General features: G+C 55.5%; 61 protein-coding genes, 3 tRNA genes and 1 pseudogene (2 of these 65 running past the window's edge). 53 read left to right on the top strand and 12 right to left on the bottom strand.

The genetic code is table 11. The features are described from left to right. The 5 genes in view from dnaB to CFI10_RS11320 are tightly spaced (at most 4 nt apart) and all read left to right on the top strand, a layout consistent with a single transcriptional unit that may run on beyond the window. Positions 1-1274, top strand: partial view of a replicative DNA helicase gene (dnaB, locus tag CFI10_RS11340; protein WP_206834534.1) — the 3' portion only. The gene continues 145 nt to the left of window position 1, outside the view; 1274 of the gene's 1419 nt are visible here — the last part of the coding sequence; its start codon lies off the left edge, out of view; its stop codon occupies positions 1272-1274. Continuing rightward, positions 1271-1492, top strand: coding sequence for a hypothetical protein (locus CFI10_RS11335; RefSeq protein ID WP_206834533.1), 222 nt, complete (start codon positions 1271-1273; stop codon positions 1490-1492). The genes dnaB and CFI10_RS11335 overlap by 4 nt, the downstream gene beginning before the upstream one ends. Next, the gene (locus tag CFI10_RS11330) at positions 1485-1973 is read left to right on the top strand and encodes a recombination protein NinB (RefSeq protein WP_206834532.1); all 489 of its coding nucleotides are present in this window, start codon (positions 1485-1487) and stop codon (positions 1971-1973) included. Before CFI10_RS11335 ends, CFI10_RS11330 begins: the two co-directional genes overlap by 8 nt. Continuing rightward, positions 1970-2416, top strand: coding sequence for a RusA family crossover junction endodeoxyribonuclease (locus CFI10_RS11325; protein WP_206834531.1), 447 nt, complete (start codon positions 1970-1972; stop codon positions 2414-2416). The genes CFI10_RS11330 and CFI10_RS11325 overlap by 4 nt, the downstream gene beginning before the upstream one ends. A gap of 4 nt (positions 2417-2420) precedes the next feature. Next, positions 2421-2918: a hypothetical protein gene (locus CFI10_RS11320; protein WP_206834530.1), complete on the top strand. Its 498-nt coding sequence runs from the start codon at positions 2421-2423 to the stop codon at positions 2916-2918. Here the strand turns inward: CFI10_RS11320 and CFI10_RS11315 are convergent. Continuing rightward, complete coding sequence (locus CFI10_RS11315) at positions 2833-3690, bottom strand: DUF2971 domain-containing protein (RefSeq protein WP_206834529.1); 858 nt, start codon at positions 3688-3690, stop codon at positions 2833-2835. The two genes, CFI10_RS11320 and CFI10_RS11315, sit on opposite strands and share 86 nt — an antisense overlap. Before the next feature lie 156 nt (positions 3691-3846). On the opposite strand from CFI10_RS11315, the gene CFI10_RS11310 reads away from it, so the two are divergent. The 14 genes from CFI10_RS11310 to CFI10_RS11245 all read left to right on the top strand — a co-directional run bounded on the left by CFI10_RS11310 (position 3847) and on the right by CFI10_RS11245 (position 12346). Continuing rightward, the gene (locus CFI10_RS11310) at positions 3847-4308 is read left to right on the top strand and encodes a lysozyme (protein WP_206834527.1); all 462 of its coding nucleotides are present in this window, start codon (positions 3847-3849) and stop codon (positions 4306-4308) included. Continuing rightward, a complete protein-coding gene (locus CFI10_RS11305; RefSeq protein WP_206834525.1) occupies positions 4289-4513 on the top strand; it encodes a phage holin family protein in 225 nt (74 codons plus the stop codon). The genes CFI10_RS11310 and CFI10_RS11305 overlap by 20 nt, the downstream gene beginning before the upstream one ends. Then, positions 4513-4881: a hypothetical protein gene (locus tag CFI10_RS11300; RefSeq protein ID WP_206834523.1), complete on the top strand. Its 369-nt coding sequence runs from the start codon at positions 4513-4515 to the stop codon at positions 4879-4881. The genes CFI10_RS11305 and CFI10_RS11300 overlap by 1 nt, the downstream gene beginning before the upstream one ends. After that, entirely contained in the window at positions 4769-5020 is a 252-nt protein-coding gene (gene lysC, locus CFI10_RS19455) for an Rz1-like lysis system protein LysC (protein WP_425270450.1), read from the top strand. The genes CFI10_RS11300 and lysC overlap by 113 nt, the downstream gene beginning before the upstream one ends. Before the next feature lie 75 nt (positions 5021-5095). Then, entirely contained in the window at positions 5096-5449 is a 354-nt protein-coding gene (locus tag CFI10_RS11290) for an HNH endonuclease (RefSeq protein WP_206834521.1), read from the top strand. 105 nt (positions 5450-5554) lie between these two features. Further along, positions 5555-6037 carry a phage terminase small subunit P27 family gene (locus tag CFI10_RS11285; protein WP_206834519.1) on the top strand — a complete coding sequence of 161 codons (483 nt, stop codon included), beginning with the start codon at positions 5555-5557 and terminating at the stop codon, positions 6035-6037. Positions 6038-6046: 9 nt separating this feature from the next. Continuing rightward, a complete protein-coding gene (locus CFI10_RS11280; protein WP_206834516.1) occupies positions 6047-7759 on the top strand; it encodes a terminase large subunit in 1713 nt (570 codons plus the stop codon). Continuing rightward, complete coding sequence (locus CFI10_RS11275) at positions 7759-8976, top strand: phage portal protein (protein ID WP_206834514.1); 1218 nt, start codon at positions 7759-7761, stop codon at positions 8974-8976. The genes CFI10_RS11280 and CFI10_RS11275 overlap by 1 nt, the downstream gene beginning before the upstream one ends. Then, positions 8954-9607, top strand: coding sequence for an HK97 family phage prohead protease (locus CFI10_RS11270; RefSeq protein WP_206834512.1), 654 nt, complete (start codon positions 8954-8956; stop codon positions 9605-9607). Before CFI10_RS11275 ends, CFI10_RS11270 begins: the two co-directional genes overlap by 23 nt. 18 nt (positions 9608-9625) lie before the next feature. Continuing rightward, entirely contained in the window at positions 9626-10828 is a 1203-nt protein-coding gene (locus CFI10_RS11265; protein ID WP_206834510.1) for a phage major capsid protein, read from the top strand. A 45-nt stretch (positions 10829-10873) separates the two neighbouring features. Beyond that, positions 10874-11104: a hypothetical protein gene (locus CFI10_RS11260; protein WP_206834508.1), complete on the top strand. Its 231-nt coding sequence runs from the start codon at positions 10874-10876 to the stop codon at positions 11102-11104. Continuing rightward, a complete protein-coding gene (locus CFI10_RS11255; RefSeq protein WP_206834506.1) occupies positions 11097-11474 on the top strand; it encodes a hypothetical protein in 378 nt (125 codons plus the stop codon). Before CFI10_RS11260 ends, CFI10_RS11255 begins: the two co-directional genes overlap by 8 nt. Positions 11475-11477: 3 nt before the next feature. Next, positions 11478-12014, top strand: a complete 537-nt coding sequence (locus CFI10_RS11250; RefSeq protein WP_206834504.1) for a head-tail connector protein — start codon at positions 11478-11480, stop codon at positions 12012-12014. After that, the gene (locus tag CFI10_RS11245) at positions 12014-12346 is read left to right on the top strand and encodes a phage head closure protein (RefSeq protein ID WP_206834502.1); all 333 of its coding nucleotides are present in this window, start codon (positions 12014-12016) and stop codon (positions 12344-12346) included. Before CFI10_RS11250 ends, CFI10_RS11245 begins: the two co-directional genes overlap by 1 nt. Before the next feature lie 6 nt (positions 12347-12352). Here the strand turns inward: CFI10_RS11245 and CFI10_RS11240 are convergent, their stop codons facing one another. Beyond that, positions 12353-12883, bottom strand: coding sequence for a hypothetical protein (locus CFI10_RS11240; protein ID WP_206834501.1), 531 nt, complete (start codon positions 12881-12883; stop codon positions 12353-12355). A gap of 304 nt (positions 12884-13187) precedes the next feature. Here CFI10_RS11240 and CFI10_RS11235 point away from each other — a divergent pair, with 304 nt between their 5' ends. The 13 genes from CFI10_RS11235 (at position 13188) to CFI10_RS11175 (ending at position 22695) form a co-directional block, all read left to right on the top strand. Beyond that, complete coding sequence (locus tag CFI10_RS11235; RefSeq protein WP_206834500.1) at positions 13188-13748, top strand: HK97-gp10 family putative phage morphogenesis protein; 561 nt, start codon at positions 13188-13190, stop codon at positions 13746-13748. Continuing rightward, positions 13745-14095 carry a tail completion protein gp17 gene (gp17, locus tag CFI10_RS11230; protein WP_206834499.1) on the top strand — a complete coding sequence of 117 codons (351 nt, stop codon included), beginning with the start codon at positions 13745-13747 and terminating at the stop codon, positions 14093-14095. The genes CFI10_RS11235 and gp17 overlap by 4 nt, the downstream gene beginning before the upstream one ends. Positions 14096-14118: 23 nt before the next feature. Beyond that, the gene (locus tag CFI10_RS11225) at positions 14119-14547 is read left to right on the top strand and encodes a phage tail tube protein (protein WP_206834498.1); all 429 of its coding nucleotides are present in this window, start codon (positions 14119-14121) and stop codon (positions 14545-14547) included. Positions 14548-14571: 24 nt separating this feature from the next. Beyond that, positions 14572-14928 carry a hypothetical protein gene (locus CFI10_RS11220; protein ID WP_206834497.1) on the top strand — a complete coding sequence of 119 codons (357 nt, stop codon included), beginning with the start codon at positions 14572-14574 and terminating at the stop codon, positions 14926-14928. A 14-nt stretch (positions 14929-14942) separates the two neighbouring features. Continuing rightward, positions 14943-15143, top strand: coding sequence for a hypothetical protein (locus tag CFI10_RS11215; RefSeq protein ID WP_206834496.1), 201 nt, complete (start codon positions 14943-14945; stop codon positions 15141-15143). After that, positions 15143-17017 carry a hypothetical protein gene (locus CFI10_RS11210; protein WP_206834495.1) on the top strand — a complete coding sequence of 625 codons (1875 nt, stop codon included), beginning with the start codon at positions 15143-15145 and terminating at the stop codon, positions 17015-17017. The genes CFI10_RS11215 and CFI10_RS11210 overlap by 1 nt, the downstream gene beginning before the upstream one ends. Positions 17018-17020: 3 nt before the next feature. Further along, positions 17021-17467: a hypothetical protein gene (locus CFI10_RS11205; protein ID WP_206834494.1), complete on the top strand. Its 447-nt coding sequence runs from the start codon at positions 17021-17023 to the stop codon at positions 17465-17467. A 9-nt stretch (positions 17468-17476) separates the two neighbouring features. Beyond that, the gene (locus CFI10_RS11200; RefSeq protein ID WP_206834493.1) at positions 17477-19516 is read left to right on the top strand and encodes a hypothetical protein; all 2040 of its coding nucleotides are present in this window, start codon (positions 17477-17479) and stop codon (positions 19514-19516) included. Positions 19517-19519: 3 nt separating this feature from the next. Then, positions 19520-20497 carry a hypothetical protein gene (locus CFI10_RS11195; RefSeq protein WP_206834491.1) on the top strand — a complete coding sequence of 326 codons (978 nt, stop codon included), beginning with the start codon at positions 19520-19522 and terminating at the stop codon, positions 20495-20497. Next, positions 20497-21096, top strand: coding sequence for a hypothetical protein (locus CFI10_RS11190; RefSeq protein ID WP_206834490.1), 600 nt, complete (start codon positions 20497-20499; stop codon positions 21094-21096). The genes CFI10_RS11195 and CFI10_RS11190 overlap by 1 nt, the downstream gene beginning before the upstream one ends. A 92-nt stretch (positions 21097-21188) precedes the next feature. Continuing rightward, positions 21189-21752, top strand: coding sequence for a LamG-like jellyroll fold domain-containing protein (locus CFI10_RS11185; protein WP_206834489.1), 564 nt, complete (start codon positions 21189-21191; stop codon positions 21750-21752). Continuing rightward, the gene (locus tag CFI10_RS11180; RefSeq protein WP_206834488.1) at positions 21749-22264 is read left to right on the top strand and encodes a hypothetical protein; all 516 of its coding nucleotides are present in this window, start codon (positions 21749-21751) and stop codon (positions 22262-22264) included. Before CFI10_RS11185 ends, CFI10_RS11180 begins: the two co-directional genes overlap by 4 nt. A 113-nt stretch (positions 22265-22377) precedes the next feature. Continuing rightward, positions 22378-22695 (top strand): hypothetical protein, encoded by a 318-nt coding sequence (locus CFI10_RS11175; protein ID WP_206834487.1) that lies wholly within the window; start codon positions 22378-22380, stop codon positions 22693-22695. A gap of 385 nt (positions 22696-23080) precedes the next feature. Here CFI10_RS11175 and CFI10_RS11170 read toward each other — a convergent pair. Next, positions 23081-24007, bottom strand: a pseudogene (locus tag CFI10_RS11170) (OprD family outer membrane porin); the annotation flags it as partial. A gap of 83 nt (positions 24008-24090) precedes the next feature. On the opposite strand from CFI10_RS11170, the gene CFI10_RS11165 reads away from it, so the two are divergent. Next, positions 24091-25176, top strand: a complete 1086-nt coding sequence (locus CFI10_RS11165) for an IS5 family transposase (protein WP_206834486.1) — start codon at positions 24091-24093, stop codon at positions 25174-25176. Positions 25177-25292: 116 nt separating this feature from the next. Here the strand turns inward: CFI10_RS11165 and CFI10_RS11160 are convergent, their stop codons facing one another. Continuing rightward, positions 25293-25598 carry an OprD family outer membrane porin gene (locus CFI10_RS11160; protein WP_206834484.1) on the bottom strand — a complete coding sequence of 102 codons (306 nt, stop codon included), beginning with the start codon at positions 25596-25598 and terminating at the stop codon, positions 25293-25295. Between the two features lie 128 nt (positions 25599-25726). Between CFI10_RS11160 and CFI10_RS11155 the strand changes: the two genes are divergently transcribed. The 6 genes from CFI10_RS11155 (at position 25727) to CFI10_RS11130 (ending at position 29775) form a co-directional block, all read left to right on the top strand. Further along, a complete protein-coding gene (locus CFI10_RS11155; RefSeq protein ID WP_206834482.1) occupies positions 25727-27484 on the top strand; it encodes a phosphoethanolamine transferase in 1758 nt (585 codons plus the stop codon). Further along, positions 27481-27852 carry a diacylglycerol kinase gene (locus CFI10_RS11150; RefSeq protein ID WP_206834480.1) on the top strand — a complete coding sequence of 124 codons (372 nt, stop codon included), beginning with the start codon at positions 27481-27483 and terminating at the stop codon, positions 27850-27852. The genes CFI10_RS11155 and CFI10_RS11150 overlap by 4 nt, the downstream gene beginning before the upstream one ends. Before the next feature lie 81 nt (positions 27853-27933). Continuing rightward, positions 27934-29418, top strand: coding sequence for a glutamate--tRNA ligase (gltX, locus tag CFI10_RS11145; protein WP_206834478.1), 1485 nt, complete (start codon positions 27934-27936; stop codon positions 29416-29418). 88 nt (positions 29419-29506) lie between these two features. Next, a tRNA-Ala gene (locus CFI10_RS11140) sits at positions 29507-29582 on the top strand. A 16-nt stretch (positions 29583-29598) separates the two neighbouring features. Next, positions 29599-29674: transfer RNA gene (locus tag CFI10_RS11135), tRNA-Glu, on the top strand. Between the two features lie 25 nt (positions 29675-29699). Then, positions 29700-29775: transfer RNA gene (locus CFI10_RS11130), tRNA-Ala, on the top strand. 5 nt (positions 29776-29780) lie between these two features. Here CFI10_RS11130 and CFI10_RS11125 read toward each other — a convergent pair. Together CFI10_RS11125 and CFI10_RS11120 are read right to left on the bottom strand one after the other, a co-directional pair. After that, positions 29781-30377, bottom strand: a complete 597-nt coding sequence (locus CFI10_RS11125; RefSeq protein WP_206834477.1) for an indolepyruvate oxidoreductase subunit beta — start codon at positions 30375-30377, stop codon at positions 29781-29783. Continuing rightward, positions 30374-32239: a thiamine pyrophosphate-dependent enzyme gene (locus CFI10_RS11120; protein ID WP_206834476.1), complete on the bottom strand. Its 1866-nt coding sequence runs from the start codon at positions 32237-32239 to the stop codon at positions 30374-30376. Before CFI10_RS11120 ends, CFI10_RS11125 begins: the two co-directional genes overlap by 4 nt. Before the next feature lie 186 nt (positions 32240-32425). Here CFI10_RS11120 and CFI10_RS11115 point away from each other — a divergent pair, with 186 nt between their 5' ends. The 6 genes from CFI10_RS11115 to paaE all read left to right on the top strand — a co-directional run bounded on the left by CFI10_RS11115 (position 32426) and on the right by paaE (position 37264). Next, positions 32426-33172 (top strand): metallophosphoesterase, encoded by a 747-nt coding sequence (locus CFI10_RS11115; protein WP_206834475.1) that lies wholly within the window; start codon positions 32426-32428, stop codon positions 33170-33172. A 407-nt stretch (positions 33173-33579) separates the two neighbouring features. Then, positions 33580-34521: a 1,2-phenylacetyl-CoA epoxidase subunit PaaA gene (gene paaA / locus CFI10_RS11110; RefSeq protein ID WP_091823626.1), complete on the top strand. Its 942-nt coding sequence runs from the start codon at positions 33580-33582 to the stop codon at positions 34519-34521. A 13-nt stretch (positions 34522-34534) separates the two neighbouring features. Next, the gene (paaB, locus tag CFI10_RS11105; RefSeq protein ID WP_091823623.1) at positions 34535-34828 is read left to right on the top strand and encodes a 1,2-phenylacetyl-CoA epoxidase subunit PaaB; all 294 of its coding nucleotides are present in this window, start codon (positions 34535-34537) and stop codon (positions 34826-34828) included. Positions 34829-34847: 19 nt separating this feature from the next. Then, positions 34848-35612: a 1,2-phenylacetyl-CoA epoxidase subunit PaaC gene (paaC, locus tag CFI10_RS11100; RefSeq protein ID WP_206834474.1), complete on the top strand. Its 765-nt coding sequence runs from the start codon at positions 34848-34850 to the stop codon at positions 35610-35612. A 6-nt stretch (positions 35613-35618) separates the two neighbouring features. Continuing rightward, on the top strand, positions 35619-36158 hold the full coding sequence (paaD, locus tag CFI10_RS11095) for a 1,2-phenylacetyl-CoA epoxidase subunit PaaD (RefSeq protein WP_091823617.1): 540 nt from the start codon (positions 35619-35621) through the stop codon (positions 36156-36158). An 8-nt stretch (positions 36159-36166) separates the two neighbouring features. Then, positions 36167-37264, top strand: a complete 1098-nt coding sequence (gene paaE / locus CFI10_RS11090) for a 1,2-phenylacetyl-CoA epoxidase subunit PaaE (RefSeq protein ID WP_091823614.1) — start codon at positions 36167-36169, stop codon at positions 37262-37264. A gap of 53 nt (positions 37265-37317) precedes the next feature. Here paaE and CFI10_RS11085 read toward each other — a convergent pair whose 3' ends face one another. Next, on the bottom strand, positions 37318-37926 hold the full coding sequence (locus CFI10_RS11085) for a peptidylprolyl isomerase (protein WP_206834473.1): 609 nt from the start codon (positions 37924-37926) through the stop codon (positions 37318-37320). Positions 37927-38083: 157 nt separating this feature from the next. On the opposite strand from CFI10_RS11085, the gene CFI10_RS11080 reads away from it, so the two are divergent. Next, positions 38084-38839: an EAL domain-containing protein gene (locus CFI10_RS11080; protein ID WP_206834472.1), complete on the top strand. Its 756-nt coding sequence runs from the start codon at positions 38084-38086 to the stop codon at positions 38837-38839. Positions 38840-38855: 16 nt separating this feature from the next. Here the strand turns inward: CFI10_RS11080 and CFI10_RS11075 are convergent, their stop codons facing one another. Next, positions 38856-40451, bottom strand: coding sequence for a BCCT family transporter (locus CFI10_RS11075; RefSeq protein ID WP_242529969.1), 1596 nt, complete (start codon positions 40449-40451; stop codon positions 38856-38858). 162 nt (positions 40452-40613) lie between these two features. Between CFI10_RS11075 and CFI10_RS11070 the strand changes: the two genes are divergently transcribed. The 6 genes from CFI10_RS11070 (at position 40614) to ltrA (ending at position 49360) form a co-directional block, all read left to right on the top strand. Beyond that, positions 40614-44093, top strand: coding sequence for an acyl-[ACP]--phospholipid O-acyltransferase (locus tag CFI10_RS11070; protein ID WP_206834470.1), 3480 nt, complete (start codon positions 40614-40616; stop codon positions 44091-44093). Positions 44094-44146: 53 nt separating this feature from the next. Continuing rightward, positions 44147-45244, top strand: coding sequence for an iron-sulfur cluster carrier protein ApbC (apbC, locus tag CFI10_RS11065; RefSeq protein ID WP_206834468.1), 1098 nt, complete (start codon positions 44147-44149; stop codon positions 45242-45244). A gap of 113 nt (positions 45245-45357) precedes the next feature. After that, complete coding sequence (dcd, locus tag CFI10_RS11060) at positions 45358-45924, top strand: dCTP deaminase (RefSeq protein ID WP_091823599.1); 567 nt, start codon at positions 45358-45360, stop codon at positions 45922-45924. A 24-nt stretch (positions 45925-45948) separates the two neighbouring features. Then, on the top strand, positions 45949-46596 hold the full coding sequence (locus CFI10_RS11055) for a hypothetical protein (protein ID WP_091823596.1): 648 nt from the start codon (positions 45949-45951) through the stop codon (positions 46594-46596). Positions 46597-46631: 35 nt separating this feature from the next. Beyond that, positions 46632-47423 (top strand): hypothetical protein, encoded by a 792-nt coding sequence (locus CFI10_RS11050; RefSeq protein ID WP_206834466.1) that lies wholly within the window; start codon positions 46632-46634, stop codon positions 47421-47423. A 530-nt stretch (positions 47424-47953) separates the two neighbouring features. Next, the gene (ltrA, locus tag CFI10_RS11045) at positions 47954-49360 is read left to right on the top strand and encodes a group II intron reverse transcriptase/maturase (protein ID WP_242529968.1); all 1407 of its coding nucleotides are present in this window, start codon (positions 47954-47956) and stop codon (positions 49358-49360) included. 85 nt (positions 49361-49445) lie between these two features. On the opposite strand, the gene CFI10_RS11040 is transcribed toward ltrA, so the two are convergent. From CFI10_RS11040 to CFI10_RS11025, 4 genes are all read right to left on the bottom strand, one after another. Then, positions 49446-50759, bottom strand: a complete 1314-nt coding sequence (locus tag CFI10_RS11040; protein ID WP_242529967.1) for a TolC family outer membrane protein — start codon at positions 50757-50759, stop codon at positions 49446-49448. Then, on the bottom strand, positions 50746-51402 hold the full coding sequence (locus CFI10_RS11035) for a TetR/AcrR family transcriptional regulator (RefSeq protein WP_206834462.1): 657 nt from the start codon (positions 51400-51402) through the stop codon (positions 50746-50748). The genes CFI10_RS11040 and CFI10_RS11035 overlap by 14 nt, the downstream gene beginning before the upstream one ends. Positions 51403-51473: 71 nt before the next feature. Then, on the bottom strand, positions 51474-52667 hold the full coding sequence (locus CFI10_RS11030; protein ID WP_206834460.1) for a GGDEF domain-containing protein: 1194 nt from the start codon (positions 52665-52667) through the stop codon (positions 51474-51476). Positions 52668-52726: 59 nt separating this feature from the next. Beyond that, positions 52727-53914: a pyridoxal phosphate-dependent aminotransferase gene (locus CFI10_RS11025; RefSeq protein ID WP_206834459.1), complete on the bottom strand. Its 1188-nt coding sequence runs from the start codon at positions 53912-53914 to the stop codon at positions 52727-52729. A gap of 187 nt (positions 53915-54101) precedes the next feature. Between CFI10_RS11025 and uvrB the strand changes: the two genes are divergently transcribed. Next, on the top strand, positions 54102-55496 hold the 5' portion of the coding sequence (gene uvrB, locus CFI10_RS11020) for an excinuclease ABC subunit UvrB (RefSeq protein ID WP_091823836.1). Its footprint extends 618 nt past the window's final position; 1395 of the gene's 2013 nt are visible here — the first part of the coding sequence; it begins with the start codon at positions 54102-54104; its stop codon lies off the right edge, out of view.

Below are 55496 nucleotides of genomic sequence, written 5' to 3'. Positions count from 1 at the left end.
CCGACATGCTGCAACCAGAGGATTTCTACTCCGGCCTGCACCAGGATGTGTACGCGCTGATTCTGAAGCGCATGGGTGCCCGCGAGCCATTCGATGCGGTGATCCTTTCCGAGCTGCTGGATACCAAGCACCTCAGCCCTTCTGATCGCCTGACCTACCTCGTCAATCTGGCCCGGAACACGCCGAGTGCTCGCAACCTCAAGGCGTACGCCAAGGTGATCCGCGAGAGGTCGATGGAGCGGATAGCGTGCCAGCGCCTGCGCACGGCACTTGAGTTGATGCAGTCAGGTGAGGGTGAGGCGCTGGAGCGTATTGAGCGGGCCAATTCGCTGCTGGCCGATATCACCGCTGAGTCGGCTTCTGATGCCAATCACTTGGTTGGCATGACCGAGGCTGTGAAGGATTACGTTGATTTTCTGGAGTGGCGTTTCGAGAACCCAGGCATTCACGGCCTGACCACCGGCCTTGAGCGTTTGGATGCTCGGTATCAGGGCTGGAAGCCTGGCGATCTGGTGATACTGGCGGCAAGGCCATCGATGGGCAAAACCACTATGGCGCTCGGAATCGGCGCTCATGTAGCCATGCAGAACAAGCAAACGCTTGTGTTCTCGCTGGAGATGCCGCGCCGTCAGCTGGTGCAGCGCCTGATGGCATCAGTTGGGCATATGCCTCTGAGCCGCCTGAAGGACGCCAGTGTGTTGAGTGATATGGATCACAGCCAGAGCCTGACGGTTACTGCTCGCCGCCTGATCCAGTCGAGCATGCTGATCGATGACACCGGCTCTCTGGATATTGCTGATCTTCGCAGCAGGGCCCGAGTGGCTCACAAGCGTAAACCGGTGGATCTAATCATCGTGGATTATCTGCAGCTGATGACTGACCGCACTGAGCGCGACCGATTCCAAGTGGTGTCCGCTGTTTCCCGAAAGCTGAAAGCGCTGGCCAAGGAGCTGGGCTGTGTCGTTTTGTGCCTGAGTCAGCTGTCCCGTAAGTGCGAGGAGCGCAGCGATAAGCGGCCCATGAACTCCGATCTGCGTGAGTCCGGTCAGATCGAGCAGGATGCCGACATCATCACCATGTTGTACCGCGATGAGGTCTACAACGAGGCGAGCGAGCGCAACAAGGGGCTGGCTGAAGCGATTACCACGAAGTTCAGGGACGGAGAGGTGGGTACCGACTATCTGGCGTTCCTCGGCGCACAAAACCGATTTGATAATTTGTCTCGCATGCCGGAACCACCTCATCAGGTGCCAGCACAAAGGGGGTTTGAATGAGCACTGAAGCGCGTATCCATGAGCTGGAACAGAAGCTCAAGCTGGTCGAGGAAATCATCCAGCAGGCTGTCACCAACAAAATCAGCGTCGGCGATCTGACAGACGGTGGTATCGGTGAGGTGCTGAATGACCGGACAGTCTGCGGCGTGACCCGCTACAACAATCTGGAGGCGGTGATTATCCCGATCCACCTGCTGCGGAGGTATCGGGATGGCTAACTCAATCACGATCCGAACAGGCGAGCAGCAGCGACCGTTGATGATGCGTGTCTGGCAGATGGTAACCGAAATGATCAAAGGCGGACCGGTGGTGATAACCCTGACACGGGAGAGCAAGACCCGTGAAATGGAGAAAAAATATCACTGCATGATCAACGATATCGCCAAGCAGGTGACGTTCTTCGGTACCAAGACCTATGCGCCGGAGATCTGGAAAGCCCTGCTCGTTGACCGGTTTGAGCAGGAAAAGCTGGCCATGGGCGAACCACTGGCGCACCCCGGGCAGTTGATCACCAGCATGGATGGACGGCGCACCATCACTGTTCGGCCAAGCACGACACAGTTCCGAAAGCATGAGGCGGCCGAGTTCATTGAGTTTCTGTATGCCCAAGGCTGCGAGATGAAGGTGAACTGGAGTGAGCCGGCACTGGCCGTGTACCAGGAATACCGGGAAGCGATGCAGGGGAGGTCGGCGGCATGATCGAGTTCTTCGTTCCCGGCAACCCGCAGGGCAAAGGGCGTCCGCGTGTGGGGCGTGTTGGTGGCCATGCCCGAATGTTCACCCCGCAGAAGACCGTTGCCTATGAAAGCCTGATTTCGCTGGCGGCACAACAGGCGATGGAGCAGGGCAGTATCCAGCCACTGCAAGGTCCGGTGTTGTTGCAGATGACCATGCTGCATGCGGTACCGAAGTCGTGGTCGAAGAAGAAGCGTGAGAAGGCACTGACCGGTTACATCATGCCGACGGTGAAGTGTGACGCGGATAACTGCCTCAAGGCAGTGTGCGATGCGCTCAACGGTGTGGCCTGGCGGGATGATACACAAGTGGTGGATGTGTTTCTGACCAAGCGGTATGCCGAGGATCCGCAGGTGCGGGTGAAGATTTCGCCGGTGGATGCAGAGCCGGCGCAGGGGAGGAGCTAAGAGGATGGCGGTTGATAAGGAAATGAGAGCAAGGATCAATAAGCTGATCGACATCTACTTGAACTGGCTGGAAAGCACTACGCACAACGCGGGTTGGCATCAACCGTCTACGTTGCAGATGATGATCGAGTATCGTGGACAGCTTCCAGAGCGGACTGGCTGTGACAGATCGAACGAAAAGATGATTGCCGAGATCCGATGGATTCGAGAGCCGCACGCCAACCTGCCGATTTCCCAGTATCTGTTCGGCGTTCAAGCTGGTGAAGGAGTTGTAGATCACAAGTACGTAATACCGCTGTTGGCGAGCAGGTTCTACCGCAACCACCCAGAGCGGGTGATCGCGGAGCGGATAGGAATGACATTTGATCAGTATCGAGGGAGAGTTTCGAAAGGGCTTGAAAAATCTACCGAGGAGCTCAGTCGTGTTGATCGTCTGAGTTATCTCTGTTCTGCTCATCAGCTCTTGGATGGTTCGGGACACGCAGCTCAAAATGCCCATTAACTGGCTCCGCCCGGAACAGAGAAATATGGTCTGAAGGATGTATCTTGCCGTTGTGAATTGATATCGCGTTTTCGAGTGAGCTTAAATCATCATCGCTCATGCGCATACCAGCGATAACTGAGCAAAGCCGTCTCGGCGTATAAGGATGGATTCCAGGCCCTCTGTTGATATCAACTACGCGGTGTTCTTGTTCATATGACCAATGAAGACTTTTTGTGAGACAGGCCCGAATCGATGGCTCGACAGGGTCAGGAAGGGGTGGCTTGAGCGCGGGTCTATCGTTGGTGTACTCAACTTTGAAAGCCACAAGGTGTCGACCTGCATCCTGGGCAATGTGTTCTGCATAGAGTTCAGCCCAAGCTTGCTTAGCAGCTGTGATTGGGATTTTAAACTCGACAACGAATCCTGTGTGGTGGTTTGCATAGTGAGCCCACATGAGAAGGTTTGTTGGTTTCGTAGTTAGTGAGACTATTCCGATTGAATCAATCTGCTCCTTCCACAAGGTACCGTCCTCAATTTTTTTCTGTAATGCGCGAGCATATTTCCGCTTATTCATTAGTCGTTTTGCAGGAGTAAAATCACCGCCACGGCCTCTGGTTGATTGAAGTGAGTATTTGACAATGTCTGACGCTATAGCTGGATCAATGTCAGGCGCGCAGTCGAAGGGGTCATTAAACTCGCTCGGATGAGTATATTTAAGAGTGTTTTCTGTGATGATGCGTAACGATCCTTCATTGTAAGGCACGTACTTATAGAGATAGAGATGCTCCATACCGACTCCCTGTATAAAATCACAGTTTTTGGTTGATTTTCTGCCCAAGAAATCCTACCTTAATTACTAACGTGGCCGTAGTGGCTGCAAACGAATCCAAGGCCTCGCAATCGCGGGGCTTTTTCATTTCTACCCCGTCTCAAGATCATCCACACCATGCAGAAGAAAACATGGCTTGCCATCGCATTGACAGCAGTGGCGGGCTTTGAAGGTCTGCGCACGACTGCTTACATCGATCCGGTTGGAATCCCGACTATATGCTTCGGTCACACGGCTGGCGTCCAGATAGGCGATCAGAAGACCGTTACCGAATGCGAAGCGTTGCTGACTGATGAGGTTGTGGACTTTGGCCTGCAGGTGAGCAATCGCGCCAAGGTGCCCCTGTCTCACCCAGAGCAAGCCGCTTACACCAGCTTTGCCTACAACGTGGGTATCGGTGCTTTCGAGCAGAGCACACTGCTGCGCAAGCTGAATGCAGGTGATCGGGTCGGTGCATGCAATGAGCTGCCGCGGTGGGTATACGCCAAGGGCATCAAACTACCAGGGCTGGTGAAGCGCCGCGCAGCAGAGCGCGAGTTGTGTTTGTCAGGTCTGAGCAATGCGCACACATCAAGATAAGGAGCGACGCGTGAACCTCGACCAGCACACCGACATTGCACAACGGGTGGCTGCAGGCCTGACGTACACGGTATCTGGCGGACTTGTTTTGGGTGATGCCCTGCAGTGGCTGAACAATAACGCAGGCGCTGTGGGCGCAATCATGGCCATGCTCACGTTCGGTATGAACTGGTACTACCAGCACAAGCGCAACAGGGAAAAGTGATGCAGACCCGTCTGTTGATCCTTTTGGCTGCTGCAGGTGTGGTATGTGGTCTGATCTGGGCGCTGATGACCATTGGCGAGCTGAAAGCCGAGGCCCGTCAATCTGAGCAGGCGATTATTCACCTGAACAACACCATTCGACAGGAGCGTGAACGCTATGAGCAAACCGATCGAATGTTGGCTGACACTGCCCGTCAGCGTGAAGACGCCAACCGCCGCGCCAATGAACTGGCTGGTCAACTACGTGCGCTGGCTGATGCAGATCCGTGTATTGATACTCGCATTGGCCCTGATACTGCTGAGCGGGTGCGCCAATACCGAGCCCACCCCCAGTTATCTGAGGGAGCCGGTGCCGCAGGTGTGGACTGATACGTTTACACCACCCGAACTGAACGGCACGTACGGTGACTATATGGCGCAGTGTGAGCTGATCATCCAGCAGTGCAATGCCGACCGAACCAGCGTCAGGCGGTGGTCTGATGAAGCGACCGAGGAGGTTGAAAAGTGATCTGGCATATCTATCGAATGTATGAAGCGAGTGCCCGTGCCAATGCTCGCATCGCTCTCGCCTGGCTGAACCTGTATGCCAAGTAAACCGCCGCGTCCATGCCGGGCACCAGCCTGTGGCCGTAAGACAACGGCTGCACATGGATACTGTGAGGATCACGCTCATCTGCACAAGCCGTGGGGAACCCGCAAGGGATCGGGCCGTGGTGGCCGACCCTGGCGGCGCAAGCGCGATCATGTGCTGCAGCGTGACAAGGGTCTCTGTCAGCCGTGTCTGAAACAGAACAGGATCAGCCCGGCTACTCAGGTAGACCACATTACTCCAGTGGCTGAGGGCGGTACGGACGCGGACAGCAACCTGCAGGCGATCTGCAAGGCCTGCCATGACGTGAAGACGCAGGCTGAGGCGAAGCGAGCGCAGCAGGGGTAGGGGGGTGTGAATCTCTGCAGGAAAAGTGCTCGGACACCGCCGCCCAAGTCATTTTTTTACAGCCGCGAAATTGAAAATTAAATCCGGCGCGAACGGTTCTCATCTATGACACGCGGACGCAAGGCCAAGCCAACCAATCTCAAGGTCCTTCAGGGCAACGCCGGCAAGCGAAAGCTGAACGATGCCGAGCCTACCGCGGATGCCCTTCAAGAAGTACCGGCTGCTCCGGGCTGGTTGTCCGATCGCGGCATGGAAGCATGGGATCATCTCGCCGCCTGGCTGGTCGGCTCCAAGATTCTGACCGCCACAGACCTGCATAACCTTGAGGCCTTCTGTTCAGCATACGGCCGCTGGCGTGATGCCGAAGAGCTCTATGCCAAAGAGGGCGCCGTGGTTACAGGCGCAACGGGCGGCCCAGTTAAGAACCCAGCTGCCACTGTAATCAATGAGTCCCTGAAGCAGATGGCTATGTTCGGATCCGCGCTCGGGCTCGACCCAGCCAGCAGGGTACGTCTCGCTGTACCCGGCGGGGGCGATGACAGCAACCCATTCGCCGAATTGCTCGGCAAGAAGCGGGGCGGGAAGTGATGAGACTCCATGGCCAGTTATCCGAACGTCAATGCCGCGAACAAGTATGCGCGGGACATCGTTGCTGGCCGCATTGCTGCATGCAAGGAGGTGCGGCAGGCGTGTAAGCGCCACCTCGATGACCTGAAGGCATCAAAGAAACGCAGTTACCGGTTCACATTCGACAAGGATGAAGCCGAGAAAGCCTGCGTATTCGTTCAGCTGCTGCCCCACACAAAGGGTCAGTGGGCACGCGAACGAAAGCTGATCGAACTGGAGCCTTGGCAGAAGTTCATATTCTGCTGTGTGTTTGGATGGGTGAAGAAGAAAGACGGCCTGCGCCGTTTCTCTGAAGCTTACTGTGAGATCCCGCGAAAGAACGGCAAGTCCGTCATTGCCGCTGGCCTTGGCATCTACATGCTGTGCGCCGATGGCGAATACGGTGCCGAGGTCTACTGTGGCGCGACCACAGAGAAGCAGGCATGGGAGGTGTTCCGCCCGGCCAAGCTCATGCTCGAAAAAACACCGGCGCTGAAAAATGCCGCCGGCATCGAGATCATGGCCAAGAACATCAGCATGCCCGCTGATGGCAGCCGGTTTGAACCACTGATTGGCAACCCGGGTGACGGTAGCTCTCCCAGCTGCGCGTTGGTTGATGAGTACCACGAACACGACAGCCCTGATCTCTACGAGACGATGATGACGGGGATGGGCTCGCGTGAGCAGGGCCTGATGTTCATCATCACGACAGCAGGCTTCAACCTCGCCGGTCCCTGTTACGACAAGCGCCGCCAGGCCCAGCAAATGCTGGACGATGTCATGCCGAACGATGAGTTGTTCGCCATCATTTACACCATCGATGCTGATGATAACTGGCAAGATCCGGCCACCCTGCGCAAGGCTAACCCGAACTTCGGCGTATCGGTCAGCGAAGAGTTCCTGCTCAAGCAGCAGCGCGACGCCATCCGGTACCCAAGCCGGACCAACGCATTCCTGACCAAACACCTGAACGTCTGGGTGTCGGCCAGAACTGCCTGGCTCAACATGGCCGACTGGCATGCCTGCGGCAATCCGGATATCACCCTGGATCAGATGACCGGCCGCGACTGCTGGCTGGGTGTCGACTTGGCCAGCAAGACCGACATCGCTTCAATCGGCCTGCTGTTTCGCGACAAGCTGGAATCAGGCCGCGATCGGTGGATTGTGTTCACCCGCAACTACCTGCCGGAAGGCGCAATCGAACGCGCTGGCAACAACCGGGCCGCTTACGAAGCTTGGCAAAACGCCGGCCACTTGGTCGTCACCGACGGGGAAGAGATCGACTTCGACCAGATCCGCGAAGAGATCCGCGACTTGGCCGCACTATTCCAGATTAACGAAATCGCCTACGACCCCTGGCGCGCCACTCAGCTGGCCCACCAGTTGATGAAGGACGGCGCCGAGATCGTGGAATACCGCAACACCGTCCAGAACATGAGTCCGCCTATGCGGGAGATGGAAGCGGCGATCACCGGGAAGCGCTTCGTCCATAGCGAAGACCCGGTGCTCACCTGGATGGCCAGCAACGTCACGGCCAAGTCGGACGCCAAGGACAACATCTACCCGCGCAAAGAGCGCAACGAGAACAAGATCGACGGCATCATCGCCATCCTCATGGCGTTGGGCAGGGCCATGAACTCAGACGCACCCGGAGACGAAACCCTCTCCGACCACCTTGAACAGTACGGAATCAGGACGCTTTGATGGGCATCATCTCCAAGATTTTCGGACGTAAGGCATCACCTGATGTGATCGACACACCCGAAAAGCTGGCTGCCTACCTGGGCGTCAGTGCCGAAACCTTTACCGGCCGGCAAGTCACAGCGAAGACTGCCATGCAGCTGGTGACCGTGTTTGCCTGCATTCGCGTGTTGTCCGAATCGGTCGGCATGCTGCCGTGCAAACTGATGACCGAGCAGGGCAACACCCGCAGGGCAGCCACCAGCCATCCGCTGTATGAGCTGCTGTCACTGGCACCGAACAACTACATGACGGCACAGGAATTTTGGGAACTGGTCATTGCCTGCCTTGGACTGCGTGGCAACTTCTACGCCTACAAGGTCGTGGTGATGGGCAAGGTCAAAGAGCTGTTGCCGATCGATCCGGGCGCGGTCAAACCCAAGATTCTCGATGACTGGTCAATCGTATACGAAGTGACCTTTCGCAACGGCACCAAAGACGTACTAACACAGGATGAGATATGGCACGTTCGCACCCTGACACTCGACGGCTTGACCGGTCTGAATCCAGTGGCCTACGCACGGCAGGCAATCGCCCTGGGCCTGGCTACCGAAGAGCACGGCGCACGCCTGTTCAAGAACGGTGCAGTCACCAGTGGCGTACTGCACACCGAACAGCGCCTGAGTGATGACGCATTCAAGCGCCTGCAGAAGCAGTTCCAGGAAGATCATGCAGGCCTGACCAACGCCCACAAGCCCATGATTCTTGAGATGGGGCTGGACTGGAAACCGGTTGCGCTCGATCAGCAAGACAGCCAATTCCTTGAAACGCGCAAGTTCCAGCGTGACGAAATCTGCGCGATCTACCGAGTGCCACCGCACATGGTGGCCAACCTCGAACGGGCCACCTTCAGCAACATCGAGCACCAGGCCATGAGCTTCGTGAACTACTCGCTGGTGCCATACCTGACCCGCATCGAGAACCGCATCCGGGTCGGGTTGCTCAGCAAGCAGGATCGAGCAACCCACTACGCCAAATTCAATGCAGGTGCACTGCTGCGCGGTGACCAGAAGAGCCGCTTCGAATCCTACGGCCAGGGCATCAACTGGGGAATCCTCAGCCCGAACGAATGCCGCGATCTGGAAGACCTCAACCCACGTGACGGAGGCGATATCTACCTGACGCCCGTCAACATGACAACACGACCGGAGGCCAGCGATGCTGACAACCAAACGCCTTGATGTGCCGCTGACCATCAAGTCCGTCAACGAAAAGGGCGAGTTTGAAGGCTACGGCTCCATCTTCGGCAACAAAGACTCATACGATGACATTGTCGTGGCTGGCGCTTTCAAGGCCAGTCTTGATCGATGGCAGGAAAAGGGCCGTCTGCCCGCACTGCTCTGGCAGCACAACATGCAGGAACCGATCGGCGTCTATACCGAAATGCGTGAAGACGACGTGGGCCTATACGTGAAAGGCCAGCTGCTGATCGATGACGACCCCCTGGCCAAGCGTGCCCATGCCCACATGAAGGCTGGCAGCCTCAGCGGCATGTCGATCGGCTACGTGCTGAACGACTGGGAATACGACCGCGAGAAAGAAGCCTGGCTGCTGAAAGAGATCGACCTCTGGGAAGTCTCCCTGGTGACCTTTCCGGCCAACGACGAAGCCCGAATTTCCAACGTCAAAAGTGCATTGGACCGTGGCGAGATGCCGCGTCCATCGGACGTTGAACGCGCCCTGCGAGAGGTAGGGTTCAGCAAGGCGCAAGCCCAGGCCTTCATGGCCAAAGGCTACGGCGCCATCGCACCGCGAGATGCGGAGCAAGCAACAGCACTGCAATCCCTTAAATCACTGTTAACCCGCATCTAAGCGAACGAGGTATTTACCATGGCTATTGAATTGAAAGACGTACAGCAGGTTGCTGAAGAACTCGGCGGCCGCTTCGAAGAGTTCAAGTCCAAAAACGACAAGCGCCTGGAGGCGATTGAATCCGAAAAGGCGGCACTGGCCGGCACCGTTGATAGCCTCAACGAAAAGCTGACCGATCTGGACGCCTACAAGAAACAGCTTGAAGACGAGCTGGCTGCACTGAAACGACCGGGCGCCCCGGGTGCCAACAAGCATCAGAGCGAACACAAAACCGCCTTCAGTCAGTTCCTGCGCAAGGGCCACGAAGACGGTCTGCGCGAACTGGAGCAGAAAGCCCTGCAGGTGGGCGTGGATGCCGATGGTGGCTATGCCGTGCCGGAAGAACTGGACCGCACCATCCTGGACGTGGAACGCGATGAATCGCCCATGCGTCAGGTGTGTAACCAGATCACCGTCTCCACAAGCGATTACAAGAAGCTGGTTAACCTGGGCGGTGCAGGCTCTGGCTGGGTCGGTGAAACCGATGCCCGCCCGGCCACCAACACTCCGACACTGGCCCAGATCGCGGCCTTCATGGGTGAAATCTACGCTAACCCGCAGGCTACACAGACCAGCCTTGATGACATGTTCTTCGATGCTGAAGCCTGGTTGACTCAGGAGGTCGGCCGTGAGTTCGCTGAGAAAGAGGGCAGCGCTTTCCTGCTGGGTGACGGCACCAACAAGCCGAAGGGCATTTTGGCCTACACCCTGGCCACTGCCAACGACGCAACACGCGCCTTCGGCCAGCTCCAGAAAATCCACTCTGGTACTGCCGGTGACTTCGACTCTGACGACATCATCAAGCTGATCTACAGCCTGAAAGCTGGCTACCGCCGCAACGGCCGTTTCATGATGCCACAAATGACTGTCTTCAAGGCGCGTACCCTGAAGGACGGAAACGGAAACTACATGTGGCAGCCGGGCCTGCAGCTGGGTCAGCCGTCAACTCTGGCCGGTCACGCTCTGGTTGAGAACGAGGATGTTCCAGCGGTGGCAGCGGATGCCAACGCCATGCTGTTTGGTGACTTCAGCCGCGGTTACACCATCGTGGATCGCACCGGCGTGCGCGTCCTGCGTGACCCTTACACCAACAAGCCGAACGTGGGTTTCTACACCACCAAGCGCGTTGGCGGCATGGTCACCGATTCCAACGCCATCAAGGTGCTCACCCTGAGCGTGTAAACCTAAGCCGGGGTGAAAGCCCCGGCATCACCTGAGGACTGAACAATGCCGATTATCACTGTAAAAGAACCGTTCAAGTTTGCCGAAGGCGGCAACACTGTCATTGAGTACGGCAAGGGCGTGCACGAAGTCAGCGAGCGCTGTGCCGAAGTTGCCATCGAACAACTCAAGGTGGCCACCGAGGGCGGCAAGCTGCCGGAGCAGAATGCAACCAATGATGGCGGTGACGACAACGATGACACCAAAGCCACCAAACCGGCCGGTAAAAATGGCTGACACAAACCCAGCGCCCCTCACCCAAGAGCAGGCGCTGGACCTCATTGAAACCCACCAGATCGGCCAGGCCGAAGTCATCGCGCTGCGCCGTGCCATCTGTGGGTTTGTGGTTGATGCCAACGGCACCGAACACCGGCTGGAAGAAACCTGCGAGCACCTGCGCACTGCAGACCAGCGCCCGGGTGCAGGCGGCAACTTCATCGATCAGGCCAAACGCCGCATCGGCTCAGCCATGGCGCGCAAGAGAGGCGGCCACTGGTGCGGTGACTGCGGTTGCCCGCTGGCCAAGAAAACCACCATAGGGTTTGACTCGATCTCGTCACAACCTGCAATTTACGAACGGGCCCGCTGCCCCCTGAAAAAGTGGTGAATCATGATCACCCTGGATGAAGCCAAAGCGCACCTGCGTGTTCAGCACTCAGCAGAAGATGCGCTGATCACCGCACTGATCGACTCGGCCTACCGTCACGCAGAAACCCGCACCGGCCGAGTCTTCGACACGCAGACCCGGACGCTGGTGCTGGATGGTTTCGGCTCAACGGCTGGCGCCATCGAACTGCCCTGGACACCCGTGCAATCCATCGACAGCGTTGAATACGTTGACCCCGATGGCGTCACCCAGACCCTGCAGACACCACCGCTGCGGCTGGAAACGCGTGCGCTGTACCCGTTGCTCATGCCCCAGTGGGACACAGACTGGCCAGCCACCATTGACGAGCCAGAAAGCGTCACCATAACCGCCACCGTAGGCATGAATGAAACACCCGCAGACGTACGCGCCGGCCTGCTCCTGCTGATAGGCCACCTGTACGAAAACCGTGAATCCGTCGTAATCGGCACCAGTAGCAGTGAGCTGCCCATGGGTGTCTCCATGCTACTGGATCCGTACCGAATCATGAGGGTTGGCTGATGCGCTCAGGACGCCTCAATACACCGGTAACCTTCGAGCTCAAGGCCGGCGGCAAGGACCAATACGGCCACCCAACTGACGACTGGCAGCCGGTACCCGGGCTGGTCGATATCTGGGCCAACGTCAAACCGATCACCGGCCGTGAACGCTGGGCCAACCAGCACATGACCAACACCGCCACACTGGCCGTCACCATCCGCTACCGCGATGACATAACCCCCGACATGCGCATCGCCTTCGGCAATATGCGCCTCGAAATCGTTGGTCCACCGATCAACCTGGACAACCGCAACCGCGAGCTGGTGATTACCTGTGAAGAGGACAGCAACTGATTTGGTTCACTTAGGTGCGGAGTAGTAATAACCATCGACAATCCCGGTGTATCCGGCAGAGCCAAGCATCATTACCCTGTCGCCACCAAGGTCTTTTCTGAAAAAATAGGTGATGTTGGTGCCATTTTTCTTTGGGTCGAAACCGGCGCGGGTAAGTCGTTTAACGCTATCTTGCACCATTGCCTTACCCATCATTTCGACCGCTTCAAGCGTAACGCTCTGATTGGCTGGCCAATAAACCCAAACATCAATTTTTCGATCTGTGAAGTCACCATACTCGAATCGCCATCCATCGCTACGGAAGCTGTCGCCCGGATCTATCGCGGCCTTCATGGCTGCAGTGGGCTTAAACTCTTTCGGCGGCTGTTGAGCCGCTGGTTTTGACGTGGGTTCAAGCGCTGCCGTCGTCGGCTGTTGGGTGGTTGGGTTTGATTGCGAGGATGTCTTTGTCTCACCAGAGAAAAATAAGATGTTTGAAATGAAAGCAGCTGCACCTATGAACATCAAGGCTTTGCAAATCCGTATAACACTGTCCATATCGACTCCATTCTGAGTAAAAACAAATAAGCAACATAGCACAGACTTAGACATGGCTCGACGGGATTTATGCCTTCCAGTGCTGAAGGCGAGCGAAGCAACTGTACAAAAATACACGTAAATCTATACATATCGCGCCTGCTGGCGCTGTGGCATATGGCGCTTCGTCGCTACATTGAGCCTGTTGTACCAATGTAGTAAGTAATCTGCTGCACCAAACCACCCGAGCCCGCCATTGCGGCCTCGGGCGAAATGCTTTCAAAACCCGCCATCGTGCGGGTTTTTTATTGCCCAAGGATACGTCATGGCGAAAGCGACAAATTACGAAGTTCAAGGTCTGCGCGAATTAGAGCAGGCGCTGAAAGACCTGGGTGATCAGGTTGGCGTTAAAGTGTTGCGATCGGCACTGCGTGATGCAGGCAAGCCGACACTCGAGCGGGCGAAAGCACTTGTGCCAGTCTCAGACTCTGCCCACAAAGGATACAAGGGCAAAGTACAGCAGCCGGGCGAGCTGAAGAAAGCCTTGAAAATCCGCACGCGGCTGAGTCGCCGAAACCACTCAGTGTTTGCATTTATCGGTGTGCGGTCGAAAGAAGCATATTACGCCCAGTTTGTTGAATTCGGCACAGCGCCTCACTACGTGACGCGGGGTGCCAAAAGATCGCGCGGCACCAAATCAGGTGCCAAGCACAGAAGCAAGCCAAGGCGCATGCATCCCGGTGCAAAACCGCACCCGTTTCTTCGCCCAGCCTGGGACCAAACAAAGCACAGCGCATTAAATATTTTCAAATCCAGAATTCAACACCGGCTACAGCTGGCACAAAAACGTGCAGCCCAAAGGGCGGCAAAGGCTAAGTTATCGTGAACGAGCAACAGCTTTATACGGCTCTGAGCACCAGTGCAGATATAACACAGATTGTGAATTCAGATGATATTTACAGCGGATATCTTCCAGAAAGCGCAAAACTTCCGGCAGTGACTTTTTATTATGTAAGCTCTGATCCCGATAACACATTGCATGACGGTTATACAGGGCATGCCTTAAGCCGTTATTCGATCAATGTATGGTCAAAAAGCTACCCACAAATTCAAGAATTACGCGCTGCGGTTAAAGCCGCAATGGCGGGTCATGTATTGCAAAGCGATATACCCCTGCATGAACCAGACAATCAGCTTTATCGCTTTGTTCTTGATTACACCCTGTACGACTGATAGCAAATAAGCGAGGTATCAAAATGCCAATCCCAACACTTAATACCCGTATTTATATCCGTGATGCTGCAGGCACAACGGATATTGAAATCAAGGGCCACACCTCAATCTCGGGGCTTGATGGCGAGCGCGCAGAAATTGATGAAACAACCCTTCTGGACGAGGCAGAGGTTGTAGCGCTTGGCATCAAACGCTATGGCTCTGTGTCATTGGCCATGTTCCATGAGCCAGATGATCCTGGCCAGCAAGAGCTTGAGTCTGTGTATCAGTCAGGTGAGAAGCGGAAGGTGAGCTGGCTTCTACCTAATGGAACAGCTCGAGTATTTGATGCTTACGTGAAAAACTTCCCGTTTGAAAACGGTGAAATCGATAACCGCTATAAATCGACTATCAATGTTCGCGTAAGTGGCGATGTCGTCAAGGTTAAAAACTTCACACCGGCAACACCTTAATAATCCTGATAATAAGAGGTTGGTATGGCAAATCTGACGCGTGATGAAATACTGGGGTCAAATGACCGCAAGACAAAAACCGTGCAAGTATCAGAATGGAAAAAGGGCGGTGTTGTAACTGTCATTACATGGAGTGCAAAACAACGGGATCAGTTTGATACCTATGTTTTCAAAAACCGTGAAAAGGATATTAACCTGCGTGCCGTATTTGCGGCAATCAGCATTATTGATCCTGACACGCGGGAGCAGCTATTTACAGTCGATGACATAGAAGCGCTCGAACAAAAGTCAGAGGCTCCGTTAACCCGTGTATGGGAGGCCGCAGCAGGTCTTAACCCGGTACTGACAACACAGTTTGAGGAGATCGGAAAAAACTCCTGATCCGGCCGCACAGAATGTTTTTATTCCAGCTGGCGGACCGGCACGGAAAAAGCGTCAGGCAGGTAGAGCAGGAATACCCGCCTGACGAAATACTGGAATGGATTGAATTTCGGCGCATTCAGGACGATCAGGAATACAGAGACTTGCTGATGCAGTCGATGCGCACCCCTTCAGAGCAGGCTGACTGGATAGAACGGCAGCTGGGAGAGAAGTAATGAGCAAGGCAAATCTGGCCACACTGGTGGTGACGCTGGGCGCCAACTCTGCCCAGCTGGTGGAGCAGCTCAAAACCACAAAAAACAGCGCCAAAGAGTGGGCTGGCTCCATGAAGAGCATTGCCTCAAAGGCTGGCATTGCTTTTTTTGGGGCTGTTGCTGCCGCTGGTGCAGCTGGTACAGGATTCATCGCGATTGTTGAAAAGCAGGCAGCCCAACTGGATGCCTTGGCGAAGAAGGCGGATAAGCTTGGGATTGGTACTGCTGCCCTTCAGAAACTGGAGTACCAGGCAGAGCTGACCGGTGTGGCTCAGGACACGCTTGGTACCGCCCTGCAGCGCATGACTCGGCGTGTAGCGGAAGCAGCTGGCGGGACAGGCGAGGCTAAAAAGGCTATTGCTGAGCTTGGGCTGGATGCAGAAAAGCTGGCAAGTATGTCGCCTGACCAGCAGTTTTACGCGATAGCTGAAGCGATGAAAGAGATACCCAAGCAGGGTGATCGTATCAAGCTTGCTATGAGGATCTTTGATACCGAAGGTGTTGGTCTGGTAAACACTTTTGCCGCCAACCTTCAGGATCTTGGTAAAGAGTTTGATAGCCTTGGGGTTGCTATCACTCGCCCGCAGGCGGCAGCGGTTGAGGCATACAACGATGCAAAAACAAAGCTGAGCACTATTTTTACGGGCTTACAGCAACAAGTCACAGTTGGTGTTACGCCAGCCATGGAAGTGCTTGTGAGTAAGACCGTAGAGTTTATTCAAAAGATGGGGGGCATAGAAAGCGTTGCACAAGCAATGACGACCGGTGCGCTCACTGCGATTCAGAAGATTGTTCAGGGATTTGAGACGCTGATCAACATGATCAACGATGTGAAATTGGCGTTCAACACCATTGTCGGTACTGGCCAGATAATGGGCAGCTACATATCAAAGGGTGTGGCAAAGGCGGCAAGTGTTGCGAAATACACGCCCAATGGCGCGTTTTTGGGTGCGGATGAGTTGGAACGTAAGGCGCTGATGATGGCCGATGCCTTCGATTCCGCCGCTGATGGTACAGCGGCTGCGCGTGTAAAAATGGTACAGGATGCCGCAGAGCACTCTGCACGGATGAAGGAGCTAATTGGTTCAGTTGGCAAGGCGAAGGAAAAAGTTATTGAGGGCTTTAACAAGCAAGAAGGGGGCGAGGAGTCCGAGCAGGTCACACAATGGCGCAACGAGATAGCAGCCCTACAGCAGCAAATTATGAATTCTCCGGGCCAAAATGTTGCGCCTGTTCTGGCTGAAATCAACGCTCTGAAAGACAAAATAGTCCAAGCGAACGATCCCGTAGTTACCTCAACCGATGGCAATACATCGGCAACCGAACAGAACACGCTGGCACTCAATGCCGCTGCGGCTGCAATGGGAGCAAAGCAAGGCTCTGGCAACAGCGCTTGGGATAAAATCTTCGGTGGGCCCAAGGATGGCAAAAAGCAGGGTGATCAAGTCGATCAGAACTTTTCCCGTGCTGCGCAGGAATATAAGCGAGCAATTGAGAACGGCGCGACGGGCACTGCCGAAGCGGCAGCAAATCGCATGAAAGAGATTTTGGAATCCTTCCAGAAAAACCCCTTCGGCCACTCGGCTGCAACGGCCGACATAAATGGCAAATGGGGTACAAGCACCGGTCGTGCCGATCAATACGATGTTGCAGGTATGCAGCGGGTGATGGATGCGCTGTTGAATGGTCAGTCTGAAAAAGACTTGGGCACGCTGACATTGAACATGCAGTCAGATAATGGCACCCAGACGGCTCGATTAAATGGCGAAAGCATGGAGCTCAGAAACCTTGTGAATTACTTCCAACGCGCCGCCCACGCAACCCCAGGAGCCTAACGAATGGCCAGCAACTTCAAACTGTACGAAGACGCCGCCGGTACTGTCCCGCAGGGGGCGACCAAGGGGCTCACGCACAACGCTAACTTGGGCGACAACCCCAAAGACTTCATCGTCTACCTCATGAACAAAGACGACGACCCGCTTGATGCCGGCTCGCTCACCATGTTCGATCAGGCCAACCCCGGTGTCGATCCGATCATGATCTATGCCGAGGATGTCGCCCCAGGGGCAGGGCACGAGGTGACCGAAATCACCCTCGCGCTCAGCGCTGCCGAGCTGGGTACCAACAACCCCGGTGATCCGCTCGCACTGGGCACCCAAATCCTCAGCGGCGTCAGTAACGCCGTGGCCATCCATGTGCGTATCGTCAACGCTGTTACCACTGTCAGCATCTCAGACGAGCTTGAAATCTGGCTATCCCCCACCGTCGAAACCGCATCCGCATAACAGGTCGCCATGCCACTCAATCGCCATACGCTCAACAGCCGCACGCTGGGTGGTGCGCCGGCCTACTTCGGTCAGCGCTACCCGGCACGCAAGCTGCTCACGCTTGAACAGTCGGTGTATACCGAGCACCCAGCGCGTCAGTTGCTCACCCTGCGCCAAATCGTGGCGTGGCGAATCACAGCGGCACGGCGTGTCATGCGCCTGCGGCAGTCGGTTGTATCATGGGACGAATACCCTGCCCGCAAACTGCTGGGCCTGCAGCAATCGGTTGTGCGTCGCGTTCCGGCGCGCAGCCTGCTAACCCTGCGGCAGCAGGTGGTAGACCCGGCCGCCCCGGTCAGCACCCACGTTCCACCGGCACGGGTGACAATCGGCAAGCTGGACGTAACCGGTCAAACCAAACTGATGACCCAAATCGTCATCACCCACGGCGAAGATCAGCCCAGCACCGCCACATTCCACCTGCGGTTTGATATCGATGTTGAAATCAACATCCCGTCGTTCCACGGCAAAACCGTCGAAATCGACGTGTACAGCGATCCGCGTGATGCCAACAGCCCAATGATTCGGCTGTTCACCGGCTGGGTGAATGATGCCCGGTACGACCGCCGTACCCGCGCCGTTGTGTTCGACTGCTCTGACCTGCGCGGCGAACGCCTGGGCGAAGAGTCAAAGCAAGACCTGCTTCAGCTTACCCAGGCCGTCTACTCAGAGATGACCCAGCGCGAAAAAGCCGAGGGCAACGAGTTCGTCAATGAGATGATGAAAACCGTGGCGGGCACGCTCGGGTACACCCGTGACGGTGCGCTCAATTTTTATGAGTGGGGCACCAGTGGCAAGCCGATCGACTGGACGCTGACCAACGGACAGGTGCACCGCGACGATATCACTGTTGATTTCCAGACCCGCGACGAAATCAAAAACACCGTCACGGTTGAGATTGCCTACCGGTACTACGCGCTGCGCACGGTCAAAACCAAGGTCAAGGGCCTCAAAGGGCTACATGACTTTTTCACTGATGGTAAGGGCAGCTTCCTGCGCGAGGCGATCATAGACCGCATTCAAAACGGATTCCGCCCGTGGTTCGCCACCAGTTACAAGGTGTACGGCACTCCACCACCCGGTGGGTATGGCCGCACCCAGCAGGGCATCAAAGAGTTTTACGTCACCGTGCAGCGCCTCGATAAGGCGCTGGGCTACGAAGCCGATCTGGAGCGCTACATCGCACAGCCGGTGTCAGAGCATTACACGCTCAAGGTCACTGCGCCCCAGTCCGTGCGGGCGTATCGCAAGGAAGTGAAAGGCTCGCAGCTGTCTTTCAGCATCGAAAGCGAGTTTGACACAGCGAAGTTCGAAGACCGCGAAGCCACATACGACGAAAGCAAAATGAGCCGCCCCACCGGCTGGACGCAGTGGCCCACCGGCGGAACGCTCGCCTCGTTTGAAGACGCCGTGGCCGTAGCGACCTACAACGCCGCCACCACCGACGGCGGTACCGTACCGGTCGCAGACGAAAAGCGCCCACTGTTCAACGCCGGCATCGGCGCTGCCGTCAAAATTGCGGCAAAAGAGATCGTCCAAAGCCATCGCAAAAACTACATCGACGGCCTGTGCCGTGGCCGGATCATCGAAGCCGAACTGGGTCAGATCGTCCACTGGGATACCCGCGTCGTTAACGCGGTCGGGCAGATCAGCGGCATCACCTACACCATCGGTGATGCTGTGCGCGATACCCGTATCCGCACGTCCATAAGCTACATGGACGACACCGGCGCAGCCCCTGTCGCGGACTGGTCCCTGCCGGCCATGCCTGCGCTGGCGGTACCGAAAGACAAAACCGAAATCCCCAGCAAGCAGGTGCGCGGAAACGTGTTCAGCGAGCCGGGCGAGCTGTCCGTCTCAATCAACTACGACCCTGAAAACGGCAGCCTCGACGTACCCGCGCCCGAAGTGCCCGAGGAATACGTGGACGAAGCCAAAACTGAAGCCGAGCACACATACGAAGTGCCGCTTGAAAACGCCAACATCACACTGATCAACGGGTGGTAACCCATGAGCGATACAACAGCCCTCAAGGGCCTCGCCAGCGCGATCCGTAAAATCGCCTGGCAGCCCGAAGAGATCCGCAGCAACCTGCGCGCCCTGCGTGCCGTCGGCATCCTGCCCGAGGTGATCGCCACCTGTATAGCGGGTGAGGAGGAAGAGGGCGCGTGCTGTAATCCTGACTCAGACGTGCCTGGCGAAGATGAGCCACCGGCTGATCCAGATGCCGGCACCATCGACGGCGAACGCCCCGACGATGGCAACACCGAAAAGGGCATGGATGGTAACTTCAGAATGCCAGATGGGACAATTGCGCCGTGGGATAACCAGCCGTGTACGCCGGATGATTCGTGGGAGTTGGGTAGATACTGGAGGGTTAGGAATGTTTTCGGGTCGGGCATTCAGAGCAGATCCGCTGGGAAGACAACAGCTATATCTGACTACATTTCTGCGGCTTTCTGCCCCGGTTGTGCGTTTGATGCGCAATCCGCATCTGTCACTGCAGAGAGCTGCACCAGTAAGTATTTCTGCACAATAACAATCACATGGATAGAAGCGGACCCACCACATAGGTCAATAAAGTCGTATGCTTATGTTGAACACAATCAGTGCGAAGCAATGACTGCGGCTTACTGTCAACTGACCGAAGCCCCCTGCGTTGAAGATCAGTTTTGGCAACACGACGGCAAATGCCAAGAAGCGCTGATCAACGGCGCTTTTATTCCGCACCCGAAAGACCCCGATTGCGCAGGCCGCGCCCCGCAGCACTACCAAATCATGTGTGAGGGTGAGCGCTGCGTTGCCTACGTGCCCACCGCCGATGGTGGCCACATGCGGGTAGACCTCGATGAAAACGGCCAGCCGCAGGGCGATGTCCGGTTTTACGGGGCTGATGGCAAATACAGCGACTCGCGCAGCTACAGCAAAACCAATTTTCGCAATAACGCATACGACTCAAGCACGTTGCCGCAGGAGTGGGTACGATAATGGCTCGCCGATACCTCGATAACTACACCGCCCGCATCACAACCGCCAGCGTCAGCACCGGCGCGACCACCTTCGATGTCGACATCCCGCCGCCCGCGCTGGCAGCAGGGGACTACTACGAAGTGACGCTGACAGACTCGCTCGATGCGCCCACAAAAACCGAAAACGTCTGCATCACCGGCGTATCAGGCACCACGCTCACAGTGCTGCGCGATGTAAAGGGTACAGGCGCGCAGACGTGGGCAGCGGATGATTTTGTCGACCTGCGCCCGACAGCCAGCGCGTTTGAAGTGATTGATGGGGTATTGCTCAAAGACTACACCGAAACCATTAACGCCACCGCAGGAGCCACCCTAGACCGATCAACTGGCGGTATTCAGCGGCTCAATATGGGCGCGAACACTACGCTCAACTTGTCAGATCTAACAGCCGGTCAGTCTGTCATGTATCGGGTCACAGGCGGCACTACGTACACGCTTAGTTATACAGGCTTGGGCGCATGGTCTGACGGAACTACACCAACATTATCCACCACACACTACCTTGAGTTTGTGCATGACGGTGTTGAAGTTGTTGGATTTGATTGTGGGGGTCGATGATGTTGCATCACAGATTGAGGGCGGCTAGTGGGGCGCGGGATAGTGGTGGAGGTGGTGACATCCCGACAGACGGACTGCTCGCACATTACACGATGGAAAACGTCAGTGGTAGCACGCTGATTGATGAAACTGGGAATCACGACGGTACTATATATGGTGCTACGACTGGGGTTGGTTATTTAGGTTTTGACGGTTCTGACCGGGTAGATATAGCAACATTAATAGCAAATCCGCAGAGTTTTTCTTTTTTCGTTGACGTAACGCCGGATTTAATTCGCACAGCGCCGTATGAGAGCGGCGTGGTACACATGATTGATGGCTATGGTGCTGTTACACTAATATTCCAAAATGGTACCATTAAATTTTACTTGTACGATGGGTCTTTCACGATACTGACAGCCCCTGCGACAGCAGGTATCCGGTATAAAATTATTGCACAGTTTTCTGGCGGGGTGGGAGAGTTGTATGTAAACGGGGGTCTCGTTGATTCGGCTGGCGGAATAGGCTCAATCCTGTATAGAGGTGATGAGTCTGGTCGAAGACTGGGCAGTAACTATAACAACTTATCTAATTATAGGCTGGATGGTAAAATATGGGAGTATGCAGAATATAATCGACTGCTAACTTCGGCAGAAATATCGGAGCATTTCGCATGAAATACACAAACGGAACCTTCACCGGCACCTACAACCAGTGCCGCGAGCATATAAACGCGTCAATCCCGCGAGAGCATCCTGAGAATTGGCCTGACGGGCCGTGGACAGTGGTTGAGCTTGAGCCCGTTATTTATGTGCCGGATCTGAAGACCGTAAAAGAGCAGGCGCAGGCAGAGCTGGTATACATCTTCGAGAAGCGTGCCGAAGAGATCGCGGGCAAGTACCCGTGGTTTGAACGTGATACATGGCAGCAGCAGGAAACCGAGGCGCTGGCGTATCAGGCTGATCCAAACACGCCCATGCCCCTGCTCACCGGTATCGCCACCCAGCGCGGCATAACAGTCGCCGAGCTCGCCCAGCGTGTGATCGCAAACGCTGCCGCATGGCGAGCCGTAGCACCAGACCTGTGCGGGCAGCGTCAGGCCGCATCTGATCAGATTGAAAATGCCGAGACAGCTGAGGCAGTGTGGCAGCTCATGGAGTCGCTGCGCAACCCGCCAGCCGAATCGTAACCCGACCGCAAAGCAGGTCAGGGTAGTAAAACCGTCTCAATCCGTTACCATAATGGCAGGTGAGCGCACAGCGCAGGATGTACACCCTCTCATGGACCCAACGGAGCGAGACAATGATACGGACACTCACCGCAGCGGCGATCGCTGCAACACTGTCACTGACTGCACCCATGGCAGCAGCCAGCGACATACGCGTAAACGGCGGCAAAGACATCATCCGGAAGGGCGACCAGGCATCAAAACTGCCGCGCTATCTGGGGCGGCCTGACTACTCAGAAGTGGGGCGCGTGTGCAGAAAACCGTCAATCGCTGAATGTAAACGCGATAACAACACAGCATGGGGCCGGATCTATCAGTATTATCTCGACGACAAGAACTACCAGATCGAAGTCTACGACGGCACGATCACCCGCATCCACTGGACGCGGTAACCCGCCTCAATCAGGATCAGCAGCCGCCCGGTGCAGCTGCTGATTCTCCTCTCGCAAGACATCAAATGAGAAAGTTATCGGAAAGGCAGTTGTCCCGATATTGTCCCTGAAAAATTAATGCGATTTAGTGTTTTGATTTGTAAGAGGTTTTTACAGGGGTTTCCAGTCCATCATTGGTGCGACAGAAAATCGCCGGCTGATACTGTCAGGTGTCGAAGAGGGATTGGAAGTGTCGAGTGTTTGTGGTGCCTGAGCTGAGTTCATTACTGCCTGTTCTGTTCAATTCAAGGCGGCTACTATAACACAGCTGGCAGGATGATTTGGCGGGGCGCAGAGACAAAACAGGCCCCAAAGGGGCCTGTAAAAAGAGGATGCTGACAGGTGATCAGAAAGCGCTGAAGCCGTAGTTGGCGATCAGGCGTACCTCGTCGACGTTGTCGAACTGCTCACTTTCAATGTGAGCAATGCGTGCACGCAGTGAAAGGCCTTCAAGCGTTCCGCCCTGAATTGTATATCGGGCCTCAAGATCGGTTTCGCTTTCTTTGGCATCTGACTGGGTGCTGGTATCAATATCCCAACCTTCGGTATGACGTGCCATCAGACTCAGTCCCGGTACAGATGCGACATTGTAGTCGGCGCGAACCTGCAGTGACTGTTCATCCGCACTGTTGAAGTCCAGATATTGAACGGAGTTCCAGACCATCAGGATGTTGTTGTCGTTGTTAAAGCCATCCCAGCTGTAGTCATAACCATCATCGCCACCTATGTTCTGGTAGGACAGCGTCATGGTTAGGTCGCCGGTCGTGTAGCGGCCTGCAAGGTTGAACAGGCTGGATTGATAGTCACGGCCGTAAAGGTCACCGTCATCCGTGCCGTAGTAATAGTGTGCATCTACCAGAATATTGTCGCCGTTGTTCAGTTCAAACGGATAGGACGCGTTCAGGTAGGTCTGACGCAGGTAGTCATCAGCGATGCCGTGAGCTGCCTGGACGCTCAGGCCGTTATTGAAGCTGTAGCTGCCGCCGAGTACGTACAGGTCGTACTCTTCGCCGTTGGCTTCATACTTGTCAAAGTCAGTCTCGGCCATGTTGACAGCACGATCACTGTAGATGGCATAAAGATCAGCGCCGCCCACTTGAGTATCCAGTTTGATCGCCTGGGTCGAGCTGGGGGTTGAGCGAGAGTCGTCATCGTATAGCAGAGGAGTCGTGAGAACCATGCGACCCGCACGCAGCTCGGTGACGTCACCCAATTTCAGTTTGATGAATGCCTGGCCCAGTTTGGCATAGCTCTCGGTATCATCGCCATCGGCTTTAGCAGGCTGTTGATTTTCTACCCCACAAAATGGGGCCTTGGTAGACTATCCGCATCAATAACCGACTGACACGACCCAATATGCGCGGCGAAGACATCATTCAGGAGTCATTGTTCACGACCGTCCATCTGGACACCTTCGTTCCCAGTGAACACCCATTACGACCGATTCGGCAACTGATCGATGAGGCCATGAAGCGGCTCAACTGGCTATTTGATCAGATCTACGCCGAAGGTGGCCGTCAGTCGATCCCGCCTGAGCGTCTGATTCGTGCACAGCTGTTGCAAGTCCTGTTCTCGATTCGCAGTGAACGGCAGCTGGTAGAACAGATCAGCTACAACCTGCTGTACCGCTGGTTCGTTGGGCTGACCATTGATGACCTGGTATGGCACCACTCAAGTTTCAGCACCAACCGGGATCGACTGCTGGAGCATGATGTCGTTACTCATCTGTTTGAAGAGGTGGTCAGTCTGGCACGGGAGCGCAGTCTGCTTTCAGACGAGCATTTCAGCGTCGATGGGACGCTGATCCAGGCCTGGGCATCACAGAAGAGCTTTCGCCGTAAGGACGGTACGGGCAATACAGATGACGATGGTCCTGCCGGACGCAATGCTGAACGCAACTTCAGGGGTGAGAAGCGCAGTAATGAGACCCACGCATCTACCACAGATCCAGAGGCTCGACTGGCCAAGAAGTCGCGGGGTAGTGAGTCACGCATGGCGTACATGGGGCACACGGTCATGGAAAATCGCAATGGCCTGATTGTGAAGGCGGCGGCCAGCCTCGCAACAGGTACGGCTGAACGCGATGTTGCAGCTGAACTGCTGGCCAGGCTGCAGGGCAGTCATCGCAAAACGGTGGGGGCTGACAAAAACTACGATACCCAGGGCTTTGTTTCGGCTTGTCGAAAGATGAAGATAACGCCCCATGTGGCACGAAATGAAAGCCGACCTGGGGGCTCCGCGATTGATGGGCGTACCAGTCGCCATGCGGGTTACACAATCAGCATGCGTCAACGAAAGCGGGTAGAAGAACCCTTTGGCTGGGGTAAAACCATTGGACCCATCCGGCAAGTGATGATGCGCGGTCGGGAGAAGGTTCACAGCCTGTTCCAGTTCACGATGATGGGTTGGAACCTGGTCCGCATGCGCAATCTACAGGGATAGTCCTCTTGAAGGCCCGGAATGGCTGCTGAGCACCGAATATATAGTCCAAAATGGCTAAAAACACGATTCAGCGGCGCCAAAATTGATCAAAAAACAAACATGGCTGTTGAAGTCTGTCAGATTTTCAACAGCCTGTTAAGCATGCCAATGCTTTCATCGCCACCGCGGCCATCCAGTTTGAGGGCTCCAAACAGGGAGGCGTCAAAGCCGATAACATCGTTGATATAGGGAGAAACATAATCAATGCGCACGGCCTGAGAAGCGGCTACACGGTCTTCTGCGGTTCCCTGACGAAAGTCGCGATTGAAGTAAAGCGTACGCAGGTTGATATCCAGGCTTGGCTCATTGGCAAAGGCAGCTGGTGTGGCGATCATGCCGCAACTGGCCAATGCAATGGCGAGTGGTTTTTTGAGTGTATTCATCGTGGCTGTACCCTGTTGAATGAGAGGGTCTGCAGAGTTGTGTTCGCCAAATTTGGTATTGGCAGCAGACTGAACGGGGCGCAGTGTAATAAAATGCACCTTTGAGCTCAAACGTGTGGTGTTAGACCTTGTCTGTATTTAAAGCCTTATCCAGGCCCCTGCTGGGGTTGCCGGTAGCGATCATTTTTCTTTTGCTGCTCGATCTTCTGTTGGTGCGAGATTTGGCATGGACGCTGGAGAACTATCAGGGCAAGCGCTTCTGGGTCAATTTTGGCATCAGTGCTTTTGTGCTTTGGGCGCTGTTGTTCAATATCCGCGGCTATTGGAACCTGCACCGCCGCACTGCAGTCGCCTTGTTGGCTGGCGTGGCCATTGCCTATTTCGCCCAAAGTGCCTACTTCGGCGTATACCGCAAGTTTGTAACGGTATTTGATTTCCGTTTTTTTGCCACTGACCCCCTTATGACCGTTGAGTTGTGGCTGGAGCACGGTACCTTTCTGCGTCCTGTTCTGGCGGCAGGGCTCGCCTGTATGGTGTTGTATCTGATTATGCGCCAGCCGGCCTCCCCTCGTCGCTGGCTGCGCTGGAGTAAGGGTGGGTTGGGTGTTGCGCTGTTTTTACTGGTGACTCTCAACTGGTATGGCGCACCTCATTTCCAGCTTTCACCGGTGGCCTATGCCGGTAATCTGATCAGTGCAGTCGAGTTCAATTACAACCGGGATAACTACCCGCCAAAACCCACGCTGAATTACCGCGAGCAGGTGCCTGAAGGAGCGCCATCGCTGGTGTTTGTGATCGGCGAGTCACTGAACGTGAATCATATGGGGGTTTATGGCTATGAGCGTGCGACAACACCGAATCTGAGCCGGCTGCAGCAGGAGCAAAAGCTGGTCGCCATGCGCAATGCGGTGAGTATTGGTCCACGCACGTTAACCTCGGTTCCCTACATGTTGACTGGGTTGCAGGGCGTTGACCCGCACGGGGTGATCTACTCCGTGCCGACTCTGTTCAATTATGCGAAAAGTGCGGGCTATGTCACCGCACTGATCACGGCGCAGGATTTCCAGTGGCGGAATACAGATAAACTTTTTGTTGATCAGGATATGGATCACTTTGAGCAGGGCAGTCATTTCAGCGCTGACGTCAGTGTGTCGATTGGTGCTGACGATCGGGTGGTGCTGGAAAAAGGTATCAAGCCCTGGCTGCAACGCCAGTCAGAAGATGAGCGTCCCTTCATGCTGGTGGTTCAGATGAGCGGCAGCCACACTCCGTTTTCTCGACAGGTACCGGCCGATATGAAGCAGTTCTTGCCGGAAGAAAACCCCAACAGCATCAACGCCTATGACAACACAGTGTGGTACACCGATCTTGTTCTAAATGAACTTTTTCAGGCAGTAAGAGCCGAGAAGCCGAACAGCTGGATCTTTTACTCATCCGATCACGGGGAGCATGTGACCGGAAAGGGTGGCGCATTTCATGGCGATTTTCAGGATGAGGTGACACACAACAGTTTTCTGGTTTTCCCGCCTGCATCACATTATGAAACGGTTATTGGCAAGGTGGATGCTCCGCTGTCACAGGCAGACATTTTCGCTACTCTGCTGGAACTGATGCAAGTGGAACCGGTGACACCTATTGATGGCTTGAGCCTGTTGGGGGACATTCCTGAAGATCGGATACGAATTGTCACGGCGTTTATGAAAACTCTGCATAATGACCCGCGGGCTGCGCTGGTATTCCCGGATCGTAGTATCTGGGAAGTGGATTTTGAACGCAGTAATGTACGCTTGGCCGATGGGGAGAGAGTGATTCCCTACCGCCAGATGGATGAGCAGTACCGTCAGATGTTCGACCGTCGAATTAATGCAGGGAAAACAAGCGAATGATCATAACCAAAACCACGGGGCTGGCGAGGTTTTATTACGCCACCCGCTATTCAATCAAGGGGCTGCGAGCCGCCTATCGCAGTGAGCCGGCATTTCGGTATGAGCTGTGGGCGGCAGCATTGCTGTTGCCACTGGCATTCTGGCTGGCTCAATCCGGCTTGCAGCTGGGACTTTTGATCAGCTCACTGCTGTTTGTGCTGATCATGGAGCTGATCAATACTGCCATAGAAGCGGTGGTCGACCGTGCCGGTACCGAGTTCCATGCTTTGGCCGGCCTGGCCAAGGATCTTGGATCGGCAGCGGTGTTGCTGGCGCTGTTCGTTACGGCTTTGATCTGGGGCGGTATCGCCTGGGACAACTTCAGCTGACGCTCCTGCATGGCAGCCTGCCTGCCTTGCGCGTTATAATGCCGCGTTTAACTCACCCCATTACAGGATCGAGTCACCATCATGACTGTTCGTACCCGTGTAGCACCGTCACCTACTGGCGATCCCCACGTAGGCACCGCCTATATTGCACTGTTTAACCTCGCTTTTGCCCGTCAGCATGGCGGTCAGTTCATTCTGCGTATTGAAGATACCGACCAAACCCGCAGTACGGCCGAGTCTGAACAGGCGATCCTGGACTCGTTGCGCTGGCTGGGGCTGGAGTGGGACGAAGGCCCAGACGTGGGCGGTCCACATGGTCCTTATCGCCAGAGCGAACGTAAGGATATGTACAAGGACTTTGCCATGCGTCTGGTGGAAGAGGGCACGGCGTTTCTCTGCTTCCGTAACGCAGAGGAGCTGGATGAGCTGCGCGAAACTCGTCGTGCCGATGGCAAGCATACAGCACTGAAACAGAGTGACCTTGAGTTGCCGCAGGACGAAGTCGAGCGTCGCATGGCGGCGGGAATGCCCTATGTGGTCCGCATGAAGGTGCCCGAAGAGGGTGTCTGTGTGATTGACGACATGCTGCGCGGCCCGATCGAGCTGGATTGGGGGCAGGTTGATGCTCAGATTCTGCTCAAGTCCGATGGCATGCCGACCTACCATCTGGCCAACGTAGTCGATGACCATCTAATGCAGATCACTCACGTGATTCGTGGCGAAGAGTGGATCAACTCAGCACCCAAGCACAAGCTGCTGTACCAGTACTTTGGTTGGGAGATGCCGCAGTTGTGCCACATGCCGCTGCTGCGCAACCCGGACAAATCCAAGCTGTCCAAGCGCAAGAACCCGACCAGCATTCTGTACTATCAGCGCATGGGCTACCTGCCGGAAGCGCTGCTGAACTATCTCGGTCGCATGGGTTGGTCCATGCCGGATGAGCGTGAAAAGTTCAACCGTGACGAGATGTTTGCGAACTTCGATATTCAGCGTGTGTCTTTGGGCGGGCCCGTATTCGATCAGGAAAAGCTGAGCTGGCTCAATGGCCTTTGGATTCGTGAAGAGCTGAGCCCAGAGCAGTTTGCGGCACAGGTACAGAAGTGGGCGTTGAACCCCGAGTATCTGGCGCAGATCATTCCGCTGATTCAGCCACGCGTCGAGAAATTTACTGACATCGCGCCGCTGGCTGGGTTCTTCCTCAGTGGAATGCTGTCGATCACCGAGGCGGATTTTGAGCACAAGAAAATCGAGCTTGATGAGGTGCGTCGCATCCTGCAGTTCAGTGTTTGGCATATGGATCAGCAAGGCCATTGGGACCGTGACAGCCTGTTCGCCGAGTTGAAACAACTGGCCGATGGTATGGAAATCAAAATTCGTGATTTCCTGTTCCCGCTGTTCGTAGCCATATCCGGTACGGCACAAAGTGTTTCAGTGGTGGATGCCATGTCTATTTTGGGACCGGATATGAGCCGCGCCCGTCTGCGCCATGCGCTTGAAGTAGTGGGTACGCCGTCCAAGAAGGAAACCAAGCGTCTCGAAAAGGAATACAAGGCGCTAACTGACTGATTCAGTTGTGCAAATTGTCAAATTTACTGCAAGAAAACGTTTGACAGCACAGGGTGGGGCCATTACTATACGCCCCGTCCTTTGACGAGGGGCCTTAGCTCAGCTGGGAGAGCGCAACACTGGCAGTGTTGAGGTCAGCGGTTCGATCCCGCTAGGCTCCACCAAATCGTCATACACTGCGTCCCATTCGTCTAGTGGCCTAGGACACCGCCCTTTCACGGCGGTAACAGGGGTTCGAACCCCCTATGGGACGCCATTTTTACAGGCATTCGCCTGATTGTGGGGCCTTAGCTCAGCTGGGAGAGCGCAACACTGGCAGTGTTGAGGTCAGCGGTTCGATCCCGCTAGGCTCCACCATCCTCTTATATCTTTCCAGGTTCTCTGTAACCGGCATCAAATGCCTGCTCATTAAGAGTCAGCATTTTTCCACCCTTGTTGGCAAAACGGTCCAGCAAAGCCTGTTTCAGCAAGCCGCTGTCGAAAGGCAGATGTCTGGCTGCGGCACCGAGCATCAGGCTGTTTACCAATCGACGATCCCCCATGCCAATGGCCATATCCCCGGCATTCAAGCTGCTGACGCTAATCGGATACCGGGCCAGCTGTTCCAGTGGTGCATCCGGATATTCAAACAACCCTAAAGATACAACCGGTGGAGTTTGTGCAAAGGTGTTTACCAGTGCAGCTGCACCTGTGCGCAGATGTCCCGCCCAGCGCAGTGCCTCAGCTGGCTCGAACGCCAGTAGCAAGTCGGCGTGTCCGGGTGTGATGGAAGGGGAGTACACGTGCTCACCAAAGCGGACGTGGGAGGTTACAACACCACCGCGCTGTGCCATGCCTGCTACCTCTGTCTTTTTCACATCATGGCCGGCGCGAATGGCAGTCTGAGCAATAATGTCCGCAGCGGTCATGACGCCTTGTCCGCCAATTCCGGCCACCAGTATATTGGTTACGTAGCTCATGCACTTACCTCCACGGCATTGATTCGGCTGTCGCGGCTTAGCGGAATGATGGCATCCGGGCCGCAGGTGTTGATGCAAAGATTGCATCCGGTACAGGCTGCGCTGTCGATTTTCACGAATGCCAGTTGCTTTTCACGACCGTTGGGTTTGATCACCGTTTCACGCCGTTCAACCAGAATGGCCGGGCAGCCTACATCAAGGCAGTTGCTGCAGCCGGTACACCTGTCGGCATCTACCGCCAGAACCGGTTGTTGTCGGTAACGCTCGGTAAGGACGCAGGGCTGATTGGTGATGATGACCGACGGCCCGGTTTGTTTGACCTCTTCGCGCAACGCCTTGAACAGTACAGGCAGTTCATATGGGTTTACCTCATGGATTCGCGCTGGTTTGACACCCAGGGCCTCACACAGCTTTCTGAAATCTACCTGTATGGTTTCCTCGCCATGAAGATCAAGGCCTGAAGAGGGAGCGTTCTGTCCACCGGTCATCCCAACTGCTCGGTTGTCCAGCAGCAGGATGGTAACGTTGCCACGGTTGTAGGTGATGTCCAGCAGTCCCTGCATACCCATATGCAGGAATGTGGAATCGCCGATGACCGCAATGACATTCTTGTTTTGATCCGCTTCACTGCGCCCCTTGTCGATCCCTTGGGCAACGCTTAGTGAAGCCCCCATGCTGATGCAGGTATCCAGTGCATTCCATGGCTGGCCGGCCCCCAGCGTGTAGCAACCGATGTCGCCGGAGATAATGGTGTTTTTAACGTGTGCGAGGCAGTAGTAGATGCCCATGTGAGGGCAGGCGACGCACAGGGTTGGTGGGCGCGGAAACAGGTCGTTTTGAGTGGCAGGGGCAGTGGTGCAGGTGTCACCGGTGAGCTGGGCCAATGCGGGCCTTAGTACGGAAGGTGTCAGTTCTCCGATACGGGGCAGGATATCCTTACCGCTGAGCTGGATGCCGGCCGCTTTCAACTCGGTTTCGAGCAGGGGTTCGACCTCTTCTGCCACAATAAGCTGGTCAACCTCTTGGGCAAAGGCTCTGATTGTTTCAATGGGGGCGGGGTGGCTAAGCCCAAGCTTCAGAACGGGAGCTTCCGGAAATGTTTCGCGTACATGGCAATAGGCGGCTCCCGAGGTGACAAAGCCAATCCGCCGATCCTGGCCTGGCTCGAACCGGTTCAGTTCACAGCTTTCTGAAAATTGCGCCAACTCTTTATCGCGTTGCATCATCAACGGTATGCGGTTGCGTGCGTTGCCCGGCACCATTACGTAGCGGCTGCTGTCCTTATTGAAGAACCGTGCAACCGTTTTTTCGGACGCATCGGTTCGGACCAGTCCCTTTACGTGGCAGATACGGGTGGTTAGGCGCAGCAGCACGGGTACTGAAAACTGTTCTGACAGGCTGAAAGCAAAGCGGGTCATGCTGTAGGCTTCCTGCGCGTCACAAGGCTCAAGCACCGGAATATGGGCGAACCGACCCCAGTAGCGAGAGTCTTGCTCATTCTGTGAGGAAGAGAGCCCCACATCATCCGCCACTGCAATGACCAGTCCGCCAACCGCGCCAATCAGTGTTTGAGTCATCAAAGCATCGGATGCCACGTTGAGTCCGACGTGCTTCATGGCGCAAAGGGCCCGGCTTCCGGCCAGCGAAGCGCCAATTGCGACCTCAAGTGACACCTTTTCGTTGATCGACCACTCTGAGTAGACCGTTGGATAGGCTGATAGATATTCCAGTATTTCGGTGGATGGTGTCCCGGGGTAGGCTGCTGCCACACGGCAATCGGCATCGCGGGCAGCCATCGCTACCGCTTCGTTGCCGGAAATGAATATGGCCTGTGGGTTACGTACCTGTTCGGCGGCGGTCATTGGGCGCTCCATGACAAGATGATATTTTTTATTAAAGGTCTTGTTCGAAAATGAATCATGTTTCGAGTGTAGAGCTGCAGCCACGGGCGTATACGGATCTGGATCAATAAAGCGTGAATGTGGCACATTAGCCAATAGCAGCGCGGCGAAGAGCGTTGATGTCGATCATCAGGGAGCGGGAATGTTATGAATGTAATCCAGCATGTGGCAGCTAATCAGCGTGGGCGCGATTTTGTGGTGGGTGATATTCACGGCTGGTACGGGCCCTTAATGGCTGAGCTGGAGGCGGTCTGTTTTGACCCTGCCCGGGATCGGCTGTTTTCAGTAGGGGACTTGATCAATCGAGGGCCGGATTCAGAACGTTGCCTGCTGTTGACTCAAGAGCCCTGGTTTTTTGCGGTGCGCGGAAATCACGAGCAAATATTGTTCAACTGGCTGAAACAGCCTGAGGCGGTGGATGTGGAAACATGGCTGCGATACGGCGGCAGAGCTTGGTTGGGCACCGGTCCGGAACACTACTTTGCTCGCCATGCCAAGCTGCGCCAGCATGCTGAGATGCTGGCAGAGCAAATGCCCTGGGTAATTGAGCTTGAGGTGGGTGATGGGCGCAGAATCGGCATCTCACACAGCACCTTCCCGCTGGATGAATGGGAAGACCTCGCCCTGAGGCTACCGTTTGAGCCTGCGTTGCAGGAAGCCTTGTTGTGGGAACGCCCCATTAAGCAGCCTGAATTTGTCCACCATGTGGAGGGGATCGACCTGACGGTACATGGCCATGTGGTTGTGCCAAGGGTCGAGCGACGTGGCAACGGCATATATATTGATACGGGGGCTGCGTTGTTTGAACAGCCGCTGAAGCCTGAAAGCCGTACTCATAACCCGCGTATTACGGCGATCGAACTCAGCGAATTGTTTGTGATTTCAGCTCACTGAACCGCAATCGGTGCGGTGTCACTCTTGAACTCAAGTCGTTTTCGGCACATCTGCAGTATCTGTTCGGCGATACCTTAACTGACGTGAATCAATTTCAGCATTGACTCGGAGCTACGCCCTCACTTGTCGTATTTATTGACTAGACTGATCCGTATGACTGCACCCGCAGTATCATTGCTTCAAGTGATACACTAATTCAAAAAAAGTTTTGTTTTTATGTATCATTTAAGTAGATTTGGTAGTACATTTAATCCATCGCATGTTGGTGAGCGTATCCTGTTGTATCTGTGCCTGAAGCGGTACAGCTAAACAGGCTGTAAGTGGCTAGAGCGATACAAAAAACACTCTGGCTTAGAGAAATAAGTTACACAGTGCGACAGAATGAACCAAGATCGGAGAGCAGAACGATGACGCCCGAAGAAAAGAATTTCATGCGTAAGATCGAAGCGGAAGAGAAGATCGAGCCCAAGGACTGGATGCCTGCGGAGTACCGCAAGAACCTGATCCGTCAGATCTCTCAGCACGCTCACTCTGAAGTGATCGGCATGCAGCCGGAAGGCAACTGGATCACCCGTGCACCGTCTCTGCGCCGCAAGGCGGTATTGCTGTCCAAGGTACAGGACGAAGCGGGACACGGCCTTTATCTCTACAGCGCAGCCGAAACCCTGGGTATTTCTCGTTCCGAAATGATCGAGCAGCTACAGACCGGTAAAGCCAAGTATTCCTCGATTTTCAACTACCCGACCCTGACCTGGGCTGATGTAGCGGCGATAGGTTGGCTGGTTGATGGTGCTGCCATCGTGAACCAGGTATCCCTGCAGCGTACCTCTTACGGTCCGTACTCACGCGGCATGATCCGTATCTGTAAGGAAGAGAGTTTCCACCAGCGTCAGGGCTATGAAGCCATGCTGGCTTTGGCCAAGGGTTCTCCGGAACAGAAGGCGATGGCTCAGGACGCCCTGAATCGCTTTTACTGGCCGGCCCTGATGATGTTTGGTCCGCACGACACCGAATCTGCCCACTCCCAGAAGTCCATGGAGTGGAAGATCAAGCGCGAGACCAATGACGATCTGCGCCAAAAATTTGTTGACCAGACCGTCAAGCAGATTGAAGTGCTGGGTCTTGACCACCCGGACGCCAACATCAAGTGGAACGAAGCGCGTGGCCACTACGACAGCAGCGATCTGAACTGGGACGAGTTCTGGAGTGTGATCAACGGTAACGGTCACTGCAACCGTCAGCGTATCGAGCACCATGTTGCCGCTCACGATGAAGGCGAATGGGTTCGTGACGCCATTACTGCATACAACGAAAAGAAACGCGCCAAAAAAGCACAGCGTGCAGCTTAAGAGGTAATTGGAAATGACAAAGCCAACAGAAAAACTGGAACTGTTTGAGGTTTTCGTACGCTCCAAGCGTGGTCTGGACCACAAACATGTCGGCAGTCTGCACGCTGAAGATCCTGAACAGGCACTGGAGTACGCCCGCGACTGCTACACCCGTCGCAGCGAAGGCGTCAGCCTGTGGGTCGTAAAGTCCAGCGACATCTGCGCCTCTCAGGAAGATGATGCGGATTGCTTCTACGATCCGAACGATGACAAGCCCTACCGTCACGCGACTTATTACGTACTGCCCGATCCCGTCAACAACATGTAATTGGTGAGGAGATAGAGTAATGAGTGACGCAATCAAGGCGGCAACGCTTGAATATGCCACCCGTCTGGGTGATGACTCCGTGGTTCTGGGCCACCGTATCTCCGAGTGGGTGAGCTACGGTCCGTTCCTCGAAGAAGACATCGCCTACGGCAATGTGGCACTGGACTACATCGGTCGTGCTCGCATGTTCTATACCTATGCAGCCGAGCTGGCCAACGATGGTCGCACCGAAGATGACTTCGCCTACATGCGCAGCGATCGTGAATACCGCAACCTGTTGTTGATGGAAATGCCCAAGGGTGATTTCGCCTACTCTCAGGTTCGTCAGCTGTTCGCGGATGTGTACTACACCATCATGCTGCCGCATCTGGAGCAGTCCAAGGACAAAACGCTGGCCGCAATCGCCTCCAAGGCGATCAAGGAAACCAAGTATCACCTGCGTCGCAGCCGCGATTGGGTACTGCGCTTGGGTGATGGTACTGAAGAGAGCCACAAGCGTACTCAAAAGGCCGTGGATGCACTCTGGGGTTACACCCACGAGATGTTCGACATGGATGAAACCGAGCAACTGCTGGCTGACAACGGTATCGGTGTCGACGTATCCAAGTTGCGTGATGAGTGGCACAAGATGGTCAACGATATTCTGACCGAAGCGACTCTGACCGTACCGGAAGACAGCTGGGCCGTACGTGGTGGTCGTACCGGCTACCACACCGAGAATCTGGGTCACATGTTGACCGAGATGCAGATCGTGCATCGCTCTCACCCCGGATGCCAGTGGTAACGCGCCATGAATGAAATCTCACTGATGCCGGAAGAGCAGTATCGCCGTTTGCAACAGCGCAACGCCCCGGACGTAAAGGAACTCTGGAATTTGCTCGATGAAGTGAAGGATCCCGAAGTCCCGGTACTGAGCATCTGGGATCTGGGGATTCTGCGTGACGTGGAGCGTGATGGTGACCGTATTGTGGTCACCATCACTCCGACTTACTCCGGCTGTCCGGCGATGAACACCATCACCGATGACGTGGTGGCTCAGCTCAACCGAAACGGTTATGACAAGGTCGAAGTCAAAATGACGCTGTCGCCGGCCTGGAGTTCGGAGTGGATGTCACCGGAAGGACGCCGCAAGCTGCGCAACTACGGCGTGGCACCGCCGGAAGATGCCGATATCGATGCGGATGGCCTGACCCCGGATGCCCATGCCAAGTGCCCGCACTGTGGCTCGCGCAACACCCGTCGGATAAGCGAGTTTGGCTCCACCGCCTGCAAGGCGCTGTTCCAGTGCAACGATTGCAACGAGCCTTTTGACTATTTTAAGAAGATATAGGTGAAGCGATGTCTGACACCAATTTCTACACGCTGAAAGTGGCCGAAGTCCAGCCTGAAACGGACTCGGCCATCTGCGTGACCTTTGAAGTACCTGAAGAACTGAAGCAGAAGTTCAAGTTTATCCAGGGCCAGTTCCTGACCCTGCGCGCCATGATTGATGGCGAAGATGTGCGTCGTTCCTACTCCATCTGCTCCGGCGTGAACGATGGCCACATGCGTGTCGGCATTAAGCGTGTACAGGATGGTCGTTTCTCCAACTACGCCAACGACCACTTCAAGCCGGGCGTTGAGGTTGAAGTCATGCCGCCTCAGGGCAGCTTCTACACCGAGCTGAACCCGGATAACGCCAAGAACTACATGTGCATCGCGGCGGGCTCCGGCATTACGCCGATGATCTCGATCATGAAGTCCGTGCTTTCAACCGAAGCCAACAGCAAAGTCACGCTGATCTACGGTAACCAGCGCAGCAATACCGTGATGTTCAAGGATGAGCTGAACTTCATCAAGAACCGTTATATGGATCGCTTCCAGTGGATCAATATTATGGACTATGAAGATCAGGGAGCGGATCTGCTAAACGGTCGCATCGACAACAAGAAAGGCTATGCACTGCAGAAGAGTGGCCTGATCGATATCAAGAGCACCGATGAAGCGTTCATTTGTGGTCCTGAGGCGATGATGACCGAAGTCTCTCGCGGCTTCCGTATGGAAGGTTTGAGCGACAGCCAGATTCACTACGAGCTCTTTGCTACTTCATCTGCAGACTCCAAGGAGATGCTGGAGAAAGCACAGGCGCGTGTAGCGCAGTATGGCGAAGACAAGATGAGCAAGGTGACCGTGGTTGCCGATGGTCGCTCGGTGATGTTCGACCTGGCTACCGTGGGCCAGAATATCCTGGATGCGGGTATGGATGCCGGTATGGACCTGCCGTACTCCTGCAAGGCCGGTGTGTGCTCCACCTGCAAGTGTAAACTGACCAAGGGTGAAGTGGAGATGGATATCTCCCATGGCTTGGAGCAGCACGAAATTGAAGCCGGTTACGTGCTCAGCTGTCAGGCACACCCGATCTCGGACGAGGTGGTGCTGGATTTCGATCAGCGCTGATACCGCGTCGGTTTATACCAGAACGCCCCGCCCAGTGCGGGGCGTTTGCGTTTCTACTCTTCGCTCGATGGGTTGCCGGTCGTGTTATCGGACATTGGTTCGACCATGCGCACGGCGCTTTCGATCACCACGGGTGTCAGCGGTACATCCCCGTGCATGCCCTGGCGGCCGGTTTTAACTGCACTGATTTCATCGATGGTGTCCATGCCGCTGATCACTTTACCGAACACGGTGTAACCGGTTGGTTCATTGCGGCCGTCAAGCCGAACGTTATCAGCTGTATTGATGAAGAACTGGGCTGTGGCGCTGTCCAGGTCCCGTGTGCGAGCCATGGCGATGGTGCCACGTTGGTTGCTCAAGCCGTTGCCCGACTCGTTCTTGATCGGCGCATCAGTTTCAACCTGCTCCATCTCGACCGTGAAGCCGCCACCCTGGAGCATGAAGCCCGGGATTACGCGATGAAAGATCAGGCCGTCATAGTGGCCCTTGTCCACGTATTGCAGGAAGTTTTTTGCAGTAATGGGGGCTTTGTCGGCGTTAATCTCCAATTCGATAGGGCCCAGTGTGGTGTTCAGTAAGACTCGAGGCATGGTGTCTTCAGCGTGGGCAGGCATAAAGGTGGCTGGCAGCAGTGCCAGGCCAAGCAGTAGTGGTTTGAGCATAGTGTCCTCCTTGGTTATCGCTGCGATTATAACCACTGAGCACTCGGTTGATAGTCGTGATAGGCAGTAACTTTCAAGAGTGACACTCTGACACTACACTTTTTTTTGATCTAGAATACTGTAAACCCCTGAGTCGTGTTTTATACAAGGATACACCATGCCCCCGCAGACACTTCCCGGCTGTGCCGGATGTCAGGTGCCGCTGGATTTTGATTTTACCTTTGCCTTTCAGCCTATAGTGGAGCTGTCCAGTGGCGAGATCTATGGATACGAAGCGCTGGTGCGCGGCGTGGATGGGGCGGGTGCTTTCTCCGTACTGTCAAAGGTGAATGACGAAAACCGCTATGCCTTCGATCAGGCTTGCCGCGTAAAGGCGATAGCTCTGGCTGCCCGGCTTGGCATGAAGCAGGTGTTGAGTATCAACTTTCTGCCCAATGCCGTGTATGAGCCAGCGCACTGTATTCGCAGTACCCTTCAGGCTGCACGGGAACATGGCTTCCCCATTGATCGGATCATGTTCGAGATTACCGAGTCAGAGCGGGTGCACGATGCCAATCATCTGACTCGGATCTTTGAATATTATCGTCAGCAAGGGTTTATCACGGCACTGGATGATTTTGGGGCTGGCCATGCCGGGCTCAATCTTATGGCCAGCTTCATTCCGCATACGCTGAAGTTGGATATGGAGCTGGTGCGTGATATCGACGGAAGTCGGGTTAAACAGATCATCGTTGGTGGGTTGATCGATATCTGTAACCAGCTCGATATTCGTATTCTGGCCGAGGGGGTCGAAACCGCCGCCGAGATGGAGTATTTCCTCCAACACGGCGTGACCTTGATGCAAGGCTACTACTTCGCAAAACCGGGCTTTGAATGTCTGCCCAAGGTTGATTTCGAGAAACTGCCCGACTGATCAGGCAATGGGCCGGTCATAGACCGGCCGAATCCTGTGCTCTGCGTTCGATCGCGGGCTCTTCGATCACGTCTTCCGCTACCGCCCAGGGTTCTGCCGGAGCCAGTTTGCGCTCACCGGTGCGAGCAGCATAGCGCTCTTTACGCAGCGCACGCAGCAAACCGGTCGCCATGGCCACCACCACCAGTGAAAACGGCAAGGCAGCGGTAATAACAGCTGCCTGCAGGGTTTCGAGTCCGCCGGCCAACAGCAGAACTGCCGTCAGCAGAGCCAGAAAAACTCCCCAGAGAATACGGTGCCCAGAGGGCGGGTCAGTATCCCCGCCAGACAGAATAGTGGTAATCACCAGTGTGCCGGCATTGGCGGAGGTGATCAGGTAGGTACCGATCAGCACAATCAGCAGAGTGGATACAACCGGTGTCATGATACCCAATGACATCCCTTCAATCATGACAAACAGGGCCGAAGAGATATCGTTGTACACGGCTTCAATGACACCGCCGCCTTGAAACAGCTCCTGATACAATGCGGTGCCGCCAAACAGGCCTATCCAGATAATAGTGATGCCGGTAGGAACCAACAGTACACCGGTGACAAACTCACGGAAGGTGCGCCCGCGTGAAATTCGGGCGATAAACATGCCAACAAACGGGCTCCAGGCCAGCCACCAGCCCCAGAAGAACACAGTCCACTCTGCTTGCCAGTGGCCACCATGGGTGGCGTTGGTGTGGAAACTCAGGGGCAACAAATTCTGGATGTAGTCGCCGGTGGCTTCAATGGTGACGCCGATCAGATACTGTGTAGGGCCTAGAATCAGCATGAAGAAGACGGCGGCAATGCTGAGCCAGAAGTTCATTTCCGATAGCAGCCGCACACCACGAGAAACACCGGATACCACTGAGACGGTGGCGATCATCATGATACCTGCGATCACGGTCAACTGCAGTTCGGTGGAATTGACGATGCCAAATACACGATTAAGCCCGGCGTTCATCTGTTGAACGCCAAGGCCCAGTGTTGTGGCAATGCCAAACACAGTGCCGAATACCGCCAGCAGATCGATCAGATCACCAAAGGCCCCATGAATTCGGTTGCCCAGCAGTGGGCGCAAGGCTGAGCGTACAGTCAATGGCTGGTCGTGGCGAAAGGCAAAGTAGGCCATGGTGAGCCCGACAAAGGAGAAGATGGCCCAGCCGTTGATGCCCCAGTGAAAAAACGAGAGCCGCATGGCGATGATGGCTGCGTCGGCATCGGCGCTGCCAAACTCAACAAAAGGGTTGTCTTGAAACTGAAGAATCGGCTGTGCCACTGACCAGAAAAGAATCCCGACCCCGGTTCCGGCTGCAAACAGCATGCTGACCCAGGAGAAAAAGGTAAATTCGGGTACCTCAGCATCGTTGCCCAGACGCACATTCTTATAGCGCCCAGTGCCGAGCCAGATCATGAAGAACAGCAGAAAGGCAACCAGCAGGACGTAATACCATTCCAGAAAGGGGTTGAGCCAGCTGCGCAGCTGACCGATTGCGGCAGCACTTTCATCGGTGAAGAAAACACCGGCTACCACCGTCGCCAGAACCATCAGGATGGCGATGGTGCTCATCCCTGCGTTCATCCCCTTGAACGGGCCTGTCTGTGCCTGATTATACAATGCACTATCCTCCTTTTATCGGGTAAGATCCTGAAATGGTAAGGGTTGAGGCACTGATTACAACCGTGCCGAGAAAATAGAGTCACGGGCTGTCGGTTCGCTGAGGGTGTGGGAGAGGGTGTTGGAATGACGGAATTACTGAAGATACGGGGGTTTCCGGCGTTCATTCTGGTGGCGTTTATCAATGCGTTTATCGACCTGGGACACAAGGTCACCATCCAGAACACCCTTTTCAAAAGTTATGATGGTGAAACGCAAATTCTGCTTACGGCTGTCGTAAATGGCTTGATCCTGCTGCCTTTTATTATGCTGTTTACCCCTGCAGGTTTTGTTTCTGACAAGTACCCCAAACACCGTGTCATGCAGCTATCCGCAGCGGCGGCACTGTTAATTACGCTGGCTATTACAGCCTGTTACTATGCCGGCCTGTTCATCCCCGCCTTTGCCCTGACCTTTATTCTGGCTGTGCAAAGTGCGATTTATTCACCGGCAAAATACGGTTTTATTCGGGAACTGCTCGGTGTTGAGCGTTTGAGCGAAGGCAACGGCTGGATTCAGGCTGTTACCATTGTGGCGATACTAAGTGGCATTGTGGTGTTTTCAGCGCTGTTCGAGTGGATGCTGGCCGGGCAGTCGCTGCATGGCCCAAATCAAATTCTGCCAAACGTGGCCTCACTTGGCTGGGTTCTGGTGGGTGGGGCAGCCCTGCAGCTACTGCTGACCTTGCGTCTGCCGGCCTTGAGCCAAACCGATTCTCGACAATGTTTCAGCGTGCGGGACTACGTCAGTGGGCGCAGTCTGTGGCGTAACCTGGCCGAGCTGGCGAGTGTACGCACCATTCTCCTGTCCATATTTGGCCTCGCCATGTTCTGGTCAATCAGTCAGGTGATGCTGGCTGTATTTCCCGCCTATGCCAAAGAGCATCTGGACCAGAACAACACATTCATTATTCAGGGAGCGATGGCGCTGGCAGGGGTCGGCATCATGATTGGCTCTGTCATCGCGGGTCGCCTGTCACGACACTACATCAATGCCGGACTCATTCCCCTGGGTGCCTGTGGTGTGGCATTGGGGCTGCTGCTGTTGCCACAACTGAACAGTATTGCCCTCTGTGCGCTGGCCTTTCTGCTGATCGGGGCCAGCGGTGCGATGATGATTATCCCGCTCAACGCCATGATTCAGTTTAACGCTGAAGAGTCGCGTCTGGGTCGCGTACTGGCTGGCAATAATTTTGTTCAAAACGTTTCCATGCTCAGTTTCCTGCTGCTGACCGTGACAAGTGCACTGTTATCGGTACCCTCAACTTGGGTGCTTTGGCTGCTGGCGCTGGTGGCGGTATGTGGTGCAATCTATGCGGTGATCTTGCTGCCACAAGCGCTTGTACGTCTTATGGCGACAAGTCTGATTCGACGTCGCTACAACCTGAAGGTGCTTGGGTTCGAGCACCTGCCGGTGAGCGGAGAAGGGACTCTTCTGCTTGGGAACCATATCAGCTGGCTGGACTGGGCCATGCTGCAGATGGCTTGCCCGCGTCATATCCATTTTGTGATGGAACGCTCGATTTATGAGCGCTGGTATCTGCGCTGGTTTCTGGATTTGTATCGTGTCATTCCCATCTCTGCGCGAGGCCCGCGCAGCGCCATGCGCCAGGTACGCAAGCTGCTGGCTGATGGCCGAGTCGTGTGTCTGTTCCCGGAAGGCGCCATCAGTTACAGCGGTCAGCTGGGCGAGTTCAAACGTGGCTTTGAGCGGGTCGCTCGTGAAAGCGGGGATGGTCCGGTTCCGAATGCGCGGATCATACCTTTTTATCTGCGGGGGTTGTGGGGCAGTCGCTTTTCTCGCTCCAGTGAGCGGCTGCAGGGATTTGACAACCGTGGGCTCAAACGTGATGTGATAGTGGCATTTGGTGAACCGCTGCCGCTTGATACCCGTGCTGAAACGGTCAAGCAGACGGTTGCCCAGCTATCGATTCATGCCTGGAATGAGTACACCGACAGCCTAGAAACGCTGCCGCGAGCCTTTATTCGTACAGCCAGGGCGGCACCCTCTGAATGGGCTTTGACCGATCTTAACGGCCCTGTGCTTAACCATCGCAGGCTGTTGACGGCCTGTATCCTGTTCAGTCGCCGGCTTAGAAAGATTGAAGAGCAAAATGTTGGGCTGTTGTTGCCGACGGCGGCCGGTGGTGCCATTGCCAATATGGCGCTTTTGATGTCAGGCAAGACGCTGGTCAACCTGAACTACACATCACCGGAGCACGTGTTGCTGGGTTGTGCCGAGCGGGCCGGTGTACGCACACTGGTCACCTCGTCACAGTTTCTGCGCAAGCTGGAGCAGCGAGGCCTGAGTTTCAGGCAGCTGCTGGAGCGAATGAATGTAATCATCCTGGAAGACGTAAAAGCCGGGATCGGCAAGCCAGAGTCGCTGCTGACCCTGATGCAAGCAGTACTGACGCCGGTATGGGCGTTGCACTGGCGTTATGGGGGGGCGTCTGATCTGGATGATACCGCCGCGATCATGTTCTCATCCGGTAGCGAGGGAGCCCCCAAAGGGGTCATGCTGAGCCACCGTAACATGATGGCAAACCTTAAACAGATCGCGGCCGTGTTGAACGTTCAGGAGGATGACTGTGTACTGGCAACGCTGCCCCTGTTCCATGCCTTTGGCCTTACCGTTACCAGCATGATGCCGCTGGTGGAGGGAATCCCGCTGGTCTGCCAGCCGGATCCGACTGATGCGGTCAATATCGGCAAGGCGGCAGCGCGCTATCGTGCCACGATTCTGTGCGGTACCAGCACCTTTCTTGGCATTTATGTGCGCAACCAGAAATTGCATCCGCTGATGTTCAGCTCGTTGCGTTTGGTGGTGGCAGGAGCCGAGAAGCTCTCGCCGCAGATAAAATCCGGCTTCGAGGCGCGCTTTCGCGTTCCGGTCCTGGAAGGATATGGCTGTACAGAAACCACGCCGGTGGCCAGCGTAAACCTGCCGGATTACCTCGATACACAGTGGTGGCACCTGCAGCGGGGGCAGCGCGAAGGGACCGTGGGCATGGCACTGCCTGGCTCCATGTTCAGAGTCGTAGACCCGGTTTCGCTGAAGCCGTTACCGGTTGGTGATAGCGGAATGATCCTGCTGGGAGGCAGTCAGATCATGAAGGGATACCTCAACGAACCTGATCGTACTGCCGAGGTGATCATTGAGGCGGATGGTTTGCGTTGGTACAAGACTGGTGACAAGGGGTACCTGGATGAAGATGGCTTCCTTACCATCATTGATCGCTATTCACGCTTTGCCAAGATAGGGGGCGAAATGATCTCGCTCAGCTCGGTAGAGCAAGCCGTGCAGTCAGAACTGGATCAGCCGGAGCTGGTGCTGGCGGCGGTTGCTGTACCGGATGAGCGTAAGGGCGAGCAAATTGTATTGCTGGTGGAGGGGGCTGATTCCGAGTCGATTCAGTCGCGCTTGCGGAAATCTTCAATTGCGCCGCTGTGTCGGCCTGCAAGGGTGTATACCGTTGACCAAATACCTCTGCTGGGCAGTGGCAAGATGGATCTTCCCGCGCTGCGGCAGCTTGCACTGGAACAGCAAGGCATATCTGAGGCATAATTCCGACTATAGTGCTGGGTTATTATCAGGCTCAGATCGTTCAAGGAGTTTCCATGACAGCAGCAAATGCCGAGCAGATACGTGCAGCCATTGAGGCTTGGATTGATCCCGATACTGGGCTGGCCCTGGCGGACATTGGCCGGGTTGGTCCGATAGAAATTGATGACAGCCGCATCAGGGTTGTAGTTGAGCTGGGATTTGCTTGTGCCAGCCAGCACTCGAGGCTGCATGATGGCCTGAATGAGACGGTTAGCGAGATGTATGCAGGGCATACCGTTGAGATCCAGGTTTGCCAGCAGATTCAGGCACACCCCAGCCCTAAAAAGCTACCTAGCCTTGAAGGGGTTCGCAATATTATCGCCATTGCTTCCGGCAAGGGTGGGGTTGGCAAGTCGACTACCACCGTGAATCTGGCACTGGCGCTGGCTGCCGAGGGCGCGCGGGTGGGTATTCTGGATGCGGATATCTATGGCCCCAGTCAGGGCATGATGTTGGGAATTCCCGAAGGACAGCGACCCGAAACCGCGGAAGAGAAATACTTCCGTCCGATCGTGGGGCATGGCATTCAGTCCATGTCGATGAGCTATCTGGTCGATGAAAACACACCGATGGTCTGGCGAGGACCAATGGTGAGTGGCGCCATGCAGCAGTTGCTGAACCAGACATTGTGGCAGGATCTGGACTACCTGCTGATCGACATGCCGCCCGGCACCGGCGATATCCAGCTGACGCTGGCGCAGCGGGTACCGGTCAGCGCGGCGGTCATTGTCACTACGCCACAGGATATTGCTCTGTTGGATGCCCGCAAAGGGATCGAGATGTTCCGCAAGGTGGATATTCCGGTGCTTGGAATTGTCGAGAATATGAGTGTGCATATCTGCAGTCAGTGTGGCCATGAAGAAGCGCTGTTTGGTGCTGGTGGTGGCGCGCGCATCGCGCAACAGTACGAGACAGAGCTGCTGGGGCAGTTGCCGCTGGCGCTTGCGATTCGTGAGCAGACCGATGCCGGCAAGCCGACGGTGGTTGCCGACCCCGAAAGTGGCCATGCCCAGCGCTATCGAGAAATTGCTCGGAGCATGGGCGCGCGGCTGGCAAAAAAATTAACTACAGCGGGGAACTCAATTCCCACTATTCAGGTCAACAGTGACTAGTACAGCGAGATGAAATTTTCCGCCCCAGTGTTACACCGGGGCGGTTTTTTTTGCCCAAAACGTATAGAATGGTGCGTTGATTTGCCAACAGACTTTCAGGTGAACAGGCAGCTATGGGTATAAAGTCGGATCGCTGGATTCGCCAGATGGCGGACAAACACCGCATGATTGAGCCGTTCGAGGCCGGTCAGGTACGACGTGCCAATGATCAGCCGATTGTGTCCTACGGGACCTCGAGCTATGGTTACGATGTTCGCTGTGCGGACGAATTCAAGATCTTCACCAACATCAATTCCTCCATCGTGGATCCGAAGAACTTCGACCAGGGCAGCTTTGTTGATGTGCAGTCTGACGTTTGCATTATTCCTCCCAACTCGTTTGCACTGGCACGTACGGTCGAGTACTTCCGTATCCCGCGAGACGTACTGACGATCTGCTTGGGTAAAAGTACCTATGCTCGCTGCGGTATCATCGTTAACGTGACACCGCTGGAGCCCGAATGGGAAGGACATGTAACCCTCGAATTCTCCAACACGACGCCACTGCCGGCCCGTATCTATGCCAATGAAGGCGTAGCTCAGATGCTGTTTCTCGGCGCAGATGAGGTTTGTGAGACCTCCTATAAAGATCGCAGTGGCAAATACCAGGGACAGACGGGTGTTGTTGTTCCGCGAACCTGACACGCTTTAACATCATTGGTGTACATGAATTCCAATCCTGATTTGAATCAGATCCGCGCTTTCTGGCAGCAGATTGAACAAACACTCGATCAGCTGCTGGATAGTCAGCAGGATATGCAGTTTGATGCCGACAACCTGCTCGATACCTACCGTGTCTCGCTGCAGAAAATCGACCGTAATCTGACCTTCCACTTTGAGCGCGAGCATGAAGAAGGGCCGGTCGAGATGATCTTTGGTTGTGACGGCTATCCTGAGTCGATCCATGCTGTACTCAGTGTGGTGGGTGCTGCGCCTGAGCTCAGTGGCATCAACTTTCGTGCCTTCAATCACCGCTATGATCCAGTACCGTCCTGCGTCAACCTGGGTGAAGAGTACTGTGATATTGAAGAGTTCTGGTGTTCACTGCGCGTGATCGAAGGCAAGCTGCACCTGGCCATCTATCTGCAGGATTCTCCCAAAATACTGGAGATGGATCCGCGGGTTGAGGCGGTGATGATTTTCATGGATGCTCTGATTGGCGAATATGAGCTGATGACCCGGATCTGGGCGCTGGATTGGTGCGAACTGCCGGCAGAGCCACTCGATTTTGGTCTGATACCCTTGCTGCAGCTGCGTGAGCAGTTTGACAAGCTGAAAGATGACGTTAAACCTGTGGGTATTACCATTCACTAAGCAGGGTTTATCCTGCAGATGGGCGGAGGCACGGCATGAGTCGTCGGCTGGCAGATCTTATGGACAGGGTGCGGCAACGTTATGTACGCACCATGCAGGAAAGTGGTCAGCGTGAGCCTTACATCACGGCACACCGGGTGTGTCAGCAGATGCTCAATCTTTCACCGTTAGCTCTGGCGGAGTTGATTGCGGAAGATCCGAAACTGCTGTCAGCACGTGCCGGTGAGCTGGTGGAAGATCCTGCCGAGATTGAAAACCCAAGTATTGGCGTAATAGTGACCAGCAATATCTGTGCGGCGGCGCTTGAGGGGCTGCTGGCAGTGGCTGTCAATCGTGAGTGGCTCCAGATCGACAGCGATGACCGTATTCTGGTCGATGCGTGGGAGCTGGACAACATTCCCGAAGTTAAAAGTGTGGACTACAGTGATGTGGCTCCACCTGATCTTAGTCAGCGCCAGAACAGCCAGTTGTCTGTGCTGTTTAATGCGGCCGAGAAAGCCTATCTCAGGCAGTTGGGGGAAGCCCCTCATGATGCCTATCAGCTGGCGCTGCAGGTATCTTCGGATTATGTGGTGTTTGCGCCGGATGATCTGGCACCGCTGATACAGGAAAACCCGCTTCTGTTAGGACTCCGTGCCGACGAATTGGTAGATGAAGACATGTTTGAAGGTGATCCGCCTGCCGGGCTGATCATCAGTGCCCACTTGACTGAAATGCTGCTGCAGCAATTGCTGGAACTGGCTCAGGAGCAGGGTGCCTTGCCGCTGGACAGTGCTGGCCAGCTGATTTTGCCTGAATCGGATGAAGATGCGCCCACGCTGCATTGAGTGGCTTGCAATGTGCCGGCGATTCGGTATCACAAAAGTATAATAGTAAAAAGCCGGCAACTGCCGGCTTTTTACGTAGTGCGCCAGGCATGGCGCGTAGCGCCTTGGCGGGCGCTGTTCCGATGCGCGTGGTGGCGGTCGGATGACTTGGAGGTGCAAGTCCTCTGTGGGCCCGGCAAGGGGAACCACTAGCCGAACGGCAAGGGTGTCCATCGCGAGGTGGAATCTGAAGGAAGCCGAAGGCAAAGCACTGACCTGACGAACAGAAATCGCATACGAGGCGGCAGCTGTGGGTGAGGAGTCTACTATCTTCAAAGCCCGGTACTTGCACGGAGCGGCGGTCGTAAATGCGGCAGGTATAAGTGTGAAGGTCGCGCGTTTTACCCTGGGAGGTCTGTTGTCCTGCCTTTGGCTACGGCTGTCGTGAGGCGGCCGGATGGGACCACAGAATTCAGCAGACGCCATAGTAGGTGACTTACCGGTCACTGAAGGGCTGAACATGATAAACGAATCGGGAGCCCTGCCCCTTGATGACCCTGAACAACACTGAACAGATGGCTGAGACGCCATCACTTGCCGAGGCGGTGACCGGGCAGAACCCGGCTGCGGTCCCGTGCGAGGTGTTGCCGGTTACAGCGGGTGCAGGATCACTGCCGAGCGAAGCTGACAGGGATCTGATGTCAGCGGTACTGGCCCGCAGCAACATGCTGCTGGCCTACGATCGGGTTCGTCGCAATAAAGGCGCGCCCGGGGTGGATGGGATGACAGTCGAGGCGCTCAAGCCTTACCTGAAAACCCATTGGCCCGAGATCAAACAGCAACTGTTGGAGGGGCGGTACACACCCCAGCCTGTGCGCAAGGTTGAAATCCCCAAGCCCGGGGGAGGCATCCGTATGCTGGGTATTCCCAGTGTTCTGGATCGCCTGATCCAACAGGCATTGCATCAAGTGCTTAGTCCACGCTTTGAACCCACGTTCTCTGATCACAGCTACGGCTTCCGACCGGGACGCAGTGCTGCTCAGGCGGTCCTGCAGGCCCGATCCTACATGGAAGAGGGACGACGCTGGGTGGTCGATATCGATCTGGAAGCGTTCTTTGACCGGGTCAACCACGACATCCTGATGTCGCGGTTGGCGCGCAGGATCATGGATGCACGTGTCTTGAAACTGATCCGTACCTATTTACAGGCCGGGATCATGGAAGGAGGCGTGGTAACGGCGCGGCGGGAAGGCACGCCACAAGGCGGCCCCCTCTCGCCGTTGCTGTCCAATATCCTGTTGACGGATCTGGATCGAGAACTGGAACGGCGGGGCCACCGGTTCTGCCGGTACGCGGACGACTGCAACATCTACGTGAAAAGCCGGAAGGCGGGAGAACGTGTGCTTGCCTCATTGACCGACTATCTTGAGCAACGACTCAAACTTCGCGTCAACCGGGGCAAGAGCGCGGTCGATCGACCCTGGAACAGGAGTTTTCTTGGCTACAGCGTGGATAAACGCAAGCGGAACATCCGGCTCAAAGTGGCAGAGAAATCGCTGAAGCGTCTGAAGGCCACGATCAAGCAGGTGCTTCGCCGAGGCCGAGGACAGAGGATCTATCGGACGGTCGAGATACTGACCCCGAAACTGCGGGGCTGGCTCAACTACTTCCGTTATAGCGATGTGAAAGGGAGCTTCGAGGCACTGGATGGCTGGATCCGTCGTCATCTGCGCAAGATCCTCTGGCGTCAATGGAAACGGCCGTTCACCCGGGCCAAGATGCTGATGCGACTGGGGCTGTCTGAAGACAGGGCTTGGCGCAGTGCCACCAACGGGCGTGGTCCTTGGTGGAACTCATGCGCCTCGCACTTGAACCAGGCGCTGCCGAAGAAAGTGTTTGATCGAATCGGACTGGTATCGTTGATGGATCAGTATCGTCGGCTTAAATGTGTATCATGAACCGCCGTATGCGGAACCGCACGTACGGTGGTGTGAGAGGACGGAGGTCGCAAGACCTCCTCCTACTCGATTTCAAGGTCGGTATTTATTGAGCTGCGGTCGATGACTTCAGCCATTCATCCAGTGACAGCAGGTCATCGGGGCTCAGCGTGCCCAGCTGTTGCTTGAAACGGAACAAGGTGGACACATGATTGAATCGTGCAGTCGCGTAGTCCAGTCGGGCTTGATACAGCGCCTGTTCGGCCTGCAACACATCCACCACGTTGCGGGTACCCACGTTGAAGCCTTCTTCAGTTGCACGCAGGGCCGTCTCGCGTGATTTGATGCTCTGCATCCGGGCTTTCACGCTCTGGACGCTGGTTTGCAGGTTGCGCAAGAGTGAACGGGTCTGTTCCGTGACCTCGCGATACCGGTCCTCACGCTCATACTGGGCGGCATACAGGTTCTGTTGCGCCTCGCGTACCTGAGAACTTGTGGCGCCTCCGCTGAACAGCGGTACGCTCAGAGTCAGGGCTACCGAACTGCTGTCCTCCCAGGGGCGACTATTGAATTCAGATTCACTGTAGCCATAGTTGGCTTCGAGATTCACGCGCGGATGATGGCCGGCACGTGCAATCTGACTGTCGCGGCGGCTGGTTTCAATGCCAAGCTCGCTGAGTTTGAGGGCCAAGTTGCCGCTGCGTGCCTTTTCGAGCCATGGCGCGGGCTCAGCCGGTGTAATCGGCTCAATCGGATAATCCTCGCGCAGCAGGTCGACCGTGGAAAATTGCTGTCCCGCCAGTCGCTCCAGTGCTTCATAGCTGTTGGTCAGGGCGCCTTCAGCATCGATTCGCTGTACGACAGCATTATCAAAGGAAGCCTGGGCTTCCTGTACATCGGTGATGGCAATCACGCCAACCTCAAATTGCGCGTTTACCTGCTCCAGTCGGCGCTGCAATGCGCGTTCTTGGGCCTGAGCGGTCTCCAGCGTGCTCATGGCACGCAGAACGCCAAGGTAAGCGTCAACCGTGCGCTGGATCAGCTGCTGCTGGTCAAGATCGAATTGAAGCGATGTCTGTTCTGTGATCAGTTGGCTTTTCTGATAACCGAACCACTTGGCAGTGTCGAATACCGGCTGTACCAGAGAGACCTGCCAGGCGCGATCATCTGCGCTCTGGTCACGATAGCCATCATTACTGTGTGTGTAGCTGCCACCGGCATTGATCTGTGGCAGCAGTTGCGCCAGCCCCTGAGTCTCTGCTTCCTGCCCGGCCAGGTAGCGGGCTTCTGCGGCCTTGAGCTGCGGGTCGTTATCCAGTGCCATGCGGTACAGATCGGCAAGAGCCGCTGCACCAGCAGGTGCACTGCTGAAGCTGGCAAGGGCCAGCAGCGGGATGAGTTTCCGTTTAATGCGTTTCACTGTGCAATACTTCCCTTGTGTGATGTACGGGCCGGTCGTTGGGTTCCGGAGCGGGCAAAATCTGCTGCCACAGCATATCAACTGCGTCATAAAGTGGCTGGCGGCTATCTTCAACTTTCATCCGCAGCAGTGCGCCTTGCCAGTAGTCCCAGATCAGGCGCGCCAGGGCACTGGCAGAGAGGTCTGTGCGGACACTGCCTTCCTGCTGACAGATCAGCATATCGTCATTTATGGCATCGATAACACGCTGGATTGCATCGCGAATGGCGTGCCGAAATTCCGGTGAGGCCCGAGCCATCTCTCCGGACAGGTTGGCCAGCAGGCAGCCGATTCGTTCGTTTTCATCAGAAAAGTCTTCGATCAGGCGCAGCATCATGGTTCGCAGCTTGTCGGCGTGGGAGCCCTGAATGCGGCTGAATTCTTCGCGCCACAGGTTCATTTCCAGTGCCTGATAGTGTTCGATGACTTCGATGGCGAATGATTCCTTGCCGCCGAAATAATTGTAGAAGGAACCACGCGAAACGTCACAGGCATCCAGAATCATGCTCAGGCTAGTGCCGTGATAGCCGTGGCGCTGGAAAAGGTGGTTGCCAAGATCCAGCAAGGCTTCGCGGCTGTGTACCGGGGGTCTGCCTCGTGCCATTTAATTGAACCGATCATTCTAGAAAGGCGTCATTGTGCATTAACAGACTGGCCAGTTCAATAATCTGTCACTCAAATCCCGCGCTGTTTCTTTTCTTTTCTCAAGCGGCTGTCCGCCAGCAGCAGCAGCTCATCACCACTGCCGTTGACTTCTGACAGCAGAGCCAGGCCGGCACTGGCATGAAAGGCTGACCCCAATGTCTGTGTCATGGCGTGGTTGATCTGATCCAGGCGCTGTTGTAAAGGCGGTGGCGTGTGTTTGACGGGAAGCAGTAGGACGAACTCGTCGCCGCCAAAACGGAACAAGTGGTCATCAGGACGGCAGATGTGGCGCAGACGGTCGGCAAACTGGCACAAGACGCGGTCTCCTTCGTGCTGGCCGTGCAGATTGTTGATTGCCGAAAGGCTGTCGATGTCGATCAGTGCCAGCAGACAGTCACGGCCGGACTGCTTCCGCTCCTGTTCGCTGCTGGCAAGGGTGTGATCGAGTGCGTCGCGTCCGGGCAGTTGTGTTAAAGGGTCCAGCTGGAGAGCAGGGCTGCGCTCACTGCTCTCCAGCTGTTCCGGTTGCCAGGCGCTGATAAGATCGGCGCAGAGTTGCATCAGATGGATACTGTCAGCCAGGCTGGCTGTTTTCTCGGCCCCCCACAGGCTCAGGTGTCCCAGTGGGTTGCCATTGCGGGAATCCACGCGCTGAGCAATCCAAAGTCCCTGATCCCCAAGCAGGGGATCGTGCACTCTGGCTTCGTTCCGGTCCCATTCCAGAATCAGGGTGCCGGGCTGGCCTTGCTGGTAGAGCGGAGCTGCTGAGCTGTTTTTAAGCTCCAATGTTTGCGGTGGCAACAGCTGTTGTCCGGACCAGTGTCCCATCAGAGCCAGCTTATCAGTGCCCTGCTGCTTGCAGCCAGCCGCCTCGGGCCAGTCAAGCAGGGATGCCAGAAGTTGCGGCAGAATAAAGAACGGGTCACTGCCTGAGGCCAGGGCAGGCATCAGTTCCTGCAGCAATGCTCGCTGCTGTTGTCCAGCACGGTGCCCGCACGCCAATATCAGGTAGTGCTCATCCGTTTTCAGGCGCTCGAAGATCACGCCCTGACTGATCAGGATGTCGGTATTTTTGCTGTCACTGCTCCAGTCCACAATGCTCTTGCGCTGCTTTTTCGGCAATTGTTCAAAGGCCTCGTTGCTCCATTCGGCTTTGGAGTCCTTCAGCAGCAGGGCCGGAGCGGATGTGTCGGCAAGCAGTCGAGTCAGAATTCTGGTTTTCATGGCAGTGTTCGATCAGGATAGGGGATACAAAAAGCCCCGGACTGTGCCGGGGCTTGTGTTTAGCGTTCCAGTGCCGCCTTGATGCGGCTGATTGCATCCTCGAGCACATTCAGGCTGGTAGCGAAAGAAAGTCGCATGTTGCCGGGTGTGCCAAAGGCCGATCCAGGCACCAGTGCGACACCGGCTTCCTGCAACAGAAACTCGGCCAGTGCAATGTCATCATTGAACTCGGCGCGAGAGTCGATCACCTTGTGGAAGCTCGGGAAGGCGTAGAAAGTACCGTCCGCCCGGATGCACTCGACACCGTCGATCTCGTTCAGTGCATTGACCACGAAGTCGTGACGCTGCTTGAACGCATTGACCATCATGGCGACACAGTCCTGCGGGCCGTCCAGTGCTGCCTGAGCCGCCACCTGCGCGATGGAGTTCGGGTTGGATGTGCTCTGTGACTGAATCTTCTTCATGGCGCCGATCAGCTTGGCCGGGCCTGCCGCATAACCGATACGCCAGCCGGTCATGGAGTAGGCCTTGGAAACACCGTTCAGCACGATGGTACGGTCATACAGCTCAGGACAGGCGTTCAGGATGTTGCAGAACGGCTGATCGGTGAACAGGATGTGCTCGTACATGTCATCAGTGGCAACCAGTACCTCCGGGTACTTGTTCAACACTTCGCCCAGAGCCTTAAGCTCTTCCAGTGTGTAGGCCACACCGGATGGGTTGGAGGGGCTGTTCAGTACGACCAGACGGGTACGCTCGGTAATGGCATCATCCAGTTGCTGCGGAGTGATCTTGAAACGCTGCTCCTGGGTGGTGGTGATGATCACCGGCTTGCCTTCGGCCACAAGAACCATATCCGGGTAAGATACCCAGTATGGGGCAGGGATCACGACTTCATCGCCCGGGTTCAACAGAGCCAGCGCCATGTTGAAAAAGCTCTGCTTGCCACCGCTTGAAACCAGAATCTGGTTGGGGGCGTAGCTGAAACCGTTCTCACGCTCAAATTTGGCAATCACCGCTTTCTTCAGCGCCGGGGTACCATCAACGGCAGTGTACTTGGTCAAGCCGTCCTGAATGGCTTTGGTCGCCGCCGCCTTGATATGTTCCGGGGTGTCAAAATCGGGTTCGCCGGCGCCGAGGCCGATGATGTCTTTGCCTTCAGCACGCAGCTCGGCAGCACGATTTGTGACGGCCAGTGTGGGTGAAGGTTTGATGCTGTTAACGCGGTCGGAAAGTTGCACGTCCAAGCCTTGGTCCTCTCTGTAATCGGTGCAAGGAATCCATCAATGCATAGCCAAAAGAGCATACAGCATAACGCACCGGGTCTGAATGCCCCGTTATGAAAAAATGCGTATCGGCGGGCGTTGCAGGCTGGTTTCTGTGTGTTGCATCAAAACAGGTATAATCGGCGGCTGGTTTGAAACAGGTGGAAAAATGAAACAGAGGTTCAGAGTACAGTCGGCATTTGCGCCCGCCGGCGATCAGCCGAAGGCAATCAGTGAGCTGGTTGACGGGCTGGAGTCGGGGCTTGCAGCCCAGACCCTGTTGGGCGTGACAGGATCGGGTAAGACCTTCACCATTGCCAATGTGATCGCCGCCGTGCAGCGCCCCACCATTATCATGGCGCACAACAAGACGTTGGCGGCACAGCTGTATGGCGAGTTCAAGGAGTTCTTCCCGGACAATGCGGTTGAATACTTTGTCTCCTATTACGATTATTACCAGCCGGAGGCCTATGTGCCGGCGTCTGATACCTTTATCGAAAAGGACGCCTCGATCAATGATCATATCGAGCAGATGCGCCTGTCCGCTACCAAGGCGCTGCTGGAGCGGGATGACGCCATCATCGTGGCAACGGTATCTGCCATTTATGGTTTGGGCGACCCCAAGTCCTATCTGTCGATGATGCTCCACCTGGACAGAGGCGATGTGATCGATCAGCGTGATCTGTTGCGCAGGCTGGCAGAGCTGCAGTACACCCGCAACGATATCGAATTCCATCGTGGTACCTATCGAGTACGCGGTGACGTGATTGATGTGTACCCGGCTGAATCGGACAGGGACGCCATCCGTATTGAGCTGTTTGGTGACGAGGTGGATCAGATCGCCTGGTTCGATCCCTTGACCGGCGAAGTCTTGCGCAAGGTGCCACGCGCTACCATCTACCCCAAAACCCACTACGTCACACCGCGTGAAACCCTGCTTGAAGCCACCGAACATATCAAGGAGGAGTTGCGCGAGCGGCTGAAGCAGCTGCGCGACAACAATAAGCTGGTGGAAGCACAGCGACTTGAACAGCGTACCCTGTACGATATTGAAATGATCATGGAGCTGGGCTATTGCTCCGGCATCGAAAATTACTCGCGCTACCTGTCCGGGCGTGATCCCGGGCAGGCGCCGCCCACCCTGTTCGATTACCTGCCTGACAGTGCGCTGCTGGTGCTCGACGAGTCTCATGTCACCGTGCCGCAGATCGGCGCCATGTATAGGGGCGACCGCTCGCGCAAGGAAACCCTGGTTGAATACGGTTTCAGGCTGCCTTCAGCGCTGGACAACCGGCCGATGAAGTTTGAGGAATGGGAGCAACAGGCGCCACAGATGATTTTCGTTTCCGCCACGCCCAGCAAGTACGAGGCCGCGAATGCTCAGCAGATTGTAGAGCAAGTGGTACGGCCGACCGGACTGGTGGACCCGCAGGTTGAAGTACGTCCTGCAATCAATCAGGTGGATGATCTGCTGACCGAAATCAACCTTGTGGTCGCACGCAAGGAGCGAGTGATTGTGACTGTGCTCACCAAGCGAATGGCTGAGGATCTCACTGAGTATCTG

The organism is Marinobacterium iners, from assembly GCF_017310015.1.
Taxonomy (GTDB): domain Bacteria; phylum Pseudomonadota; class Gammaproteobacteria; order Pseudomonadales; family Balneatricaceae; genus Marinobacterium; species Marinobacterium iners.
This window is presented reverse-complemented; position numbering and strand designations above follow the sequence as displayed.

Excerpts from the sequence above, each read along its gene's own strand:
- CFI10_RS11180 (WP_206834488.1), top strand. The coding sequence starts at position 21,749 with ATGAAATACACAAACGGAACCTTCACCGGCACCTACAACCAGTGCCGC.
- CFI10_RS11070 (WP_206834470.1), top strand. The coding sequence starts at position 40,614 with ATGACGGAATTACTGAAGATACGGGGGTTTCCGGCGTTCATTCTGGTG.
- CFI10_RS11220 (WP_206834497.1), top strand. The coding sequence starts at position 14,572 with ATGGCAAATCTGACGCGTGATGAAATACTGGGGTCAAATGACCGCAAG.
- CFI10_RS11055 (WP_091823596.1), top strand. The coding sequence starts at position 45,949 with ATGAATTCCAATCCTGATTTGAATCAGATCCGCGCTTTCTGGCAGCAG.
- CFI10_RS11290 (WP_206834521.1), top strand. The coding sequence starts at position 5,096 with ATGCCAAGTAAACCGCCGCGTCCATGCCGGGCACCAGCCTGTGGCCGT.
- CFI10_RS11210 (WP_206834495.1), top strand. The coding sequence starts at position 15,143 with ATGAGCAAGGCAAATCTGGCCACACTGGTGGTGACGCTGGGCGCCAAC.
- CFI10_RS11165 (WP_206834486.1), top strand. The coding sequence starts at position 24,091 with ATGCGCGGCGAAGACATCATTCAGGAGTCATTGTTCACGACCGTCCAT.
- CFI10_RS11305 (WP_206834525.1), top strand. The coding sequence starts at position 4,289 with ATGCGCACACATCAAGATAAGGAGCGACGCGTGAACCTCGACCAGCAC.
- CFI10_RS11335 (WP_206834533.1), top strand. The coding sequence starts at position 1,271 with ATGAGCACTGAAGCGCGTATCCATGAGCTGGAACAGAAGCTCAAGCTG.
- paaD (WP_091823617.1), top strand. The coding sequence starts at position 35,619 with ATGAATGAAATCTCACTGATGCCGGAAGAGCAGTATCGCCGTTTGCAA.
- CFI10_RS11030 (WP_206834460.1), bottom strand. The coding sequence starts at position 52,667 with ATGAAAACCAGAATTCTGACTCGACTGCTTGCCGACACATCCGCTCCG.
- CFI10_RS11320 (WP_206834530.1), top strand. The coding sequence starts at position 2,421 with ATGGCGGTTGATAAGGAAATGAGAGCAAGGATCAATAAGCTGATCGAC.
- CFI10_RS11120 (WP_206834476.1), bottom strand. The coding sequence starts at position 32,239 with ATGACCGCCGCCGAACAGGTACGTAACCCACAGGCCATATTCATTTCC.
- CFI10_RS11190 (WP_206834490.1), top strand. The coding sequence starts at position 20,497 with ATGGCTCGCCGATACCTCGATAACTACACCGCCCGCATCACAACCGCC.
- CFI10_RS11035 (WP_206834462.1), bottom strand. The coding sequence starts at position 51,402 with ATGGCACGAGGCAGACCCCCGGTACACAGCCGCGAAGCCTTGCTGGAT.
- CFI10_RS11150 (WP_206834480.1), top strand. The coding sequence starts at position 27,481 with ATGATCATAACCAAAACCACGGGGCTGGCGAGGTTTTATTACGCCACC.
- ltrA (WP_242529968.1), top strand. The coding sequence starts at position 47,954 with ATGACCCTGAACAACACTGAACAGATGGCTGAGACGCCATCACTTGCC.
- CFI10_RS11300 (WP_206834523.1), top strand. The coding sequence starts at position 4,513 with ATGCAGACCCGTCTGTTGATCCTTTTGGCTGCTGCAGGTGTGGTATGT.
- CFI10_RS11200 (WP_206834493.1), top strand. The coding sequence starts at position 17,477 with ATGCCACTCAATCGCCATACGCTCAACAGCCGCACGCTGGGTGGTGCG.
- CFI10_RS11080 (WP_206834472.1), top strand. The coding sequence starts at position 38,084 with ATGCCCCCGCAGACACTTCCCGGCTGTGCCGGATGTCAGGTGCCGCTG.
- CFI10_RS11245 (WP_206834502.1), top strand. The coding sequence starts at position 12,014 with ATGCGCTCAGGACGCCTCAATACACCGGTAACCTTCGAGCTCAAGGCC.
- CFI10_RS11175 (WP_206834487.1), top strand. The coding sequence starts at position 22,378 with ATGATACGGACACTCACCGCAGCGGCGATCGCTGCAACACTGTCACTG.
- CFI10_RS11310 (WP_206834527.1), top strand. The coding sequence starts at position 3,847 with ATGCAGAAGAAAACATGGCTTGCCATCGCATTGACAGCAGTGGCGGGC.
- CFI10_RS11215 (WP_206834496.1), top strand. The coding sequence starts at position 14,943 with ATGTTTTTATTCCAGCTGGCGGACCGGCACGGAAAAAGCGTCAGGCAG.
- CFI10_RS11280 (WP_206834516.1), top strand. The coding sequence starts at position 6,047 with ATGGCCAGTTATCCGAACGTCAATGCCGCGAACAAGTATGCGCGGGAC.
- gltX (WP_206834478.1), top strand. The coding sequence starts at position 27,934 with ATGACTGTTCGTACCCGTGTAGCACCGTCACCTACTGGCGATCCCCAC.
- CFI10_RS11315 (WP_206834529.1), bottom strand. The coding sequence starts at position 3,690 with ATGGAGCATCTCTATCTCTATAAGTACGTGCCTTACAATGAAGGATCG.
- CFI10_RS11050 (WP_206834466.1), top strand. The coding sequence starts at position 46,632 with ATGAGTCGTCGGCTGGCAGATCTTATGGACAGGGTGCGGCAACGTTAT.
- CFI10_RS11125 (WP_206834477.1), bottom strand. The coding sequence starts at position 30,377 with ATGAGCTACGTAACCAATATACTGGTGGCCGGAATTGGCGGACAAGGC.
- CFI10_RS11115 (WP_206834475.1), top strand. The coding sequence starts at position 32,426 with ATGAATGTAATCCAGCATGTGGCAGCTAATCAGCGTGGGCGCGATTTT.
- CFI10_RS11275 (WP_206834514.1), top strand. The coding sequence starts at position 7,759 with ATGGGCATCATCTCCAAGATTTTCGGACGTAAGGCATCACCTGATGTG.
- lysC (WP_425270450.1), top strand. The coding sequence starts at position 4,769 with ATGCAGATCCGTGTATTGATACTCGCATTGGCCCTGATACTGCTGAGC.
- CFI10_RS11270 (WP_206834512.1), top strand. The coding sequence starts at position 8,954 with ATGCTGACAACCAAACGCCTTGATGTGCCGCTGACCATCAAGTCCGTC.
- CFI10_RS11160 (WP_206834484.1), bottom strand. The coding sequence starts at position 25,598 with ATGAATACACTCAAAAAACCACTCGCCATTGCATTGGCCAGTTGCGGC.
- CFI10_RS11325 (WP_206834531.1), top strand. The coding sequence starts at position 1,970 with ATGATCGAGTTCTTCGTTCCCGGCAACCCGCAGGGCAAAGGGCGTCCG.
- CFI10_RS11075 (WP_242529969.1), bottom strand. The coding sequence starts at position 40,451 with ATGAACGCAGGGATGAGCACCATCGCCATCCTGATGGTTCTGGCGACG.
- CFI10_RS11085 (WP_206834473.1), bottom strand. The coding sequence starts at position 37,926 with ATGCTCAAACCACTACTGCTTGGCCTGGCACTGCTGCCAGCCACCTTT.
- CFI10_RS11255 (WP_206834506.1), top strand. The coding sequence starts at position 11,097 with ATGGCTGACACAAACCCAGCGCCCCTCACCCAAGAGCAGGCGCTGGAC.
- paaC (WP_206834474.1), top strand. The coding sequence starts at position 34,848 with ATGAGTGACGCAATCAAGGCGGCAACGCTTGAATATGCCACCCGTCTG.
- CFI10_RS11195 (WP_206834491.1), top strand. The coding sequence starts at position 19,520 with ATGAGCGATACAACAGCCCTCAAGGGCCTCGCCAGCGCGATCCGTAAA.
- dcd (WP_091823599.1), top strand. The coding sequence starts at position 45,358 with ATGGGTATAAAGTCGGATCGCTGGATTCGCCAGATGGCGGACAAACAC.
- paaE (WP_091823614.1), top strand. The coding sequence starts at position 36,167 with ATGTCTGACACCAATTTCTACACGCTGAAAGTGGCCGAAGTCCAGCCT.
- CFI10_RS11265 (WP_206834510.1), top strand. The coding sequence starts at position 9,626 with ATGGCTATTGAATTGAAAGACGTACAGCAGGTTGCTGAAGAACTCGGC.
- CFI10_RS11285 (WP_206834519.1), top strand. The coding sequence starts at position 5,555 with ATGACACGCGGACGCAAGGCCAAGCCAACCAATCTCAAGGTCCTTCAG.
- CFI10_RS11225 (WP_206834498.1), top strand. The coding sequence starts at position 14,119 with ATGCCAATCCCAACACTTAATACCCGTATTTATATCCGTGATGCTGCA.
- CFI10_RS11235 (WP_206834500.1), top strand. The coding sequence starts at position 13,188 with ATGGCGAAAGCGACAAATTACGAAGTTCAAGGTCTGCGCGAATTAGAG.
- CFI10_RS11205 (WP_206834494.1), top strand. The coding sequence starts at position 17,021 with ATGGCCAGCAACTTCAAACTGTACGAAGACGCCGCCGGTACTGTCCCG.
- paaA (WP_091823626.1), top strand. The coding sequence starts at position 33,580 with ATGACGCCCGAAGAAAAGAATTTCATGCGTAAGATCGAAGCGGAAGAG.
- CFI10_RS11250 (WP_206834504.1), top strand. The coding sequence starts at position 11,478 with ATGATCACCCTGGATGAAGCCAAAGCGCACCTGCGTGTTCAGCACTCA.
- CFI10_RS11185 (WP_206834489.1), top strand. The coding sequence starts at position 21,189 with ATGGAAAACGTCAGTGGTAGCACGCTGATTGATGAAACTGGGAATCAC.
- apbC (WP_206834468.1), top strand. The coding sequence starts at position 44,147 with ATGACAGCAGCAAATGCCGAGCAGATACGTGCAGCCATTGAGGCTTGG.
- paaB (WP_091823623.1), top strand. The coding sequence starts at position 34,535 with ATGACAAAGCCAACAGAAAAACTGGAACTGTTTGAGGTTTTCGTACGC.
- CFI10_RS11260 (WP_206834508.1), top strand. The coding sequence starts at position 10,874 with ATGCCGATTATCACTGTAAAAGAACCGTTCAAGTTTGCCGAAGGCGGC.
- CFI10_RS11330 (WP_206834532.1), top strand. The coding sequence starts at position 1,485 with ATGGCTAACTCAATCACGATCCGAACAGGCGAGCAGCAGCGACCGTTG.
- CFI10_RS11240 (WP_206834501.1), bottom strand. The coding sequence starts at position 12,883 with ATGGACAGTGTTATACGGATTTGCAAAGCCTTGATGTTCATAGGTGCA.